50 protein-coding genes and 1 pseudogene (1 of these 51 running past the window's edge) are annotated in these 57671 nt (G+C 72.0%); 21 read left to right on the top strand and 30 right to left on the bottom strand.

Translation table 11 applies throughout. From position 1 onward, the window contains the following. A protein-coding gene (locus tag FF041_RS18240) for a pirin family protein (protein WP_153523787.1) crosses the window boundary here: on the bottom strand, positions 1-195 show its 5' portion. It extends 771 nt beyond the left edge of the window; 195 of the gene's 966 nt are visible here — the first part of the coding sequence; its start codon is at positions 193-195; the stop codon falls past the left edge of the window. Between the two features lie 135 nt (positions 196-330). On the opposite strand from FF041_RS18240, the gene FF041_RS18235 reads away from it, so the two are divergent. From FF041_RS18235 to FF041_RS18220, 4 genes are all read left to right on the top strand, one after another. After that, on the top strand, positions 331-666 hold the full coding sequence (locus tag FF041_RS18235; RefSeq protein WP_323372503.1) for a tetratricopeptide repeat protein: 336 nt from the start codon (positions 331-333) through the stop codon (positions 664-666). Between the two features lie 168 nt (positions 667-834). Then, positions 835-1404, top strand: a complete 570-nt coding sequence (locus FF041_RS18230) for a TetR/AcrR family transcriptional regulator (RefSeq protein ID WP_153523786.1) — start codon at positions 835-837, stop codon at positions 1402-1404. A gap of 23 nt (positions 1405-1427) precedes the next feature. Then, positions 1428-1784, top strand: a complete 357-nt coding sequence (locus FF041_RS18225) for a hypothetical protein (protein ID WP_153523785.1) — start codon at positions 1428-1430, stop codon at positions 1782-1784. Positions 1785-1971: 187 nt separating this feature from the next. Continuing rightward, a complete protein-coding gene (locus FF041_RS18220; protein ID WP_153523784.1) occupies positions 1972-3714 on the top strand; it encodes an L-lactate permease in 1743 nt (580 codons plus the stop codon). A gap of 35 nt (positions 3715-3749) precedes the next feature. Here the strand turns inward: FF041_RS18220 and FF041_RS18215 are convergent, their stop codons facing one another. From FF041_RS18215 to FF041_RS18165, 11 genes and pseudogenes are all read right to left on the bottom strand, one after another. Next, positions 3750-4547 carry an ABC transporter ATP-binding protein gene (locus FF041_RS18215; RefSeq protein ID WP_194292077.1) on the bottom strand — a complete coding sequence of 266 codons (798 nt, stop codon included), beginning with the start codon at positions 4545-4547 and terminating at the stop codon, positions 3750-3752. Further along, the gene (locus tag FF041_RS18210; RefSeq protein WP_323392074.1) at positions 4544-5344 is read right to left on the bottom strand and encodes an ABC transporter ATP-binding protein; all 801 of its coding nucleotides are present in this window, start codon (positions 5342-5344) and stop codon (positions 4544-4546) included. The genes FF041_RS18215 and FF041_RS18210 overlap by 4 nt, the downstream gene beginning before the upstream one ends. A gap of 32 nt (positions 5345-5376) precedes the next feature. Then, positions 5377-6279: an ABC transporter permease gene (locus FF041_RS18205; protein ID WP_153523783.1), complete on the bottom strand. Its 903-nt coding sequence runs from the start codon at positions 6277-6279 to the stop codon at positions 5377-5379. Then, the gene (locus FF041_RS18200) at positions 6276-7241 is read right to left on the bottom strand and encodes an ABC transporter permease (protein ID WP_153523782.1); all 966 of its coding nucleotides are present in this window, start codon (positions 7239-7241) and stop codon (positions 6276-6278) included. The genes FF041_RS18205 and FF041_RS18200 overlap by 4 nt, the downstream gene beginning before the upstream one ends. Then, positions 7241-8758, bottom strand: coding sequence for an ABC transporter substrate-binding protein (locus FF041_RS18195; RefSeq protein ID WP_153523781.1), 1518 nt, complete (start codon positions 8756-8758; stop codon positions 7241-7243). Before FF041_RS18195 ends, FF041_RS18200 begins: the two co-directional genes overlap by 1 nt. Before the next feature lie 58 nt (positions 8759-8816). Next, the gene (locus tag FF041_RS18190) at positions 8817-9548 is read right to left on the bottom strand and encodes a DUF1684 domain-containing protein (protein WP_398700488.1); all 732 of its coding nucleotides are present in this window, start codon (positions 9546-9548) and stop codon (positions 8817-8819) included. A gap of 315 nt (positions 9549-9863) precedes the next feature. Beyond that, positions 9864-10691: pseudogene (locus FF041_RS18185) on the bottom strand (serine hydrolase domain-containing protein); the annotation flags it as partial. A gap of 228 nt (positions 10692-10919) precedes the next feature. Then, positions 10920-11474: an HTTM domain-containing protein gene (locus tag FF041_RS18180; protein ID WP_194292076.1), complete on the bottom strand. Its 555-nt coding sequence runs from the start codon at positions 11472-11474 to the stop codon at positions 10920-10922. A 109-nt stretch (positions 11475-11583) separates the two neighbouring features. Beyond that, positions 11584-12846 (bottom strand): hypothetical protein, encoded by a 1263-nt coding sequence (locus FF041_RS18175; RefSeq protein ID WP_153523777.1) that lies wholly within the window; start codon positions 12844-12846, stop codon positions 11584-11586. 248 nt (positions 12847-13094) lie between these two features. After that, complete coding sequence (locus tag FF041_RS18170; protein WP_228388316.1) at positions 13095-13865, bottom strand: HD domain-containing protein; 771 nt, start codon at positions 13863-13865, stop codon at positions 13095-13097. Then, complete coding sequence (locus FF041_RS18165; RefSeq protein WP_153523776.1) at positions 13862-14143, bottom strand: hypothetical protein; 282 nt, start codon at positions 14141-14143, stop codon at positions 13862-13864. Before FF041_RS18165 ends, FF041_RS18170 begins: the two co-directional genes overlap by 4 nt. A 313-nt stretch (positions 14144-14456) precedes the next feature. Between FF041_RS18165 and FF041_RS18160 the strand changes: the two genes are divergently transcribed. The 7 genes from FF041_RS18160 (at position 14457) to FF041_RS18130 (ending at position 22160) form a co-directional block, all read left to right on the top strand. Continuing rightward, the gene (locus FF041_RS18160) at positions 14457-16427 is read left to right on the top strand and encodes an HsdM family class I SAM-dependent methyltransferase (RefSeq protein WP_153523775.1); all 1971 of its coding nucleotides are present in this window, start codon (positions 14457-14459) and stop codon (positions 16425-16427) included. Positions 16428-16535: 108 nt separating this feature from the next. Next, complete coding sequence (locus tag FF041_RS18155) at positions 16536-17240, top strand: TNT domain-containing protein (RefSeq protein ID WP_323392037.1); 705 nt, start codon at positions 16536-16538, stop codon at positions 17238-17240. A gap of 21 nt (positions 17241-17261) precedes the next feature. Further along, positions 17262-17552 (top strand): hypothetical protein, encoded by a 291-nt coding sequence (locus tag FF041_RS18150; protein ID WP_153523774.1) that lies wholly within the window; start codon positions 17262-17264, stop codon positions 17550-17552. Positions 17553-18256: 704 nt separating this feature from the next. Next, positions 18257-19408, top strand: a complete 1152-nt coding sequence (locus tag FF041_RS18145) for a hypothetical protein (RefSeq protein WP_323392071.1) — start codon at positions 18257-18259, stop codon at positions 19406-19408. A 330-nt stretch (positions 19409-19738) separates the two neighbouring features. Further along, positions 19739-20500 carry a PIG-L deacetylase family protein gene (locus tag FF041_RS18140; protein ID WP_153523772.1) on the top strand — a complete coding sequence of 254 codons (762 nt, stop codon included), beginning with the start codon at positions 19739-19741 and terminating at the stop codon, positions 20498-20500. Next, the gene (locus FF041_RS18135) at positions 20494-21297 is read left to right on the top strand and encodes an ABC transporter ATP-binding protein (protein WP_194292075.1); all 804 of its coding nucleotides are present in this window, start codon (positions 20494-20496) and stop codon (positions 21295-21297) included. Before FF041_RS18140 ends, FF041_RS18135 begins: the two co-directional genes overlap by 7 nt. Next, positions 21294-22160, top strand: a complete 867-nt coding sequence (locus tag FF041_RS18130) for an ABC transporter permease (RefSeq protein WP_153523770.1) — start codon at positions 21294-21296, stop codon at positions 22158-22160. The genes FF041_RS18135 and FF041_RS18130 overlap by 4 nt, the downstream gene beginning before the upstream one ends. A 298-nt stretch (positions 22161-22458) precedes the next feature. On the opposite strand, the gene FF041_RS18125 is transcribed toward FF041_RS18130, so the two are convergent. Further along, the gene (locus tag FF041_RS18125; RefSeq protein ID WP_228388315.1) at positions 22459-23097 is read right to left on the bottom strand and encodes a class I SAM-dependent methyltransferase; all 639 of its coding nucleotides are present in this window, start codon (positions 23095-23097) and stop codon (positions 22459-22461) included. A 227-nt stretch (positions 23098-23324) separates the two neighbouring features. Here FF041_RS18125 and FF041_RS18120 point away from each other — a divergent pair, with 227 nt between their 5' ends. Further along, positions 23325-24551 (top strand): hypothetical protein, encoded by a 1227-nt coding sequence (locus tag FF041_RS18120; protein WP_153523769.1) that lies wholly within the window; start codon positions 23325-23327, stop codon positions 24549-24551. 38 nt (positions 24552-24589) lie between these two features. Here FF041_RS18120 and FF041_RS18115 read toward each other — a convergent pair whose 3' ends face one another. Beyond that, a complete protein-coding gene (locus FF041_RS18115) occupies positions 24590-25501 on the bottom strand; it encodes an NAD(P)-dependent oxidoreductase (RefSeq protein ID WP_153523768.1) in 912 nt (303 codons plus the stop codon). Between the two features lie 195 nt (positions 25502-25696). On the opposite strand from FF041_RS18115, the gene FF041_RS18110 reads away from it, so the two are divergent. After that, positions 25697-29212, top strand: a complete 3516-nt coding sequence (locus FF041_RS18110; protein WP_153523843.1) for an AfsR/SARP family transcriptional regulator — start codon at positions 25697-25699, stop codon at positions 29210-29212. A gap of 92 nt (positions 29213-29304) precedes the next feature. Here the strand turns inward: FF041_RS18110 and FF041_RS18105 are convergent, their stop codons facing one another. The 10 genes from FF041_RS18105 to FF041_RS18060 form a co-directional block, all read right to left on the bottom strand. Beyond that, entirely contained in the window at positions 29305-30942 is a 1638-nt protein-coding gene (locus FF041_RS18105; protein ID WP_153523767.1) for an FAD-dependent monooxygenase, read from the bottom strand. Positions 30943-31012: 70 nt separating this feature from the next. Then, positions 31013-31867 carry an SAM-dependent methyltransferase gene (locus FF041_RS18100; protein ID WP_153523766.1) on the bottom strand — a complete coding sequence of 285 codons (855 nt, stop codon included), beginning with the start codon at positions 31865-31867 and terminating at the stop codon, positions 31013-31015. Then, positions 31864-32001, bottom strand: coding sequence for a hypothetical protein (locus tag FF041_RS18095; RefSeq protein ID WP_153523765.1), 138 nt, complete (start codon positions 31999-32001; stop codon positions 31864-31866). The genes FF041_RS18100 and FF041_RS18095 overlap by 4 nt, the downstream gene beginning before the upstream one ends. Beyond that, complete coding sequence (locus tag FF041_RS18090; RefSeq protein ID WP_153523764.1) at positions 31998-32618, bottom strand: dTDP-4-dehydrorhamnose 3,5-epimerase family protein; 621 nt, start codon at positions 32616-32618, stop codon at positions 31998-32000. The genes FF041_RS18095 and FF041_RS18090 overlap by 4 nt, the downstream gene beginning before the upstream one ends. Positions 32619-32700: 82 nt before the next feature. Then, positions 32701-33783, bottom strand: coding sequence for an NAD-dependent epimerase/dehydratase family protein (locus tag FF041_RS18085; protein WP_153523763.1), 1083 nt, complete (start codon positions 33781-33783; stop codon positions 32701-32703). A 1-nt stretch (position 33784) separates the two neighbouring features. Continuing rightward, a complete protein-coding gene (locus FF041_RS18080; protein ID WP_153523762.1) occupies positions 33785-35206 on the bottom strand; it encodes an NDP-hexose 2,3-dehydratase family protein in 1422 nt (473 codons plus the stop codon). A 169-nt stretch (positions 35207-35375) separates the two neighbouring features. Continuing rightward, positions 35376-36206, bottom strand: a complete 831-nt coding sequence (locus FF041_RS18075) for a methyltransferase domain-containing protein (protein ID WP_153523761.1) — start codon at positions 36204-36206, stop codon at positions 35376-35378. Between the two features lie 41 nt (positions 36207-36247). Then, entirely contained in the window at positions 36248-37504 is a 1257-nt protein-coding gene (locus FF041_RS18070) for a cytochrome P450 (protein ID WP_153523760.1), read from the bottom strand. Positions 37505-37602: 98 nt separating this feature from the next. Then, positions 37603-40932, bottom strand: coding sequence for a ferritin-like domain-containing protein (locus tag FF041_RS18065; RefSeq protein WP_153523759.1), 3330 nt, complete (start codon positions 40930-40932; stop codon positions 37603-37605). Continuing rightward, on the bottom strand, positions 40929-42443 hold the full coding sequence (locus tag FF041_RS18060; protein WP_323392034.1) for a flavin monoamine oxidase family protein: 1515 nt from the start codon (positions 42441-42443) through the stop codon (positions 40929-40931). The genes FF041_RS18065 and FF041_RS18060 overlap by 4 nt, the downstream gene beginning before the upstream one ends. A 372-nt stretch (positions 42444-42815) precedes the next feature. On the opposite strand from FF041_RS18060, the gene FF041_RS18055 reads away from it, so the two are divergent. The 5 genes from FF041_RS18055 to rfbB all read left to right on the top strand — a co-directional run bounded on the left by FF041_RS18055 (position 42816) and on the right by rfbB (position 47692). After that, on the top strand, positions 42816-44117 hold the full coding sequence (locus FF041_RS18055; protein WP_323392033.1) for a glycosyltransferase: 1302 nt from the start codon (positions 42816-42818) through the stop codon (positions 44115-44117). Further along, positions 44114-45340: a cytochrome P450 gene (locus tag FF041_RS18050; RefSeq protein WP_323392031.1), complete on the top strand. Its 1227-nt coding sequence runs from the start codon at positions 44114-44116 to the stop codon at positions 45338-45340. The genes FF041_RS18055 and FF041_RS18050 overlap by 4 nt, the downstream gene beginning before the upstream one ends. Before the next feature lie 107 nt (positions 45341-45447). Beyond that, complete coding sequence (locus tag FF041_RS18045) at positions 45448-45639, top strand: hypothetical protein (RefSeq protein WP_153523757.1); 192 nt, start codon at positions 45448-45450, stop codon at positions 45637-45639. After that, positions 45636-46700 (top strand): glucose-1-phosphate thymidylyltransferase, encoded by a 1065-nt coding sequence (locus tag FF041_RS18040; protein WP_153523756.1) that lies wholly within the window; start codon positions 45636-45638, stop codon positions 46698-46700. Before FF041_RS18045 ends, FF041_RS18040 begins: the two co-directional genes overlap by 4 nt. Next, positions 46697-47692: a dTDP-glucose 4,6-dehydratase gene (gene rfbB, locus FF041_RS18035; RefSeq protein WP_153523755.1), complete on the top strand. Its 996-nt coding sequence runs from the start codon at positions 46697-46699 to the stop codon at positions 47690-47692. Before FF041_RS18040 ends, rfbB begins: the two co-directional genes overlap by 4 nt. Before the next feature lie 15 nt (positions 47693-47707). Here the strand turns inward: rfbB and FF041_RS18030 are convergent, their stop codons facing one another. From FF041_RS18030 to FF041_RS18010, 6 genes are all read right to left on the bottom strand, one after another. Further along, positions 47708-50476 (bottom strand): helix-turn-helix transcriptional regulator, encoded by a 2769-nt coding sequence (locus FF041_RS18030; RefSeq protein WP_323392029.1) that lies wholly within the window; start codon positions 50474-50476, stop codon positions 47708-47710. Between the two features lie 563 nt (positions 50477-51039). Next, a complete protein-coding gene (locus tag FF041_RS40080; protein WP_267133200.1) occupies positions 51040-51168 on the bottom strand; it encodes a hypothetical protein in 129 nt (42 codons plus the stop codon). Positions 51169-51209: 41 nt separating this feature from the next. Beyond that, positions 51210-52166, bottom strand: a complete 957-nt coding sequence (locus FF041_RS18025) for an ABC transporter substrate-binding protein (protein ID WP_153523754.1) — start codon at positions 52164-52166, stop codon at positions 51210-51212. A 36-nt stretch (positions 52167-52202) separates the two neighbouring features. After that, positions 52203-52865 (bottom strand): ABC transporter permease, encoded by a 663-nt coding sequence (locus FF041_RS18020; protein ID WP_153523753.1) that lies wholly within the window; start codon positions 52863-52865, stop codon positions 52203-52205. Position 52866: 1 nt separating this feature from the next. Further along, complete coding sequence (locus tag FF041_RS18015) at positions 52867-53514, bottom strand: ABC transporter permease (protein WP_153523752.1); 648 nt, start codon at positions 53512-53514, stop codon at positions 52867-52869. Then, positions 53511-54659: an ABC transporter ATP-binding protein gene (locus tag FF041_RS18010; RefSeq protein ID WP_228388313.1), complete on the bottom strand. Its 1149-nt coding sequence runs from the start codon at positions 54657-54659 to the stop codon at positions 53511-53513. Before FF041_RS18010 ends, FF041_RS18015 begins: the two co-directional genes overlap by 4 nt. 287 nt (positions 54660-54946) lie before the next feature. Here FF041_RS18010 and FF041_RS18005 point away from each other — a divergent pair, with 287 nt between their 5' ends. From FF041_RS18005 to FF041_RS37975, 3 genes are all read left to right on the top strand, one after another. Beyond that, the gene (locus FF041_RS18005; RefSeq protein ID WP_153523751.1) at positions 54947-56506 is read left to right on the top strand and encodes an aromatic amino acid ammonia-lyase; all 1560 of its coding nucleotides are present in this window, start codon (positions 54947-54949) and stop codon (positions 56504-56506) included. A gap of 89 nt (positions 56507-56595) precedes the next feature. Further along, positions 56596-56934, top strand: a complete 339-nt coding sequence (locus FF041_RS18000; protein ID WP_153523750.1) for a PadR family transcriptional regulator — start codon at positions 56596-56598, stop codon at positions 56932-56934. Further along, positions 56931-57671: hypothetical protein (locus tag FF041_RS37975; protein ID WP_194292074.1), on the top strand; the 741-nt coding region annotated here is incomplete at its 3' end. The genes FF041_RS18000 and FF041_RS37975, both read left to right, overlap by 4 nt.

The following is a 57671-nucleotide window of genomic DNA, read 5'->3' as shown; positions in this document are numbered from 1 at the left end:
GTCGGGACCGTAATGGTCGACGAACGCCCAGGCCCCCACCATCCGGCGGCCGAGATTGGGCAGCAGACGACGGACCTCGGTGGACTCGCCGAGCTGGACCCGGCGAGGGCTGAGGAGTTCGCGGACCGGCTCGGCGACGACGAAGCCGCGACCGCCGCAGACGGAGAGTGCGGCCTGACGATCGAGATTACTCATGGCGCTCAACCTATTCCTGTACGGGCGGCTGCTGCCTGTCAGCCCCACGCTCCACAGCGTAGTGGAATATTCAACTAAGCTCGTCCGTTGACAGCGATGCAACGATCCGGAAAAGACCTCCAAGGAGGAGAGCGAGTGAGCGAGACCTACTACGAGTTCGGCACCGCCGCCGAGCGGTGGGACCGTGCGCAGCTGTTCTTCGACGCCAAGGAATACCAGACGGCCGCCCGCATTCTGCGCGGCCTCGTCGACGAAGCGCCGGAGCAGGTCGCGCAGCGGCTGCTGCTCGCCCGCACCTACTACCACTCCGCCCAGCTGGGCCGGGCCGAGACGGAGCTGCGGGCGATCCTGGAGCTCAACCCGGTGGAGGACTACGCACGGCTGATGCTCGGCCGCACACTGGAGCGCCAGGGGAGGCCGGACGAGGCCGCTCCGCATCTGCGGATGGCGGCGGCGATGTCGGGAGAGTGAGCGGACGCGGCCCGGATCGACCCGCTGGAGGGCGGCGCGATCCGGGCCGCCGCGTCCATACCTGAATGCGCGCCCTGTGCGCCGCCGGACGGCGGCACACAGGGCGCGCACCCATTTAAGGAACGATCATTCTTGACCGATCGTTCCTTAATCTCGTACGCTCTTCCCATGGGACGCCCAAGAGGATTCGACGAGGCCGAAGCGGTGCGCTCGGCGGCGCGGCTGTTCGCCGGACGCTCGTACGACGGCACCTCCATCGACGATCTGGTCACTCATCTGGGCCTGCATCGCAACAGTCTGTACAAGACCTTCGGCAGTAAGCGCGGGCTCTATCTCGCCGCGCTCAGGTGGTCTCTGGAGCACGAGGTCGCTCCTCTGATCGAACGCGTCGCGGAGGCCGCCGGCCCGGCTGAGGCGCTGCGCGCGGCACTCGGCCCCCCCGACGGGGGCGGAGGTCTGGATCTGCTGCTGCTCGCGGCCGTGGAGCGGGCGCCGGAGGACGCCGAGGTGGCGGAGCTGGTCGCGCGCACCCTCGCGGCGCTGGATGAGGCCGCCGGAGGCTCGGCGCCCGAGCCCGGCACCGAGCCTCCGGCAGACGCGCACACTTCGGACGACGGTCTGGCCGTCGCCCTCAGCGCCGCGATCATCGGGCTGCGCATCCGTACCAGATCCGGCGCCCCGGGCGCGGACGTCGACCGGGCCTGTGCCGCTCTGGCGCACCGTGTCGGCCACCACTGATCAATCACTCGCGAGGAGCGGATATGGCAGAGATCAGCATCGACGACGGCCGGCTGATCGTGGAGATCGAAGGACTCAGCAGAGTCTGGGCGCTCAAGAAACGGCTGTCCATCCCCCTGACCCATGTCCGCGGCGCGACCGCCGACCCCGGGATCGTCAGGGAACCCAAGGGCTTCCGCGCCCCGGGCACCCACTTCCCCGGTCTGATCGTCGCCGGCACCTTCCACATCGGCGGCGAACGGGTCTTCTGGGATGTACGGGACGCGTCCAAGGCGGTGGTCGTGGAGCTGACCGATGAGCGGTACGCCCGGCTGATCGTCCAGGTCTCCGACCCGCGGGCGGCCGTGGCGCTGATCGAGCGCGCGAAGCTGCCGAGCTGACACCCGGCCGGACCGCGCGTCTGCACCGAGCGCGCGGTCCGGGCCCGAGCATCGGGCGCAACCGTACGACTGCATGGCCAAACCTGTACGACGGCACGGCACGCACCCTGTACAGCCCTCGGCGGACCTCCTTTACTGGCAGCCGTCCCGAGCGCGGTCCGACCGACACCGGAAATCCGGGGTGCCCATGTATCGACCGGTCCTCTCCCCCGTCGCCGACAGCCCAGCGCTTTCCTCGCTCGTCGCCCTGCTGCCCCTGCTCACCCTCTTCATCCTGCTCGGCGGGGCCCGGATGAAGGCCCACTGGGCGGGGCTCGCCTCCCTCGGCGTCGCGCTCGCCGTGGCCATGGCCGTCTACGACATGCCCGCCGGTCTCGCGCTGCTCTCCGCGAGCCAGGGGGCCGCGTTCGGACTGTTCCCGATCATGTGGATCGTGGTCGCCGCGCTCTGGCTGTACCAACTCACCGTGGTGAGCGGCTACTTCGAGGATCTGCGGCGTGCCTTCGGGCTGATCAGCGACGATCCCCGGATCCAGGCGCTGATCATCGCGTTCTGCTTCGGCGGTCTGCTGGAGGCGCTCGCCGGATTCGGCGCACCTGTGGCGATCACGGGTGTGATGCTGATGGCGCTGGGCTTCAGTCCGGTCCGTGCGGCGGTCACCGTGCTGGTCGCCAACACCGCCCCCGTCGCCTTCGGCGCGATCGCCATCCCGATCATCACGGCGGGGAATCTCACCGGTATTCCGTATACCGATATCGGTGCTTATGTAGGCCGTCAGACACCGCTGCTCGCGCTCTGTGTGCCCCTCCTGCTGGTCTGGCTGGTGGACGGCCGGCGAGGGGTACGCCAGACCTGGCCCGCGGCGCTGGTGTGCGGGGCCGTCTTCGGCGCCGCACAGTTCCTCAGCGCCACCTATGTCTCGGTGGAGCTGACCGACATCATCGCCTCACTCGCCGGGGTCGCCGCCCTGATCCTCCTCCTGCGGGTGTGGCGGCCACAGGGATCCCGGGAGGCCGCCGCCGATCTCGCCAGGAAGGATGGGGAGCGCGGGGAGAGCGGGAGGTCGGAGAAGGACGGGAAGTCGGAGAGGGACAGGGAGCACGGAGAGGCCCGCAAGGCAGGAGAGGTCCCCAGCGACGCCGCCGCCGTCCTCCTGGACCCGGGCGGCGGCGAACCCCCGGGCAGCCGCCGGCGCATCGCCTTGGCCCTCTGCCCGTATCTCATCGTGATCGCCGTCTTCTCGACGGCCAAACTCCTCGGCCCCGCCAAGGAGTTCCTCGCCCGCAGCGACATCGCCGTCCCCTGGCCGGGGCTCGACGGCAGGATTCTCACCGCGGCCGGCGAGGTCTCGGCCACCACCGTCTACACCCTTCCCTGGCTCTCCTCCGCCGGAACCCTCCTGCTGCTCTCCGGAGTGCTGGTGGCCGCTCTCTACCGGGTACGCCCCGCGGCGGCGGCCCGGGAGTTCGCCGCCACCGTCGCGAAGCTGCGCTGGGCCCTGCTCACCGTCGCCGCCGTACTCGGCCTCTCCTATGTGATGAACCTGTCCGGGCAGACCCTGACCATCGGCTCCTGGATCGCCGGAGCGGGTGCGGCCCTCGCCTTCCTCTCCCCGGTCCTGGGCTGGCTGGGCACCGCCGTCACCGGTTCGGACACCTCCGCCAACGCCCTGTTCGCCACGCTCCAGCAGGCCGCCGGCGCCAAGGCCGGCATCGACCCCACCCTGCTGGTCGCGGCGAACACCTCCGGCGGTGTCGTCGGCAAGATGATCAGCCCGCAGAATCTCACCATCGCGGCCACGGCCGTCGGTCTGCTGGGCCGGGAGACGGTGCTGTTCCGAGCGACCCTCGGATGGAGTCTGCTGCTGCTCGCCGTGATGTGCGTACTGGTCCATCTCCAGTCCGGCGTGCTCTCCGGAATGCTGCCCTGAGCCGCCCGTCCGGACCCGGGCCCGGACGGGACGGGTCAGCCGGGCCCCGCGGCCGTGGGCAGCCTCGGCACACTCGCCACGAGACGGGCCGTGTACGGATGCGCGGGAGCGCCCAGCACCTGTGCGGTGGGGCCCTGTTCGACGACGCGCCCCCGCTCCAGGACGGCGGTCCGCTCACAGAGCGAGGCGACCACGGACAGATCATGGGAGACCATGACCAGGGTGAGGCCGTGTTCCCGCTTCAGTTCGCCGAGCAGTTCGACGACCTTGACACGGGTGGTCACATCCAGCGCGCTGACGGGTTCGTCGGCGAGCAGCACCCTCGGCTCGCACACCGTCGCGCGGGCGATGGCGATGCGCTGGCGCTGGCCGCCGGAGAACTCGTGCGGATAGCGCTCGGCGGCATCGGCCGGCAGACCGACCCGCTCCAGGGCCGCGGCGACCTTGGGCCCGGCCGTGCGCCGGGTGTCGATGCCGAGCGAGCGCAGCGGTTCGGCCACGATCCCGCCGACCCGGCGGCGTGGGTCCAGGGACGAGTACGGGTCCTGGAAGACGCACTGCACATCGCGTCTGAACCGTGTCATCTGCTCGCGGTCGCGCGGGCGCAGCTCGTCTCCGTCGAAGCGGACGGCTCCGGAGGTGGGCCGGGCGAGCCCGAGCAACATCCTGAGCAGGGTGGTCTTGCCCGCGCCGGACTCGCCGACGAGGGCGAGGCTCTGCCCGCTCTCGACCGGGAGCGCGATGTCCGCGACGACGGGATCGGTACGTCCCCGGTAGGCGAAGGAGGCGTTCTCCAGCTCCAGTACGGGCTTCAGCTCCGGTACGGGCTTCATCGTCCACTCCTCAGATCGAGAGCCGATTCCAGCCGGCGTGCGCTGTTCACCAGTTCCCGGGTGTACTCCTCGCGGGGAGCGCCGACGATCTCCCGGACCTCGCCGGTCTCCACGGCGCGGCCGTTCCGCATCACCAGGACACGGTCTGCGATCTTCGCGACGACGGCGAGATCGTGGCTGACGAAGAGGAGGGCCATGTCCCGTTCGCGTACCAGCGTGTCGAGCAGGGTGAGCAGTTCGGCCTGCACGGTGACGTCGAGCGCGGTGGTGGGCTCGTCCGCGATGAGCAGCTTGGGTTCGCAGGCCAGCGCCATGGCGAGGGCGACGCGCTGGCGCTGTCCACCGGAGATCTCGTGCGGGAAGGCGCGGGCCACGCGCTCGGGGTCGGGCAGCCGGACCTGTTCCAGGGCGGCGGTGACCGCCTGTCTGAGCGCCGTGCCCTTGAGGCCGCGCCGCCGGCCGAGCGGTCCGGCGATCTGGCGGCCCACCCGCATCAGCGGGTCGAGGGCGGTCAGCGGTTCCTGGAAGACGATGGCGGCGTCCCGGCCGCGTACGCCTGTGAGCTCCCGCTCGCTCGCGCCGGTGATCGGGGCGCCGGCGAGTACGACGCGACCGCTCGCGGTCATGCCCGCGGGCAGCAGACCGAGGACGGCGAGGGAGGTCAGGGACTTCCCGGAGCCCGACTCGCCGATGAGACCGAGGCGTTCACCGGGCGCGAGGGCGAGCGAGAGGCCGTCCACGAGGGTGCGCCCGTCCGTGGTGCGGATGGTGAGGTCGTGCAGTTCGAGGATGTTCACGGGCGCCTCCGCCGGGCCGCTGGGTCGAGTGCTCACACGCCCCTCCCCCGGGCCGCCGGATCGAGGGTGTCGCGCAGACCGTCGGCGATCAGGTTCACTCCGATGACCAGCAGGACGAGCAGAATGCCGGGGGCCAGTGCCCCGGCCGGGGCCGTCGTGAAGGTGGACTGCGCCTCTTGGAGCATGCCTCCCCAGGAGGCGTTGGGCGGCGGTGCGCCCAGGCCCAGATAGGAGAGTCCCGCCTCGGCGAGCACGGCGAGGCCGAACTGGAGCGCCAGGTTGACCACCAGGGTCGGCCAGATGTTGGGCAGGATGTGTCCGGCCGTGATCCGGAGCCAGGATGTGCCCGAGGTGCGCGCGGCCGTGATGTAGTCCTGGGCCAGCACCCGTTTGACCAGGACCCGCACGACGCGTCCGACCACCGCGCTCTGAGCCAGGCCGATGGCGAGTATCGCCGACTCCAGCGTGGCCGAGCGGGCGGCGACGATGAGCATCGCGAGCAGCAGCGTCGGAAAGGCGATGAGGATGTCGAGGAACGCGGAGAGCGTGTCGTCGAGCCAGCCCTGTGCGAAGGCGGCCAGCACCCCGAGGGTGACGCCGACGGTCGCGGCGATGAGGACCGAGCCGAGGCCCGCCTCGACGGCGATCCGGGAGCCGGTCATCACCTGGGTGAACAGATCGCGGCCGAGCTTGTCGGTGCCCAGCAGATGGTCCGCGCCGGGGGGCGCGAGCCGTCCGCCGGAGGTGTCGTCGGGGGCGTACGGCAGCCAGAGGAACGAGACGAGCGCGAGCAGCACGATCAGTCCGGCCACCGCGCATCCGGTGATCAGCGTGTACGAGCGGTTCGCGCGCCGCTTCACCGCGGAAGCCTCGGGCGCCGTGGACGGCGTGGACGGCGTGGACGCCGTGGACTCCAGAGGGTTCGCTGAGGTCATCGGATACCTCCCGAGAGTCCGCCGCGCAGCCGCGGGTCGATGATCCGCTGGACCAGGTCGGCCGCGAATCCGATGAGCAGCACCGCGAGGGTGGAGACGAACAGCACGCCCTGGATGACCGGGTAGTCGTGCTGCTCGATCCCGGTGGCGAGCATCGAGCCGAGTCCGGGCAGCGCGAAGACGGATTCCACGACCACCGCGCCGAGCAGGGTGGACGCCAGCTCGATGCCGAGGACCGAGATCACCGGTACGGCGGCGTTGCGCAGCCCGTGCCGCCACATGGCGCCCGCGAAGGAGGAGCCGAGCGCCCGCGCGGTGCGCAGATAGTCGCTGCCGAGGACGTCGAGCGTCGCGGACCGGACGTAGCGGATCAGCGAGGCGCTCATCACCAGCGCGATGGTGAGCACCGGCAGGGTGAGCGAGCGGATCGCCTCGCCGGGCTGCGACCAGCCGTCCGGCGGGAAGCCTCCGGCGGGGAGCCAGCCGGTGTTGAGCGCGAAGACGGCGATGAGGATCATGCCGAGCCAGAAGACGGGTATGGCGATGCCCAGCTGGGAGACCCCGCTGAGCAGCGCGCCGTACCAGGTGCCGCGCCGGTAGGCGGCCAGGAACCCGGCCGGTACGGCGATGAGGATCGCGAGGGCGAACGCGGCGAGCGTGAGCGGGATCGTCACCTGGAGCCGTGCGGTGATCTCGGGGCCGACCGGCAGTGAGCTGACGAAGGAGGTGCCGAGGTCGCCTTGGGCCAGCTGCCCGATCCAGTGGGCGAACTGCTCGGGCAGCGGCTTGTCGGAGCCGATGGAGTGCCGGGCCGCGGCTATCTGCTCATCGGTCGCGCCGACCGCGGTCAGCGCGTTGGCGGGGTCTCCCGGCAGCATGCGCAGCAGGACGAACAGAACGACGCAGGCGAGCGCCAGCGACACCAGCAGAAAGGCGAAGCGGCGCAGAAGATAGCGCGCCATCAGCCCTTCTTGATGTCGTAGGCGTGGAACTGGGAGTTCAGGCCGTTGCGGGGGTAGCCGGACAGCTCGCTGCTCGCGACCACGATCTGCGGGTAGAGATAGAGCCATTCGCTGGCGGCGTCCTCGGCGGTCTTGCGGTTGACCTTCTTGAGCAGCTCGGTCTGCTCGGCCGTGGTGGACGCCTGCTCGGCCTGCTCGACCCAGCGGGTGACCTGCTTGTCGTCATAGCCCCAGTAGAAGTCGGGGTTGCCGTACCAGACGAGATCGCGGTCGTTGACGTGCTCCTGGAGCGTGGCCGTGAAGGCGCGGTTCTTGTAGACCTTGGTGTACCACTCGTCCGAGGTGATGGTGTTGATCTTGACGTTGATGCCGACCTTGGCGAGCTGGGACTTGATGAGGGTCGCGGCGGTCGGGTGCGGGTCGTAGTTGGGGGTGTCGAGGGTGAAGTCGAAGCCGTCCTCGTACCCGGCGTCGGCGAGCAGTCTCCGGGCGCGCTCGGTGTCGTAGGCGTCGATCGCGGTGAGGTCCTCGTACCAGGGATCGGTGGGCGGGACCATCGAGCCGATGAGCTTGCCGCGGCCTCCCCAGACGGATTCGAGCAGCTTCTCGTCGTCGATGGCCGCGGAGACGGCCTGGCGGACCCTGACGTCGGTGAAGGGCTTGGCCTTGTCGTTGAAGGCGAGCAGCAGCTTGGTGGTCGAGTCGCCGTCGCTGACCTTGTAGTTCGGGTTGTTCTCGAACTGGTCGAGGGCGTCGGGCGACTGGCCGCTGGTGACGATGTCGACGGCGTTGGTGAGCAGCGCGTTGTTCAGCGCTGTGGCGTCCTTGAAGTAGCGGAAGACGACCTGCTTGTTGGCGGCGGCGTCGCCCCAGTAGCCGGGGAACCGGTCGAGGCTCAGGGCCGAGCCCCGGGTCCACTTCTTCAGCTGGTACGGGCCGGTGCCGTCCTCGCTCGTCTTGAGGTTCTCCGCCTCCGAGTTGATGATCCAGACGTAGGAGAGGTTGTAGACGAAGGAGATCGACTTCTTCGACAGCCGGACCTTCACCGTGCGGGCGTCGGGTGTGGCGATGGACTCGATGACGTCGAGGTTGCTCTTGCGGGCGGACTGCGAGTCCTTGGCTATGACCTTCTTCAGGCTGTACTCGACGTCCTGGCTGGTGAGCTTCTTGCCGCTGTGGAAGGTGACATTGTCGCGGAGGGTGAAGGTGTAGGTGAGTCCGTCGCCGCTGACCTTGTGGTCCTGGGCGAGCAGCTTCTCCACCTCGCCGTCGTCGGTGAGTTTGAAGAGTCCTTCGTACACATTGCCGTTGAGCGCCTCGGTGACTCCCTGGCCGCCGCCGGCGGTGTTGTCGAGGTTCTGCGGCTCGTAGAGCGATCCGATGTTCACCGTGGCGTCGCGGTCGTACGCCCCGTCCGAGGCGCCGCCTCCGCCCGGGCTCGTGCCGCAGGCGCTCAGGGTCAGGGCGAGAACGGCGGCGGTCGCGGTGGCGTACAGGGACGGCTTCTTGATGCTCATGACAGGTGCATGCCTTTGTGCTACGGGGAGTGCGGGGCGGGAGCGGGAGCGGGGACGATCAGTACGACTGGACGGCGGGGTCCTCGCGCAGGACCGGACGCTTCTCACCGGCATGAATCGGCAGGTGGAAACGATTCTGCACCGGAGGCATCGGGCAGTTGTAGTGCTCGGAGAAGCCACACGGCGGCACAAAGGCACGATTGAAGTCGAGCCGGACCGTGCCGGGACCGGTGTGGGTGACGAAGAGGAATCGCCCGGCGCCGTAGGTGGTGTCGCCGTTGGTGGGGTCGCCGAAGACGAGCAGCAGGACCCCGTCGTCGTCGAAGGCGCTGAGGGTGTAGTCGCGGCCGTCCACGGTCAGGGAGATGTCGCCGGGTACGACGAGCTCCCGGGCGCCGCCGTTGTCGCGGATGTGCTCGAAGGCGACCCGCCGGGCGTCCGGCGCCGGCGTATAGGCGGCGTCCAGGACCCAGTCCGGGTCGTACGGAAAGACATCGGTGCGCTCGAAACGGCGGATCGCGGGCGACTCGGCGTCCCAGAAGCGCAGCCCGTACTCCGGCTCCCCGGTGACCAGGTCGGTGCGCTCGACCGTGGTGACGCGCACGCTCCCGGGCTGTCCGGCCCGCGCCGCGCCGAGGTCGGGGCGCTCGCCCGGCGGAAGCCAGCGGGTCTCGACGAGGGCGAGATTGCCGGTGGCGGAGGTGACCGAGCTCCGCCGGTCTTCACACCATGCCTCCCACTCCCCGGCGGGGTCGGCGGGCGGCTGCTGGGGCACGGCGGGATGGGACACGGCAGGACTCATTCGCGTAGTGGTTCGTCGGTCGGCCACACCGCGAATATCACTCGGCGTGAACTTCAACCCAAAGCATCCTCTTTATCATCCATAAGGCGGACTAATGTCAAGTTGTGACACATGGTGAGATGGCGGCAGCGCCCTCTCGGCCATCCTCATGGCGGGGCGTGCGGACAGCGTGCTCGTACGGATGGTGGGCCCGTGCGGACGGCAGGCTCACGCGGACGCGGGCTCGTACAGACACCGGGCCCCTACGGACACGGGCGATCCCGGTACGGACGGGGCCGTACCGGGATCGCCCGAGGGCAGTGCTCAGTCCTCCGCGAGGATCAGGTGTGCGCCGAGCGAGTCCACGTCGTGGTTGGTGTTGGAGAGGACCACCGCACCCCGCCCGTTCTCCCGGTCGATGCCGATGAACGAGCACGACCCCCCGGTCCCTCCGTTGTGCCAGGTCACCTCCCGGCCGTCCCGGGTCAGGATGAACCAGCCCAGTCCGATCCGGTTCGGCCCCTCCGCGTCGAACCGCGGCCGGGCCGCGTCCATACCCGGGGCCCGCTCCTCGATGATCGCCAGCAGCAGCCGCGCGAGGTCCTGCGCGGTCGACCAGACGCCGACACCGGAGGGGGCGTACCCCTCCGACCGCCAGGGCTCACCGGGGCGGCCGTTCCGGTTGTGCGGCAGCGCGAGATCGTCGGGCACGTCGGGCAGCGGCTCCGGCCCGGTGTGCACGACCGTCCGGGTCATCCTGAGGGGGGTGAGCAGCTCCCGCTCCAGGAGTGCCTGATAGCGGCCCTCCGGGTTCGTGCCTGCGGCCAGCGCGTGGCCCAGCAGCGACATGCCGAGGTTGGAGTACTCGAACTCCCCCGGCGTCCCGGCCGAGGTGATCGCAGCCGCCCGGCCGAGGAACTCCGCCCGGTCCATCCCCCGGTACGGGTCGCGTCCGCGGTGCACGGCGTACGCCGAGCGCAGCGAGGCCACCGCCGACCGGGGGTGCAGACGGGGCAGCCCGGACCGGTGGCTCGCGAGGTCGCCCAGGGTCGCCCGGCCCGCCGTCCGGTCCGCGAAGCCGGGCAGCAGATCGGCGACCCGCTGCTCCAGCGACACGGTCCCCCGCTCGGCGAGCCGGCTCAGCAGCATCCCCGTGAGGACCTTCGGCCTCGAAGGCGGTCCGCTCCGTCACGGCGGCCTGCGCGCCGCCGTGTTCCGTGCCGAGCGCGGCGAACCGCGCCTCGCCGTCGCCGATCAGGGCTACGGAGAGGCCGCAGTAGTTGCCCGGTGCGCCCGCGGCCCTCTTCAGGCGCGCGGCCAGTTCGGGATCTCCGCTGGTCAGACGCGGTGACCAGCGGGTGCGGTCGAGCTCAGCAGCGGTCATAGGGGTGCGGTCCTCGCTGGTCGGGTACGGCTGATCAGAGGGTGTCCATGTCTCCGCAGCCACGCGCCGATCGCCGTGTACTCGCGGTCGGTGAACAGGATCAGATCGGTGGAAATCATAAACAGGGAGAAGAACGGGATGCCCATGAGGACCCCGATACCCAGGTGCATCAGCGTCACGAGCACGAAGGCCAGGTGACGGGTGGACGGGCGCAGCAGCAGGAGCGGGAAGAACGCCTGGAGGAACACCGTCAGATAGGTGACGGCGTACACGATCAGCGCGTGCTCGTACAGCAGCCGGGCGAGTTCGGGGAAGATCGAGTACTCGGCCACCCGCAGCACGTAGTAGAGCGCGGTGCCCTCCTGCCAGCGCATGCCCCGGACCTTGAAGAGACCGGCGACGACGTACAGCAGGCAGAGCTGGATCACCACCGCGACGACCGCGCAGTTGTGGAACGCCGAGCCGATGCGGTAGCGGGTGCTCCGGCGGGAGCGGGGCCGGTCGAGCCCCGGGGCGTAGCCGCGCCGATGTCCACCGGGGCTCCGTGACACGGTCGTTCGCGCTCGGTGCCGGGCCCTTTCCAGAACCCGGTCACCGTGGGCGGCTCCTCGGGCAGACCGACACAGTACGCGACACCGGCCCGATCGTGGCGGCCGGGACTCAGCCGCGCCGCGTGTCCACCAGCCTGGGGCCGATCCTCAGCGGCAGCTCCTCCGCCCGGTGGAGACGGCCGCCCCCGTCCAGCTCACCGCGCCAGATGCGGCAGTTCAGCGCGGGGTAGGCCGGGTTGATCCCGACCTCGCCCTTGGGCATGGTGCCGTTGAAGGGCGCGGCGATGCCCATATGGTTCCAGTAGCGCCATGCCTGGAGCGCCTTCTGCTGGTCGAAGAGGGCGAAGACCTCTCGATGACGGTGGAGAGCGCGCAGCTCCAGACGGAGCAGATGCCCGAACAGCGGGCCGAGCTGGACAGTTGAGCTGTCGAACTCCCAGCGGGTTCCGCGCCAGTCGGCGGACGCCTGCCCGGGGGCGAACAGCCGGGCGGCGACAAGGTAGCTGACGCGTTCGCTCAGATACGCCCCGGCGTGGTCGGCGTCGATGGTCCGGTCCACCTGGCTCAGAAGCTCCCCGAGCCTGCGCAGACCGGCACGGAAGCGCGTCAGATCGAACCAGCTCGTCATGCCGGGGAAGGCGACGGAGAGCACCTCCGCACAGAGCCGGTTGTTGAACTCGCCGATCTCGGCGAGCTCTCTCGTCCGCCGCGACCGGGAGTGGAGCATCAGATACTCGGAGAGCGCCTCGAAGAAGAGATAGCCGACGATGGGGAGCCTCGGAATGGTCGCGTCGAGCAGCCGCAGAAACTCGTCGCCCGCTCCCCGGACGCCCTGGTGGGCGATGGCCGTCGCCAGGGCGAGGAAGTCCGCGGAGCTCCGCACCCGGCCGACCACGGTCTCCCGGAGCCGGCGTCTGTCATCGCCGCTCAGCAGATACTCCAGCTGACGGTAGGTCTCCAGATGGATGGAGCCGAGGCGCAGATAGTCCACTCCGGCCAGTCCCCGGTACGCCCGGGGCGGCATCGCGATCTCCACGATCAGCAGCCCGGGGGCGGAGTCCGGCCCGCCGTTCACGGCCGGGGGCCCCGACGCCCGCTGGGCGACGATGCACGAGGCCAGATTGTGGATGCGGAAGGCGTCGCCGACGGGGGTGAGGGGGGTGCAGTAGACGCTTCCCACCAGACAGCCGCCGGAGGGGTACAGCACCCCTTGCCTGCTGATCTCCTTCAGCGCGGTGGTGACATGGAGCAGATGGAGCCGTCCGCCGCGCAGAGCGTCGAACATCGCGTTCTCGCGGAGCAGCGCACCGTTGGGCGTCTCGTCGGCGAGCCGGGTCCGCCAGGCGGCGGTCCGCTCGGCGAGGAGGTCCACGGGTTCCCGGCGGGCCGGGGATCCGGGCGTGGGGGCGCGTCCCGATACGGATCGGGGGCGGGGTGCGGGGCCGGGCATCGCGGCCCGGGGACCCGACAGAGGGCCCGACACGGGACCGGACATCACGGCCCGGGGGCCGGACAGAGGACCCGACATCGCGGCCAGAGGTCCGGATACAGGACCCGGAAGCCGGCCGGAGGAGAAGACGGAGTGCGCGTCCGCCCATAAGGCATAGGGGTCGACGGAGGTCATGGCAGGATCACCCCTTTCTCCACGAGCGCGCCCAGTACCGCCTCCGCGCTGCCGGCGCCCGCCACATGGGCGGCTTCCGAGTGGAGTACGAGATCGAAGGCGATGCCCCGGAACCGGCGGAAGGCGGGGACACGCACATGGCGCATATCGGGCCACCAGCCGAGCTTCGGCAGCCGGTAGCGGTCCAGCGCGTCGGCGGCCTTGAGCAGATCGCAGATGGCGCGGGCCGACGCGTACTCCGCCAGATCGGCGGGGCCGAAGCCGTCGTAGGGCACTTCATGCAGCCGGATGGCCGCGGCGGCCCGGGTGATCCGGGGGCCGGTCGGCTCGATTCCGAAGTGGTGCCACACCGCGGGCGCGTGCTCCGTCGCCCACAGAGCCGAGCGGGCGCCATGACCGGGATCGCCCCTGTCGTCGAGACGCCGGCAGTCGTGGAGGGCCGCCGCCACCACGGCGACGGCCGTGTCCTCCTCGCCCCACTCCAGGAAGCGGGCGAGCAGCGCCGTCAGCGCGGCGGTCCGCATGCTGTGGCGGACGCCGTGCAGCGAGTCGTAGAGCCGGTGGTCCGCCAGCCAGTCGACGGGCAGGGCGGAGCGGCGGATCAGCAGGCTCAGCTCCGGGGGCAGCGTGGTCGGCGAGATGTTCGCCGGCTCCGGCCGGTTGATCTCGATCCAGGTGACGGTGGCGGCGTCCATGAACTGATGGGCGGGCAGCCGCCGCTGCTTCGCGAGCTCGACCAGCGGCATGGAGGCGGATCCCTCGGTCATCGCCCCTCACTCCCCTCGGCGGTCCGTCCGGCGCGCTTCCCGTGTCCCCGCCCGGCGGCCGGAGCCACGGCGGTGAACTCCGGTGACGCCGGAGCGTGGGCCGTGCCGTGGGTCCGGCCGGCGGCTGCCTCCGCACCCGTACGGTCGGCCCCGGCGTACGGAGCGGTGAACAGCGACTGGTCACGGCGGCTGCTCCCGCCGTACCGCGACAGGCGGTCGGGCAGAGCGGCGCGGGTCTCCCGTTCGCCGTGGGCCCGCGTCTTGATCTGGGTGAACAAGGGTCTACTCCTCCGTTGGACATGCCGAATCCGGGCTCTGCCGTGCCGATTGCCCTCACCGGCGCCGGGGCGCCCTCGGCTCCGAGCGAGCACGAGCAAGCGCAAGCGAGGACGAGCAAGCGCAAGCGAGCACGAGCGAGGACGAGCGAGCACAAGCGACAGAGCCGACACCGACCTCTAGCGAGGATCGGCGGTTGATGGAATAATCTCAGCATGACATGTGAACCGAGTCAACCATTAAATTTTAAGATGCACGCGTTAACAAGATCCGCTCAGGGCGACGGACCGGGAGGGCCAGGCGTGGGAGTGAACGATGACCAGTGATGCCGTGGTGACAGCCGCCGAGATCGCCCGTATCGCCGGGGTCGGGCCGGCGGCGGTGAGCAACTGGCGCAGGAGATATCCGGAGTTCCCCGCCCCGGTGGGCGGCACGGCCACCAGCCCGCACTTCTCCCTGACCCGGGTCGTCGACTGGCTCCGTGACAGCGGACGGCCGGTCAGCCTCTCACCGGCCGATGTGGCCTGGCGTCATCTGGACGCGGTACGCGATCCCGCCCGCCCCGGAGCCGTACTGGCCGCCGCCGGCGCGTTTCTGGCCGGGGAGCGTCCGGCCCCCACCGCAGGGGGCGAACTCCCCGAACTCCCTGAACTCCCCGGTCTGCCGGTGGAGATCATCCGGCTGATCGACGGACTGGGGAGCGAGCTCGGCGCCGCCGGCGCCTTCGAAGCCCTGCTCAGCCGATGGGCCGAGGCCCACGCCCGGCAGGTGGAGACGACCCCCGCGCCGGTCGCCGCCCTGATGGCAGAGGTGCTGACCCCGGCGGACGGACAGCTGACCGGACCCGTACTCGACCCGGCCTGCGGCACCGGCAGTCTGCTGCTGGCGACGGCAGCCGCTGGAGCCGAAGCCCTCCTCGGCCAGGAGACCGACCCGGACCTGGCCGAGATCACCAGGCTCCGGCTCGCCTTGCACGGGTGCGCCGGAGTCTCGGTGACGGCCGGCGACTCCCTGCTCGCCGACGCCTTCACCGGGAAGCGCGCCCATGCCGTCGTCTGCAACCCGCCGTTCGGCCAGCGCCACTGGGGCCGCGGCGAACTCGGCTACGACAGCCGCTGGACCTTCGGTCTGCCCCCGAACGGCGAACCGGAGCTCGCCTGGCTCCAGCACGCGCTGGCCCATCTCGCCGACAGCGGATACGCGGCGCTGCTGATGCCCGCCGCAGCCGCCGCCCGCCCCTCCGGACGGCGCGTCCGCGCGGAGCTGATCCGGCGCGGCTCGCTGCGCGCGGTCGTGGCCCTGCCCGCCGGCTCGACCTCCACCCATGCCATGGGAACCCATCTGTGGATCGCCCGGCCGCCCGCCGCCTCCGACGCCGATCCCCCGGTGCTTTTCATCGACGCCGAGCACGCGCTCGCCGAAGCGCCGGACCAGGATCAATGCCCCGGGAAGAGCTGGCAGTTCGTCCGTGACACCGTCCTGCCGCCCTGGCGGGCCTTCCAGCGCGGCGAGGAGGCGCCGAGGGGGCCGTACTGCCATGTGTCGCCCGCGACGGACCTCCTCGACGACGCCGTGGACCTCACCCCGGCCCGGCACATCCCCGCCGAGACCGCGGCGGGCGTCGACCGGGCGCAGCTGGCGGCGGACCGGACCCGGTGGCAGCAGGCCCTGGAGGCGCTGGCGGTGGGGCCGCCCGCCGTGGAGTGGGCGCCGGCCGAGCGGCGGCCGGCCGCGCTGGTGTCGCTGGAGGACCTGGCCCGTACCGGCGCCGTACGCATATGGCGCGGGTCCGCGCGGCGGGAGACCGGGTCCAGCGGGCCGCTCTCCCCGGAGGCGCACTCCCGCAGGCCGCCCGCCGAGCGATCCCGGGGAGGGGAGCGGGAGCCGATCCGCGAGGGCGACGTCCTGGTGCCCGGCGGGGCTTCCGGGGGCCCGCGGCCCGCCGGCCGCGCGGAGGCCGGCACCGTACCCGGTCCGGGCGTGACCGTCCTGCGGCCGGATCCCGCGGTCCTGGACAGCTGGTTCCTCAGCGGCGCGCTGTCGGACGGCGCCGCCGGCCGAAGGCTCGGCGGCGGGTCCGGAGCCGCCGGGCGCTCGGGCCGCGTCGATGTCGCGCGCCTCTTCGTACCGGTGCTCGACCTGGCCGAACAGCGGCGGATCGGCAAGGCGTTCCAGGACATCGCCGCTTTCGGTGAGGCGCTGGAGAACGCCGTGGACCGGGGCCGCGAGGCCGCGCGGCGGCTCGCGGACGCGCTCGCCGCGGGGCAGGTGCGCCCTCTCGGCTGACGGTCGCCCCGCCCCTCGGGGGCATGACGCGGCGTCCGCTGTTCCATCGCTCCAACACCTGGCCTCAGCTGCCAATATGATGATCCGACATTCAGCGAGGAGGCATAGGTGAACCCTTTGCGAGCGGCCACGGTCGCCGTGGGAGTGGCTACCGCATTAGTCGCGGCGCCGACAGCGATGGCGGCGGAGACCAAGCCCGTCAAGTACGCCACGGCCGTCACCCCGTCCGAGACGAACGCGGCCGGTGGCCGCGAGCCGTGCACCGGGGAGTACCGGGGTGACGCCCGGCTCGGTCCGAAGTATCTGCCCAAGAGATGGCAGGCGCCGGTCGGACCGCTGCTGAAGGGCTATCAGCGCACCGGCGGGCTGGGCCCGAAGACCTTCCTGAAGAAGTACTGGGAGGGGCCGGCGGACTCCGGCGGCTGGAAGTACCCGCCGCACGACGGCTTCACCGAGGTCAACGGCGAGATCGACCGCCGGGCCACCGAACTGAAGCCGGGACAGAAGCTGGACCGGTTCGGCTCGGAGTTCGGCTCCTACCTGGCCCCGGCCGGAGCCTCCTACGCCAAGCGCGCGCTCCCGCCACAGAATCTCAACACCCGTGAGCCCTCCTTCGCCTGCGACTATCACGTCTACCAGGTCGCCAAGCCGTTCACGGTCTGGCAGGGCTCCATCGCGCCGTGGTTCGGGCAGCCCGGCGGCGGCCAGCAGATCAAACTCGACCCGGCCCTGGTGAACCCCGGCGACGGGCAGCGGCTCAATGTGAAGTGGCTGCTGGACCACGGGTACCTCCAGCGCGGCACCCTGCGGTGACCGCCGGGCGGGCCGCCCGCCATGGGCCGCCCGCCCACCCCACAGGCATCGGCGTACGCACCGGAGAGCAGGGACACCGTGGACCGGACCGAACTCCACCGCGCCCTGCGGCAAGCCGCCGTGCCTCCGGGGCACTACTGGATCGAGTCCGTCCACGAACCGTCCCCGACGCCCGTCGACTTCCTCTGGCTGCGCGGCGGACCCGATGGATCATGGGAGACGGGCGTCTACGAACGCGGCGCGTCTCATCTCATCGCCCGCCATTCCAGTGAGGCAGCCGCCTGCGCACATCTGCGGGAGCTGCTCGCCTGAGAACCTCGTACGGACTGCGGCGCGCTTCCCGGAGTCCGTACGAGGACGCGGAGCGACCGGGCGTACGGCGACACAGGACACCCGAGCCGTACGGCGACACACGGCACCCGGTCCATGCGGCGACACAGGGTGCCTGGTCCGTACGGCGACACAGGCACCCGGGCCGTGCGACCGCGCGGACCCACCCTGGCCGTACGGCCGCGTCTCCCTGGCCCCCGCCGCCCGGAATCGCCCGGCCCGGGTGAGGCACTCAGCACGCGCCTGACAGTCACCGGCGGCCCCTGCATCCCGCGATACGCCAACGTAATGGCCGGATTTCACCGCTGCGGATGACAGCCGTCGAAGCCTTCCGACCGGCCCGGCCCATCGCCCGCGTACGGGGGACGGGGCCTCACCCGGCCGGACCCCGGCCGAACCGGCGGGGCGGCGCGCGAGACCCTCACATCCCTTCACCGCCCTGAGTCCACCCGCCCCGGCGGCATCGGAACGGGGCGCCCCGCAGCCGGCCGGTTCACCGCCGGATCGCCGGGCGGATGGGATGCCGACGGCAGAAACAGCAACAGCGTTGCCCGTACACGGAATCCGAATCTTCGGCGCGAAATCGATCTAGAGTCTACGCGCTGTAATGGTTAGGTTTCTTTCCGAATCCGCCGTCGCCCGGCAGCGGATCGATGAGTAGCGCTCAGCATGCTGATGGGATGTCTGTGATCGATATCGTCGTGGTGCTCAGGGCCGAGGACGCGGTTCTCGACTTTCTCTCCGTACTCACCGATCCACAGGGCGACGAAGTCCATGTCCTGTGCTGCGACGCTTCGGAGCGGCTGGTGCTGACGGCGAACGGCGATCCCGCCCGGCGACTGGAGGAACTGGCCGCCCGGGTCCGGCCGGTGGACCCCGCGGCCACCTCGCCCGGCCCTGCGGCGCTGGCCGCCCTGATCGGCGATGCGGCGGCCGGACGGCCCGCGCAGGTCTGGACCCACTCCCCCGCCGACAACCGCCGCAGCAGGGGGCGGCTCGGCCTCGACGTCGCGGAGGCCGGGCACGGACTGCCCGTGCGGCACGCCGTCGGCTACTCCCCCTACCTCCAGTTCATCAGCGATCTGCACCGCCCGCTCGACCGTGCCCAGGTGGGCGCCAAGCTCGACTTCGTCAACCGGCACTGCGGCCCGCTCCTGCGCACCGAATCGCCGGAGTATCTGCTCGACACCCAGCGCGTCCCCGCTCAGGAGCGCTACTTCACCGCCGGGGCCGAGGAGCGGCGCAGGCTGTTCGCGCTGCTGGCGAGCCTCGACGAGGAGGCCGCCTCGGTGGAGGACCCCTGGGAGTTCGCCGACTCGCCGTACGAGCGGGAGCGGCTCGACGCCACCACCGCATGGGTCGCCGACTGGCTCAGGGCCGAGGACGGCCCCCTGATCGAGGTGGGCGCGTGCGAAGGCGCGCTCACCACCCGGCTCACCGACAAGGGGTTCGCCGTCGAGCCCGTCGAGCCCAACCCGCTCTTCCGCGGCCGGCTCGCCGAGCGCGTCGGCCCCGGGGTCCGCGTCCACCCCGGCGGCCTGGAGGAGCTGGCGGCCGAGCGGCTGCTGCCCGGCGCCGCGTATCTCCTGATCGAGATGCTCTACTACGGCCAGGATCTCGATCTGCTCGACAGCCTGCCGACCGACCTCGTGTTCGTCGCCATGGAGCCGAGGTCGATCACCGACCGGCTGCGCCCCTGGCTGGAGGGTTCCACGAAGTGGGAGCAGGCCGGTGAGACCCCTCTGGTGCTCCCCGCCCTGGAGTCCGTGTGCGGTGGCCGCGCCTATCTCAGCAAGCGCGGCAGCACCGGCGTACTGCTGCGCCGCACAGCGAACTGACGGGCCGGGAGGTGCGGCGGCCCGCGCCGCCGACGCCCGGGGCTTCCGAGCCACCCCGATGGGCCACCCCGACGAGATTGTCACCCTGAGTAATCAGGTCTCTTTCCCGATTGGCCGGATCTCTCTCCACTCCCCGGCGCTCCCCAACACTCCCCTGCCCTGCCCCGCTCCGCCGGCGGCGCCGTCACCCTCAGCCCCGGGCACACCCGGACACCGGGCGGGCGACGGCACCGCCCGCACCGCACCACACCGGGCTCCGCGTCACCGCCGGCCCGGACCGGTGGCGTACCACCGCGCGCTCCCTCGCTCCATACGACATCCGAGGACCCCATGCCGCACTCCGCACCCACGCCCTGGCGCACCGTCATCCTGTCCCCGCACTTCGACGATGCCGTGCTCTCCCTCGCGGGCCTGCTGCCCGGACTGCCCGCACCGGTCGCGATCGTCACCGTCCACGGCGGCGCTCCCCCGGCCGGGACGCCGATCTCCTGGTGGGACAGCGTCTGCGGCTTCTCCTCCGCGGCCGAGGCCCAGCAGAGCCGCCGCGCCGAGGACGCCGAAGCCTGCGCACGTCTCGGCGTCGAGCAGGTGGTCCTCGACCACCCCGACAACCCTTACGCCGAAGACGGCGCGCTCACCGGCCTGGACGCCTTTCTGCGGACCCTCGCACCCGGCACCCGGGTGCTGGCGCCGCTCGGCAGCAGTCAGTCCGACCATCTGACGGTACGGCGGCACGCCATGCGCCTGCTCGCCGAGCTCGGGGAACCGCTGCCCTGGGTGTACGCGGACCTCCCGTACACCGGCCATCTCCCGGAGTGGCACACCGACACGGCGTGCGCGGCGCTCGCCGAGAACCCGGTGGTGGGGCCCGCCTATCAGGGGCTGCTCCGCGACTACCGCGCCGGGATACAGCAGCGGCTGACGCTGACGGACGAGCAGTGGACCGCCAAGCGCATGGCCGTTCAGTGCTACGGCTCTCAGCTCGCCGCGCTCGCCGTCGGCCACGGCCGCTTTCTCGCCCGGACCGGGCCGCTGAGCACCGAGCTGATCTGGTCCCTGGTGCCCCGCACCCGCGTGGACGCGCCGTGCTGACCTCCGCAGAGCAGTCCGGCCAGGCCCCGGCGGCCCCCGTCGACCCCCGTCCCGTCGTGCTCTCGGCCCGCGGTCTGGTGAAGGAGTACCGCCGGGGCCGGGCCGTGGACGGCGTCGATCTCACCGTCCGCGCGGGCGAACGGCTCGGGCTGCTCGGGCCGAACGGCGCGGGCAAGACCACCACCCTGCTGATGTGTCTGGGCGCGGTCGAACCCGACGGCGGCCGTATCGACATCCTCGGCCATCCGCTCCCCGCCGCCCGCGCCCGGGCGATGCAGGCGGTCGGCTTCGTCGCCGGCTATCTGCCGCTGCCGGACCGGATCCGGGTCCGGGAGTATCTGCGGCTCTACGCCGACCTCTACGGGCTGCGCGATTCCTCGGACGCCGTGGAAGCGGCCCTGGTCCGGTTCGGCATCGGGCATCTGGCCTCGGCCATCGGCACCGAGCTCTCCAGCGGCCAGCGCACCCTGGTCGGCATCGCCAAAGCGGCCCTGCACCGGCCCCGGCTGATGATCCTGGACGAACCCACCGCCTCGCTCGACCCCGACATCGCGCTGCGGGTGCGTACCGGGCTGCTCTCCCTCTCCGCGGAGCAGGGCACCGCCCTGCTGGTCACCAGCCACGACATGGTGGAGGTGGAGCGGCTCTGCGAGCGGGTGATGTTTCTGCACGGGGGCCGGGTAGCCGCCGACGGCACGCCCGCCGATGTGGCGCGGCGCTTCGGACGGGCCGATCTGGAAGGCGTCTTCCTGCATCTGGCCGAAGAACGCGACCAGGGAAAGGCATCCGTCCGATGAGCCCCGAGAGCCCCCCGGTCGCGGAGATGTCCGCCGGGTATCCCGTCCACTCCCCCGTACGCGCCTCCGCCGGCCGGGTGCGGGCCGTCGCCCGCCGCCACTGGCTGGTGCTGAAGCGCAGCCCGCACCGGTTCTTCGATGTGATGGTCTGGCCGGTCGTCGACACCCTGCTGTACGGATCCATCGGCCTGTTCGCCGCCGAGGCCGCGGGCGGCTCACCCGGCACGGGCGCCACCCTCGCCGTCTATCTGCTCAGCGGCACGGTGCTGTGGCATCTGGTCCACCAGACGCAGATCTCCCTGGCCACCGGGTTCCTGGAGGAGACCTGGTCGCGCAATCTGCTGAGCCTGCTGGCCACCCCGCTGCGGGAGTGGGAGTACCTCGCGGGCGTCGGTCTCTTCGCTCTGGTCCGCACGGGAATGAGCACGCTCGCGGTGGCCGGGCTCGCCTTCACCGCGTACGCCTTCGATGTGACCGAACTCGGGCTGGGACTGATCCCGGTGGCGGCGCTGCTGCTGATCTGCGGCTGGGCGGTGGCACTGCTCGTCGTCGGTCTTGTGCTGCGGTTCGGCAGCGGGGCGGAGGCGCTGGCCTGGGGGGCGATGTCCGTGGTGATGCCGCTGTCCGGGGTGTTCTACCCGGTCTCCACCCTGCCGGCGGCCCTGCGCCCGATCGCCGAACTCCTCCCCACCACCCATGTGTTCGCCGCCGGGCGCGCGCTGAACAGCGGTGGTGGCATCCCCTGGCGGGAACTGGGCATCGCCGCCGGCGGGACGGCGATACTGCTGGTGGTCAGCATGTTCGCGCTGGGCAGGATGATGCGCACCTTCCGTAAGCGCGGACTGGTGACCCGGTACTCCTGATCCGGAACGGGGCCCGCGCCGCCGTGGTGTGATGGGCCGGATTCTTCTCTGAGCCCCCGGGGGGGTCCGCCCATTTCCTCGCCTGCTCCGCCCGTCTCCACCGCTTCCGCCTCCGCTTCCCCGCCCGTCTCCACCGCTTCCCCGCCCGTCTCCGCCACTTCTCCGCCCTCGCCGTCCGCCGCGGTTCCGCTCGTGATGCCGCTGCGGACCCGGGCCGCCGACCCCCGCGCGGTCAGGGATCTGCGGCGCTACTTCGGGGTCGGCCTCGCGCCGGGCGTCGCCGCCTCCCCTGTGACCGTCATGCCTTCCGCTCCCCCGGCTTCTCGAAGACCAGCTGACTCCAGTGCACATCGCCCCGGCCGAGACGGTCCTCACCGCCGCCCCGGTGCACCAGACGCAGCCCGCACTCGGCGGCGAGCGCGACCGTCTCCCCGGCCGATACATCGAACATCCGCCTGTCCCGGGGCGGTTGCCCGTGCCGCAACGTGACCACCAGACGGCCGCCCTCGGTGAGCAGCTCACTCAGCCGCGCCATGGCGACCGGGCGCTCGTCCTGATCCAGATGCATCCACACCGCGGAGAGCAGCAGCAGCTCGAAGGCCCCTTCCACTCCCCTCAGCTCCGGCAGCGCGTCCGCCAGCCAGACCACGTCTTCCGGATGGAGACGGGCCGCTATCTCCCGCATCTCCCGCACCGGCTCGACAGCCGTCACCCGGAACCCCATCCGCGCCAGCGCCGCGGCGTCCCGCCCGCTGCCCGCCCCGATGTCCGCTGCCCTGGCGGGCGGCGCCGGCAGACACCGCAGCACCTCCTCGTACAGCGCCTCGAAGCTCAACCCCTCGTACCGGTCGGCCAGCGCCTCCGCGTACTGCTCGTAGTACCACTGCACGCCGGACTGCGGCTGTGCCCCCAACGCGTTCATCTGTTCGGTGCCCATGCCGGAAACCCTACGGGCGTGCGGCCGGGATCAGGGCGCTGTACGGGCGAGAGCCCGCGGCCGTACCGGCGCCCTGGCGGGACGGCGAGGCCGGTACGAGGTCCGGGCCACTCACGGTCCGTACTTCCCCCGCATCGGGCATCGGGCATCGGGCTGGAAACCCCTAGGTGATCCCTGAGGTGCCAACACCATGGCTCCGGGCCTCCGCACCCGTCGATGATCAAGGCATGGAATCGAATCCGACCCGCGGCGCCGCCGTCCGCGGACTCCTTGCCGGCGCTCTCGCCCTCGGCGGTGTCACCGCCCTCGTCGCCCCGGCCTCGGCTGCCGAAAGCGCCCGCGCCGGACAGCGCGGCAGTGTGGTCTCGGTCGAGAAGAGGGCGACCATCGACGCGGCCGGCGTGATCGCGGCGCTGGGCGACACGGTGGACGCGGGCGCGGTCCGCTACGGCGTCACCCCGTATGTCGTCACGTACCGCACCACCGACCACACCGGCGTGCCCACCACCGCCAGCCAGCTCGTCGTCCTCCCCGAGAACGGCGACCGAACCCTGTCCACCGTCTCCTGGCTGCACGGCACCATCGTCTACAAGGGCGATGTGGCCACCGTGCGGACCGACACCAACGACTACCGCGCCGCTCTTCTCTTCGCCTCGACCGGGCGGGCCGTCTCCGCCCCCGACTACATCGGCCTCGGCAGGAACAGCCCGGGTGTTCACCCGTACGGCGATCCGCGCGCCACGGTCTCCGCATCCGTCGACGCGCTGCGCTCCGCCCGTTCCGTCGTCCACGGCGAGGGCCGGGAGCTGGAGCGGGAGGTGCAGATCAGCGGCTTCTCCCAGGGTGGTCCCGCGGCGATGACGGTGGGCCGGGCGCTCCAGCGAAAAGGGGCCGACCCGTACTTCCGGCTCGGCGCGCTCGCCCCGGTCGGCGGCCCGTTCGATCTCAGCGCGTTCGAGGCGGCCGCGGCCGACGACCGGATCGACAAGTCCGCCATCTATCTGGCGTACTTCGTCACCGCCTGGAACCGGATGTACGGCGGGCTGTACGACTCGCCCGGCGAGGCGTTCAAGTCGCCGTACGACGCCACGGTCGAGGGGCTGTTCGATGGGAACCACACGCCGAGGCAGATTCTGGAGGGGCTGCCCCAGGCTTCCCGGGACCTGTTCACCCCGGAGTTCCTGGAGAGGATCCGCCACCCCGAGGGGGTGCTGAAGGATCGGCTCCGCGCGCTGGACACCACCTGCGACTGGCAACCGCAGGCCCCGGTGCGGATCTTCCACGGCCGCGGGGACAAGGACGTCGCCTTCGCCCACGCCGAGCACTGCACGGCGCAGCTGAAGGCCAACGGCGCCAAGCCCAAACTGGTCGACGTCGGGCCGTACGACCACAACAGCTCGGTTCGGCAGGCCCTGCCGCGTATCGTCCGCTTCTTCGACAAGGCCGCGAGCTAGCGCTGTCGCAGGTCGATCCCGCCGTTCCCTCCGCCGCATCAGGACCGGGGCTGGAGGGATTCGACCGCACGGGAGAGGCTGGCCGCTCCATGGCCCTGCGCGACCTGGTCGTCGAAGAGGGCCTGGAGCGGGGAGAGCAGGGCCGTGCCGAGGCCCTGGGACTCGGTCGCGGACAGGATGTTGCGCAGGCCCACCGCGTTCATCCCCAGGCTGGAGGTGACCGTCGCGTAGTCACCCGAGTCGATCTCGCGGGCGAAACCGGGGAGGGCGTCGGCCGCCGCCTTCAGCCAGGGCACCAGGCGGTCCGTCACATCCGCCGCCCTGATCCGCTCCGACCGGCCCAGGGCCATCGCCTGGAAGAAGCCCGCGAACATCCCGTACATCCCGCTGAGAACGGCCATGTCGTACACCGGGGCCACGCCCGCGTCGGTCCCGACGAATCCACTCGCGCCCAGGAGGTCCAGCTGGTCCCGGTGGGTCTCGAACGCGTTCTGGTCCCCGCTGTACAGCACGAACGCCTCGGGCGTCCCGATGGTCTGCGGCACCGCGTACACCGCGCCGACCACATAGGCGGCACCCTGTTCCGCGGCCCACGCGGCCAGTTCACGGGCGGGCTGTGGGGTGCTGGACGTGAGGTTGACCAGGGTCCGGCCGGTCAGCGCCGCCGCGGTGGGGAGGAGGATGTCGTGTGCCGTCGCCTGGTCCAGCACGGCGACGATGACGAGTTCGCTGGCGGCGACGGCTTCGGCGGGCGTCGCCGCCGGCACCGCGCCCCGGGCGACCAGCCCGTCCGCCTTGGCGGGGGTACGGTTCCACACGGTCGTGGGGTGCCCCTGGGCCAGGAAGGCGTCCGCCAGCGCCAGGCCGAGGTTGCCGAGGCCGATCACGGTGACCGGCTGCTTGAACTCGGCGGACTGTTCGGTCTGTCCGGTCTGTCCGGTGGTGGTCATGTCGTTCCTCCGAGGTGTTCCGGTCCGTGGTGTTCCGGTCCGTGTCGTTGTCGTCGAAGCCATCGTGCGGGCGGGCGCTGCCGGTTCACTGCCGGTCCGCTGCCGGTCCGCTGCCGGTCCGCTGTCAGTGCGCTTCCCCTGGCGACCGGCGGGCGGGCGGGGAGGCCGGGACGGGTGGGAGCTAAGGTGACGGTCATGCGATTCGGGGTGCTCGGCCCGCTGACGGTGTGGACGGCGGACGGGGAGCCGGTGCCCGTACCGGGGGCGAAGGTCCGCATGCTGCTGGCCCGGCTGCTGATCGCCCCCGGGCGGCCGGTGTCCACGGACCGGCTGGTGGACGACGTATGGGGAGCGAACCCACCAGACCATCCGCACCATCCGCGCAACACGCTCCAGGGGCAGGTCTCACGGCTGCGCGCGGTGCTGGAACGGGCCCAGCCCGGTGGACGGGAACTCCTGGTGAACGGCCCGGCCGGGTACCAGCTGCGAGCCGAGCCCGACGCCGTGGACGCGGCCCGCTTCACCGCCCTCCTTCAGCGGAGCCGGTCCGCCGGCCCCAGGGAGCGGGCGGCGCTGCTGTCCGACGCGCTGGGACTGTGGCGCGGTGACGCCTTCGCCGGATTCGCCGAAGAGCCGTTCGCCCGGCCCGCCGCCGGGCGGCTGGAGGAGGACCGGCTCACCGCCCTTGAGGACCGGCTCGCCCTCCGTGCGGAGCTCGGCGAGCATGGCGAGATCATCGGTGAACTGGACGAGCTGGTGGCCGCGCATCCGCTGCGCGAGCGGCTCCGCGCCGTACAGCTGCGGGTGCTCTACCGGGCCGGCCGGCAGACCGACGCGCTCACCGGCTACGAGGACCTGCGGCGCAGGCTCGACGAGGACCTCGGTCTGGAGCCCGGCGGTGAGCTGGTCGCGCTGCACCAGGCGATCCTGCGTCAGGACCCGGCACTCGATCTGGTCCCGGACCCCGGGCCCGCGCCCGGGCGGGAAGCAGGCCGCGCCCCGGACCCGGCTTCGGGTCGGCCTCCGGCCGCCGGAGCCGGTCCGGCGCGGGGAGCGGACCCTCGGCCCGGGTCCGGCGGTACGCCGCGACCGGCCCCCGCCGGGGAAACCGGCCTCTTCGGCGGTACGCGTCTGCCCGCGCCCGTCGCGGGCATGATCGGCCGGGACGACGCGGTTCCGGCCGCCGTGCGGACGCTGGCGGAGTCCCGGCTGGTGACCCTGACGGGTCCCGGCGGGGTGGGCAAGACCCGGCTGGCCCTGGAGACCGCGCGGAGCGCAGCCGGCGGGTTCCCGGACGGGGTGTGGCTGGGCGAACTCGCGGCCCTCCCGCCGTCCGCTCCGGCAGCGGATCCCGTCTCCGGCCCGGCCCTCTCGGCCGGTACCGGAAGCGATACCGGAAGCGATACCGGAGCCGATGCCGTCGCCGAGGTCCTGATGAAGGTCCTGGACATCCGGGACATCGGCGGTCCGGGGCAGCCGGGCGGCGGCTCCGGCAGCTCCGGCGGACCCGTTCCGCCCCTCGCCCGGCTGGCCGGAGCGCTGCGCGGGCGGGAGCTGCTGCTCGTACTCGACAACTGCGAGCACATCGTGGAACCGGTCGCCGACCTGGTCTCCGCGCTGCTGCGCGAGGCACCGGGGCTGTCGGTGCTGGCGACCAGTCAGGAACCGCTGGGAGTCGACGGCGAACGGGTCGTTCCGGTGCCGCCGCTCGGACCGTCCGCCGCCGTCGATCTGTTCCTCGCCCGCGCCGTCACCCCGCCCGGCTTTCTGCTCGACCCGGAGAACGCCAGGGCCGTCGCCGCCCTGTGCGCCCGCCTCGACGGCATTCCGCTCGCCCTGGAGCTGGCGGCGGCCCGGGTCAGGACCCTCGGTGTGCACGGTCTGCTGGCCCGCCTCGACGACCGGTTCGCGCTGCTGGCCGGGGGGCTGCGGAGCCTGCCCGAGCGGCAGCGGACCCTGCGCGCGGTCATCGACTGGAGCTGGGGTCTGCTCACCCCCGCCGAGCGCACCGTCCTGCGGAGGCTCTCCGTCTTCGCCGGGAGCTGCACCCTGGAGGCGGTCGAGGCGGTGTGCGCCGGGGGCGGTGTGCGGGCCGGGGAGACACTGGATCTGACGGCCCGTCTGGTGGACCGGTCGCTCGTCGTCCTCGTGGACCGTGCCGACGGCCCCGCGTACCGGCTGCTGGAGTCCGTCAAGGAGTACGGCCGGGAGCGACTGCACGAGGCGGGCGAGACCGAGGCCGTACAGGAGCGGCACAGCCGGCACTACACCGGACTGGCGCTCAGGGCCGCGCCCATGCTGCGCGGACCGGAGCAACAGCACTGGCTGGAGCGGCTGGACCGGGCGGGCGCCGATCTCGACCGGGCGGTCGGCTTCGCCGTACGCACCGGCGCTGCCGACCGGGCGCTGCGGACGGTCAATGCGCTGACCTGGTACTGGGTGCTGCGGGGCCGCCCGTCGGACGCCCGCCGCGCCCTGGACACGGCGCTCGCCGCCGTACCAGGTACCCGATCGGGCCGGCGTCCCGGCACCGCTTCCGGTGCCGCTCCCGGTGCCGCTCCCGCCGTCGAGCGGGCCCGCGCCATGGCCTGGCGGTTGGGCGTCGCGCTGCTGGACGGCGCCGCCCCCGCCGACAGCGCCGAACGCATCCGGTCCGTCCTCGCCGTATACGAGGGAACGGACGGGGTCGACGATCCCCTGGGCCATGCCACCGCCCTGTGGTTCCTGGGCTCCGCGCAGATGGGGTCAGGGGCCGTCGACACCGGGGAGCGGCTGGTGAACCGGGCCCTGGAGGGCTTCCGGGCCCTGGGCGACGACTGGGGGACGGCGGCGGCCCTGAGCGTGCGGGCCCGCCATGCCATGGCGCGCGGCGACCTCGACGCGGTCCGGCGGGACGGGGAGAGCAGCGCCCGTCTGTTCCGGGCGATCGGTGATCGGTGGGGGCAGTTGCAGACGGTCTTCCCGCTGGCCGCGCTCAGCGAGATCTCCGGCGACTACGCGCGGGCCACCCGGCTCCAGCAGGACGGGCTGGCGATCGCCGAACAGCTCGGGCTGTGGACGGAGGCCGCCAAACGCCTCTCCGGACTCGGCCGGCTGGCGCTGCTCGCGGGCGACCACGCGCGGGCCGCCGACTGCCACCGCCGGGCGTGGCGGCTCGCCCGGGAGCAGCACTTCAGGGACGGCGAGGCAGACGCCCGGCTGGGGCTCGGTCTCGGGGCCCGCCGCGAGGGCGACTTCGAACTGGCCGAGAACCATCTGCGAGAGGTGCTGGCGTGGTTCCGGGAGGTGGACTACGGCCCCGGTGTCGCCCTGGCCCTGGCCGAGCTGGGCTTCACCGCCGAGCAGCGCGGTGACGCGGTCGCCGCGCACACCCTTCACCGGGAGGGTTTCGCGGTGGCTGGTGAACTCGGTGACGCCCGGGCGGTGGCGCTCGCGCTTGAGGGGTTGGCGGGGGCCCGTGCCGCCGCCGGGGACCATGAGCGATCCGCGCTGCTGCTCGGCACGGCCGCCGCCGCCCGGGAGTCGGTCGGCGCCCCGCTGCCCCGGGCCGAGCGCCGGGACGTGGACCGGATATCGGCCGCCGCCCGGACCGCCCTCGGCCCTGCCGCGTACACCGCCGCCTTCGACCGGGGCACGGCGTTCGCCGTCGAGGACGTACCCACCCTGCCGGACCCGGACCCGGACCCGGTACCGGCGCCCCGGCTCGTATGACCTGGCCCGATCCCGGCCTGTGCCGTCGTCCGCGCCGGGGCAGCGGCTGACCGGGGTGTGCGACCGGCTCGCCCGCCGCTCGTCGTGCGTGCTCACCGGTCACCGCGTACGGCCCCGGCACGGTCGCCCCGCACGGTGTCGACGAACGCGACCGGGTCCCGGGGCAGGTCGTCGCCGCGCCACGCCACATGGCCGTCCGGGCGGACCAAAACGTAGGAGCGTTCGTAGAGCTTGGCGATCTCCCCGCCCCCTCCGTTCCGCACGGTCAGCGGCACGCCCCGCTCAGCGAACGCGCGCTCGACTCCGGCGAGCCCGGCGAGCCCGGCGAAGCGCAGCAGGACGAACCCGTGTCCGAACAGGTCGAGCGTGGAGGTGGTGGCGTCCCACCAGGCGTGCGCGGCGCGGTAGCCCGGCTCGCTGCCGGGGCGCCAGTCGGCGTCCGGCTTGCCGCGGCGTATCGGTACGCCGGGGTCTTCGATGACGGCCGGGGAGCGGTAGCGCAGTCCGAAGTGGATCTCCGGGGCGTCGAACTCCCGCTGGACGCCGCTGCTCTCCAGCCGCTCCGCCATCTCCGTACGGGCCCGTTCGCCCTCGGGCCCGTCCAGGCGGATCTCAGGCGGCACCCGCCGGCGCAGGGTGCGTCGCAGGTTGAGGTCGGCCTCCTCCAGGCTCTGCACGGCGATCGGCCTGCGCTCGGTCTCGTAGGTGTCGAGCAGCCCGCGCCCCGCCCAGCCGTTCAGCGTGGCGGCGAGTTTCCAGCCCAGGTCGGCGGCGTCGCCTATGCCGGTGTTGAGCCCGAAGCCGCCGGACGGCGACAGGGTGTGCGCGGCGTCCCCGGTGAGGAAGACGCGCCCGGCCCGGTACCGGTCGGCGACGCGCTGGGTGAGACGCCACTCGCCGTCGCCCAGCAGCTCCACCGGGGTGTCGACGGCAAGGGCGTCGCTGATCAGCGACAGCGCGTCGACACGGTGAGCGGCGTCGTCCGCGCCGACGACCAGGTTGTACAGGTCGCTGCCGTTCAGCGAGCGCAGGGGGAAGCGCAGTGTGGACGACCGCATGAGGAAGTAGACGAGGGCCGCGCGGTCGCCGAGCCGCTCCTTGAGCTCCGGGGCGCGGAAGAGGATGTTGCGGAAGACCCGCGTACGGCGGCGCGCGGGCGCGCTGATGCCGCAGGCCCGGCGGATGGGGGAGGCGGCGCCGTCGCAGGCGACCAGGAACCGCGCCCGGACGGCGCCGGTCGCACCGGTGGCGTGGTCGGTGAGGGCGGCGTCCACGTGGTCGTCGGACTGGAGTACGCGGTCGACGGCGGTACGGAGTCGCAGCGGACCCTCCGGATGGACGCCCACGGCCCGCGTCAGCACCGGGTTCAACCAGTGCGCCGGGCAGATCTGGTCAGGCTCGGGGGTGTGCGCGAAGGCCGGGCGGCTCCCCGCTGTGCCACGGCGGTACCGGTAGACCTCGTGGCCGCCGACCTGGGTGACCCAGGCGATGTCCAGGGGGTGGTCGGCCGGCCATCCGGCACCGCGGACGGTGTCCGCGACGCCCCAGCGGCGGAACAGCTCCATCGAGCGCGGACCGATCGTGCTCACCTTGGGATGCCGGACCTCTCCGTCACCGGCGTCCACGACCACGCAGTCGATCCCGCGGTACGTCAGGTCCAGCGCCAGCGCCATCCCGACCGGGCCGCCGCCCACGATCAGCACATCGGTCCACTCACCGGAACGCGTCATGGAGTCCTTGCCTTTCCTCGTGGGTCCACTCTGGTCGTTCATGGGGCCGGGAGGCCCGGGGGCCTCCGGCTCACGGGCGTTCCGCGATGACCAGCAGGCAGCCGAACGCATCGACGCCTGCCAGGTCGGACGGATGGAAGGCGTCCTCGGAGAAGGGGAAGTTGCTCTCGTCGAGGGCCGCGGGGCGGTCCTCGACGGCCGCCGATTTCGCCAGCTCCTGGCCGGTGCGCAGCGCGGTCTGCTCCGTGATGTCGAGGATGCCGCGCAGCCGCAGGCCGGAACGGTGGAGCAGCGCGACGTAGTCGTCGATGTCCGCCATGGTCGCCATGAGGCCGCGGCAGAACTTGTCGATGCCCGGGTGCCGTGCCTCCTTGCGCGGGGCGCGTTCGAACACGTCGGTCAGGACGATCCGGCCGCCGGGGACGAGCACCCGGCACGCCTCGGTGAGCACCTGCTGCCGGTCCGGCATGTGGCACATCGACTCCAGGGCCATCACGGCGTCGAACGACTCGTCCGCGAAGGGAAGCTTCATCGCGTCGCCATGCTGGAACACGGCCCGGTCGGCGACTTCGGCCTCGGCCGCCAGCCGGTCGGCGGTCCTGATCTGCTCCTTGCTGACGCTGATGCCGGTGACCCGCGCACCGGTGTGCGCCACGACCCGCAGAGCGGGACCGCCCACTCCGCAGCCCAGGTCGAGGACATGGGACGAACCGTCCGCCCCCAGCCGGTCGATGAACACATCGGTGAGCCGGTCCATCGCCTCCTCGATCGAGGCGTCGGAATCGGGGGTGTCCCAGTAGCCGATGTGTACGTTGGGGTTGAAGGCGCCGTCGTTCATCGCGTTCAGCGTCAGCCGGTCGTACAGCTCGCCGACGGCTGCCGGTACGGGCAGGGGCTGGGGCTGGGGCTGGGCGGCGTGGGTCATGGCAGCGGCCTTTCGGGTCGACGGGTGCGGGAGGGCGGTACGGGGCTGGTGAACGCGTGGCGTTCGGCGTACGCGATCACCACGGCGTACGTGGCGTACGCGATCACCACGGCGTACGTGGCGTACGCGATCACCGCGGCGTACCCGGCGTACGCGCACCGTTCCTCTCGATCTCCTGGCACCGGGCGTACTCCGGCAGCAGCCCCTGTCTCCGCGCCTCGGCGAGCGTGATCGCCGTACGGTCCCGCTCGGAGAGGACCGGTTCGGCGTCCCCGGTGACGGGCAGCCCGAGGGCCGGATCGAGGACGGACAGGGCGAGTTCGTTCTGCGGTGTGTAGCTCTCGGAGAGCAGGTACGACATGACGGTGTCGTCCTCCAGCGCCACGAACGCGTGCCCCACTCCCACGGGGAGATAGGTCGCCCGGTGATCCCGCTGGTCCATCAGCACCGAGTCCCACCGGCCGAACGTGGGCGAGCCGACCCTGATGTCGACCACGATGTCCAGGGCCTTTCCGCGTGCGCAGTAGACGTACTTCGCGGTACCGGGCGGCGTCGCGGTGAAGTGGACTCCCCGGACCACGCCGCGCCGGGACATGCTGTGGTTGGTCTGCGCGACATGGAAGAGCGGGCCGCCGTGGGCCTCGGTGAACGCCTCCTCCTGGAACGGCGAGATGAACAGGCCCCGTTCGTCGGGGAAGACCCGGGGAGTGAACTCAAGCGCTCCCTCGACCACTAGTTCGCGTGCTTTCATGTCTGCCTCCCATGGCTCGGGCGGAATGGGACGGTCAGCGGGGCGTCACAGCGTGGTCGGCACCTCACGCACAGCGCGGGAGTCATGGGCCGGCCTTTCCTGAGCGGCTGGGGACGGCCGGGGACGGCCTTGCTCCGGCCGAACGCCCGCGAGTGCCCGCTCCCACCGGGCCCCCGTCCTGCTGCCGGGCCAGGGCCGCGACGGTGCGGCGCACCCCTTCGGAGAGCGAGATCCGAGGGCGCCAGCCGGTGACCGCCCGGAACGGGGTGGAGTCGATGGTCACGCTGCGGAAGTCCGTCGCGGGGGCGTGCGGGGGCGGCTCCACGGACATCACGGCGACCGGGAGCCGCCCCGTGCAGTCGGACATGGTCCGGGCGACGAGCCGGAAGACATGGCCGAGTTCGTCGCCCCGGCCGGCCCCGATCGGCCAGTGGCCGCCCACCAGGGGGCCCGGGTGGTCGAGCGCCGCCGTGAACGCCGCCGCGACATCGTCGACATGGACCAGGTCGCGCCGGACCGTGCCGTCGTGCCACATGGTGAGCGTCTGGCCCGCGAGCGCCCGCCGCGCCATGGCGGACACGAAGCCGCGGTCGGTGGCGCCGAGCGCCGCGCTCTCGCCGAACACCGTGGGCAGGCGCAGGCTGACGCCGCGCACCCGGCCCTCGGCGGTGGCCTTCATCAAGAGCTGCTCGGCCGCCAGCTTCTGCCGGTCGTAGGCGGTCCCGGGGTGGTCGGGCTCGCTGCCGTCGAGCGGCTCCCGCGGCGGCACACCGACCTGCGAGGCTGCGCCGCCGTACACCACCAGCGGGGGCGTCCCGTCGCCGGGGCCCGGCCGCAGCACCTCGATGAGGTCCCGCATCACCCCCACGTTCACACGCTCGGCCCCCGGCTCGGTCTCGGCTGCCCGCCACCCGCCGTCCGCCAGGAGCAGATGCACCACCGCGTCCGATCCCGCGACCGCCTCGGCGAGCGCCGCCCGGTCGGTGAGATCGGCGGTGACGACGGTCGTCTCGGCCGGGCCGGGAGCGGGGGCGATCCGTCTGCGCGCCACTGCCCGCAGACGGACCGGACGGCGTGCCAGTTCGCGGGTGACGGCCGAGCCCACGAAGCCGGAGGCGCCGAGCACGGTGATCAGCGGTCTGGGGTTCACCGGTGTGCGCTTCATGTCACAACCCTCCTCGGGTCCGCGCCGCCGTGGCGTTGAGGCAGGCCAGGAGCGTGCGGGCCTCCATATTGAGATAGTGCCCATGCCGGGTGAGGGCCCTGAGCTGGGCAGGGGTGGCCCAGGCGTAGCCGGGGGGCGGGTCGAGCGAGGCCGTGGCCGCGTCGACGGCGAGATACCGGCTCCTGGCGTTCAGGAAACGCCCGCCCTCCTCGGAGTGGACGGCCTGGTAGCGGATGCGCGACAGCGGGGCGTCCAGGACGGCGTCGAGGAACGGCGGGCGGTCCGCCGCCGGCAGATGGGCGTAGTCGCCGGGCGTGCACTGGACGGTCGGGGCCAGCTCGACCGTGTCCAGGAAGCCGCCCTCGGCGCGGGCGTGCACCAGCACATGCGGCACTCCGTCGATCTCGCGCACGAGGAACGCCGCGAGCCCCGCGCCGACGGGTTCGATCAGCGGCTGGTTCCAGCCGGCCACTTCGCGGTTGCCGCCCCGCACGGAGACGGCGACGACCTTGAAGTAGCGCCCCTCCTCGTGCTCGATCGCCTCGACGCCGTGCTTCCAGCCGCGCACGGAGGCGAGCGGTATCCGATGGGCGCGCACATCGCGGCGGGAGCGCTCGCCGGTGAACCACGACAGGAGCTGAACGTCGGAGAGCAGGGCGCCGGGCGCCGTGTCCCGGTACGGCACACAGGCCAGCACACTCCTGGCGTTCATGTTGACCACGTCGTCCTCGTGGAGCAGTTCGGCGATCTGGCCGAGCGTGAGCCAGCGGAAGTCGTCCCGTGCGGGGATCTCGTCGGCCGTTTCGACGATCATGTTGCGGTTGGACTTGCGGTAGAACCACGAGCCCTGTTCCGACTGGAGGACGTCGGCGATGACACGGTCGCGGTCGGGCCGGACGAAGTAGTCGATGAGCTGCACATCCGTGCCCCCGTGGGCCTTGGTGTAGTTGCTGCGGGTGGCCTGCACGGTCGGTGAGAGCTGGAGCGGGTTGGTGTTGCCCGGCTCCGACTTGGCCTGCATCAGAAAGTGCAGTACGCCGTCGAACTCCTTGGCCAGGATGCCGAGGATGCCCACTTCGGGCTGTCTGATGACAGGCTGCTGCCACTCCCGGCGGGGTCCGTCGTCTTCCGTCACCTGCATGCCCTCGACGGTGAAGAACCGCCCGCTGCGATGCGCGATATTGCCGGTGCCGCGCTCGAACCGCCACTCGTCGAGCTCCGCGAACGGTATGCGTGCCACATGGACGGCGGTGGCGCGGCGGCGCTCGGCCAGCCAGGCGCAGACGTCCTCGGTCCGTATATGCGCTCCTTTGCCGGTCGCGGCCGACAAGGCCATACGGTCCGCCTGTGCGCGGTCCTCGCGCGGGCGCACGGCGGCGGGAGCGGGGGCGGCGGCGGATGGCGAACCGGTCCAAGACGACATCGAAGGACTCCCTGTCTGCGGGCATCGGAGCGAAACGGTGGCCGTCCGGTCACACGACCGCCCGGCCGTCACACGACCGTCCAGCCGTCACACGACCGTCCAGCCGCACCGACCGCCCGGCCGTTACGCGACCGTCCAGCCGCACCGGCCGGTCAGGTCCGGCGCGCGGTCAGATCCGCCGCGCGGTGATCAGGACGTAGCCGGTGTGCGGGTGCTTCCCGAACGCCTCCATCAGGTCGGCTGCCGCGGTGAGCTGCTCCGCCGCGGAGGCGTCGAGGGAGGCGGCGATGGACCGGAAGGCGGCCGAGCCCTGCCCGTAACTGGCGCGGATCCGTTCGCCGATGTCCGTCAGCTCCAGCAGCTGCCAGCCCGCTTCCGTCAGGCGTGCGCGGTGCTCGTCGGGCGTGTTGATCCCGGCGAGCTGGTACATGCGCATCATGCCGTCCAGCACGGCCCTGTCGTCGCCGGTGAACGGCTGCCGCCGGCACAGGTCGGCGATGACCAGACGACCGCCGGGGCGGACGACGCGGTGGATCTCCGCCAAGGCGGCGGACTGGTCGGCCATGTGCACCAGCGATTCGACCGCCCAGGCCCCGTCGAAGGAACCGTCGTCGAAGGGGAGATCCATGGCGTCCGCGAAGAGGAAGGAGGTCCGGCCGCCGGCGTCGGAGCCATCGGCCCGCTCCGACGCCTGGGCGACCTGCTGTGCGCTGACGGTGATGCCGGTCACGCGTACTCCGTGCGCTCCCGCGATGCGCAGGGCCGGGACGCCGTTGCCGCAGCCCACGTCCAGAAGCCGCTGATCCGGCCGGAGGGCGAGGCGTTCGGCGACGAGGTCGGTGAGACGGTCGGTGGCCTCGGCGATCGGGGCGTCGTCGCCGTCGTCCCAGTAGCCCACATGGAGATTGCCGCCCAGCGCGGTCGTGGCGCCGAGGTCGGTGAACAGGTCGTACGCCCGGCCGACGGAGTCGGGGGTGATGTCGGACTGCTGCTGTGTCATGGCTGCTTTCCTTCCGTACGGTGTCGGTGTGCCGCTGCGGATCACGGGAGGTCGGACAGGCTGAGCACCAGACGTGTCGGCCCGTGGAAGACCATGTCGTCGGCGTACTCGACCTGCTGACCGCCGCGGCCCAGCCCGGGAACGCCGTCCAGCAGCGCCCTGAGGCCGATCTCGGCCTCGGCGCGGGCCAGCGTCGCGCCGAGGCAGTAGTGGATGCCGAGGCCGAAGCCCAGATGCCGGTCGGCGGAGCGGCGCACGTCCAGAACGTCGGGGCGCGGGAAGCGCGCGGGGTCCCGGTTCGCCGAGCCCAGCAGGGCGACCACGCGGCTGCCGCGCGGCGCCTCGTACCCGCCGAGGCGGGTGTCCTGGTACGCCCACCGTGTCACCGCCTGCACCGGCGGGTCATAGCGCAGGAGCTCCTCGACCGCCCCCGGCGTCAGCTCGGGAGCGCCGCGCAGCTCGTCGAGGACCCGGGGGTGCGCCCGCAGCGCCAGCACCGCCTTCGCCAGGAAGTTGGCCGTGGTCTCGTGTCCGGCGGTGAGCAGGTGGACACAGGTCCCCACGATCCCGTCGACGCTCAGCGGTGCGCCGCCGTCCCGGGCGCGGACCAGGAGCGTGAGCAGGTCGCCGCGATCGGCCCCGCGCCGTCTGCGGACCTCCTGCCGGAAGTAGCGGGCGATCCCCCGGGCGGCTGCCTCGGCCCGTGCGTAGCCGCCCGTGCCGTGGCGCGACCGGGTGGTGCCGGCCTCCTGGAGGGCCACCGCGCCGGCGCGGAGCCATGCGTGGTGCTCCCTCGGGATGCCGAGCAGTTCGGAGATGACCAGGAGGGGGAAGGGCGCCGCGAAACCCTCGACGAGATCGGCCTCCCGGCGCCGTCCGAGCCGCTCCAGGAGCTCGTGCGCGATCTGTGTGACGCGAGGGCGCAGAGCGGCGACGACCGAGGGGGAGAACTCGGCGCTGAGCAGGGAGCGCAGCTCGGTGTGGCGCGGCGGGTCCAGGAACACCAGCCAGTTCTCGACGATGGCCCGCAGGGCCCGGTACTCGGCGGGAATCGGAACGGGGGCCGCGGTGGCGTCGGCGGACGCCACGCGCGCGTCCCGGCCGAAACTCCGGCTCGACAGCACCCGGACGACCTCGTCGTAGGAGAAGACGTAGAACGTATCCGGCTCGCCCGTGCCCGATGCCCCGCGATGGACCGGCGCGGTCTCCCGGTAGCGCCGGTAGACCGGGTACGGGCAGGCGATGTCCTTCCTGTCCCAGCCCTTCAGGTCGAACCGCGGCAGCGTCGCGGATGGCATGCGGTCTCCTTCGGATGGCAGTACGGCGTCGCGGGTTCGTGCCCGCCGCCGGGGGCGTCCTGGGTCGTGTCGTCGAAGTCCCGTCCGGCTGCCGTGCCCTATCGGCGCGGCAGCCGGAAGCGGTCGGCCCAGAACGCGCTCATCTCCCCCACGCGGGCGGGCGCCATGGGGCACTTTCTGCATTCCGCCGCGAGGTGGTCGAGGCGCAGCGCGATGCCGCGTCTCGCCACGTCCGGGCGGGACACGGGCGCGGGCTGCTCCGCCGGCTCGAACGACGGCCCGGCGGTCATGCCCCGCCGCCCCGACGGCAGGGTCACCAGCAGTTCCGCCAGCGGGCGCATCATGCCCGTCATCATGTCGATCGCCGCGTTCATCAGATCGGACCGCCGCAGGCTGTCGTCCGGGCGCTCGCCGAAGTGCTGGGCCATGAGCCGCAGCGCCATGGCGTAGGAACGGTTGAACAGCCGCATGACCGACCGGGCGTCAGGATCGGTGACCGTCTCCATGACCGGGTTTCCCCGCCCAAGGGTCGGGTTCCGCACGACGGGGTAGGCCGGGCTCCACCGTTCGCCGCCGGGGTGCGTCCCCGTGGGCGGTGCGCCGCGGAGCAGCTCGCCGATCCGCAGGAACGAGGCGTAGTGCGACTCCTCGGCGGTCCGCGGTCCGAGCGTCCCGCCCTCTCCCTGCTCGGTGATGACGTCGATGGCGAACAAGGCGCTGGAGACGTCGTCGACCTCAAGCTGGTAGTCGGGGTGGCGCCGGTTGAGCGACTCCCGCAGGAAGAGGTGGTGCTCACCGCCTCCTCTGCCCTTCTCCACCATGAAGAGGTCCGGGACGCGCGGCAGGGCTTCCCGGATGTCCGCGTACAGCTCGCTCAGCGACGCGTAGGGGCGCCCGTCGTCGTGGTACGCGGGGGCCGCCGCCGTGTCGCCTCGCCGCACCTCGCCGACGAGGTCGTCCGGCCGCTCGATCTGCGCGAACCGCTCGACGCTGCCGGGTCCCAGCCTCTCAAGGGAGAAGTCCAGCGGCACCGGCAGCTCGTGGTTGACGGTGCCGAAGTCGATCCGGGGCAGATGGAAGGGCTCGCCCACCGCGGTGATGACGTTGTTGACGAGGAGGAAGTGGATCATCTCCTCGCGGGCGATGTTCAGCAGCGTGCCGCGGATGCCCCCGTCGAGGGTCTCTCCGCCGTCGCCGCAGGCGAGCCGGAGCTGCTCGGGCGTCCATACGCCCCGCCGCACATACTCCAGACCGGCGCCGTGGGCGGGCACCGAGTAGGCCGCGTACAAGTACTGGAGCATGACGGCCAGCTCGATCGCGGCGGCGTCGCGCAGCGCCTGGACGAGTCGGCCGCGGGTGGTGATCCTCCTGCCGCTGCGGGTGGCCGCCGGCGCCGTCAGGAGAACCTCGTCCGGCGTCTGCTGGGCCCGCAGGAATGTCAGCAGGAGCTGTGCCTTCGGCTCGGACAGATCCCGGGTCGGCGGCATGTAGTAGGTCTTGGCCTTGTTGCGCGGGTCGCACATCTGCCAGATCAGTTGCGCGTACGTCTCCACCTTGCACCGGTCCGCCAGGCTGAAGACCTCCGCCTTCATGAAGGAGTACAGGTGCTCGTAGTACGCGAAGACCTCGGCGTACACCAGGTCGAAGGTCGCCTCGTCCTGGCCGGTCCCGGCCAGCCGCCAGTCGTCGGGAAGCACCCGCACGGACATGTACCCGGTGCCGGGCCAGTAGCCGAGCGCGTCGTCGTGGTCGTAGCCGAGGGCCGCGGAGCCGGGGAGGTCCATGTCGCACGGCAGGTCGCCGGGGCCGGTGGACAGCAGGACGCGGGCGGTACCGGCCGCCGCGCCCCGCAGGGTGAGCCATCCGCGGCCCGTGTGGTCCGTGTCCAGGACGCAGGCGCTCGACCAGGCGCCGGAAGCGTCCCGCCGGCCCGCGCGCAGCCGGACGATGTCGATATCGGAGCACCGCGCCTCGGGGGAGCGTGCGGACGGGTCGCGCGGGAGGGCTCTGGGGTTGAAGAACTGCCGTACGCCGATCCCGCCGACAGTGCTTGGACGGCCCCGTACGAAGGACCGCACGAGCACCTCCACATCGTGGTCCGTGTCCTCTATATCCCCTGGGTTTCCTGTGTCCGCTGTGTCCGCCGGGGCGCGAGGGTGCTCCAGGAAGAGGCACGCGTCGTCGACCTGGACGTTGATCTCCTTTTCGCGCAGGTGCACCACCGGGCCGCCGGGGCCGGCGCCCACCAGATGCAGCGCCTCCCCGGCCGCGGCGTGCGCCGGCATCTCGATGGGAACCGTCACCACGCCGCCGGTCAGGAGGTACTCCTCCCCGAGGTACGCCTGCCGGGGCACCCGCGCCACCAGCCGGCCGCTGTCCGCCGTGCGCAGTTCGAGATCGCCGGCGTCGGCCCGCGCGGGGGGACCGGCCGTGACCCCGGACCGGCGGTCTCGCACCGGACCGGAGGCGGGCACCGCGGTGATCATGTTGAGGGTGACGTGTTCATCCGTCAGCTCGACGGAGAGGTTGTGCAGCCCGCCGGGGGCCCGGCCGGGTCCGCGGCGGTCCGGGACGAGCAGGCGGCCCGCCGGGTAGGTGCGCGGCTCGTACGGTCGCCAGGGCGCGATCGTCCCGTGCAGCTGCCACCGGCTCGGCTGGTCGGGTGTGCGCGGAGCGGACATATGGCTGAGCGCGAATTGCACCACCAGGCCGCCGGCGTCCTCGGAGGCCGCCGTGGCCTGGAGTCGCCGCACGGCCGGGGAGAGCGCCGCTCCGTCGAGCCAGGTCAGTTCGTCGGCGGCGGTCACGACGAACTGGTGGACCACGGACCGGCGCAGCCGCTTCGCCAGCCAGTGATCGCCGATGTCGCTGACGTGGTCGGCGTTGTGCCACCTCGGGGGGTGGCAGCCGTGGACGGCTCCGGCAGCCATGTACCCGGTGTCGTGAGAGCGTCCGTCGCGCCCGAAGCAGAACTGTCCGACCATGAGCGTCGTGGTCCAGTCGGAGGACGGATCGACGTCGAAGACACGGGCCCGGTTGACCGTGCTGGCGAGGTACTCGTTGTAGTGCCCCCACATGTCGACACCGCGCCCGACCACCGGGTCGGCGGTGTCGGCGTGGCCCGCGCGGACCTCGGCGCTGACGATCCGCGCGTCGATCGAGAAGTGCCCGTTGCCTGCGAAGTCCTCGCCCTTGGCGGCGCTGAAGGGCCCGTCGGGCGCCGGGCGGCCCGTGCTGTCGAACCTCGGTCCCAGCCGGTCGAGATAGTCGTGGTACTCGCCGGGCGGGCGGTCCGCCGGGAAGGGCTGCCCGTCCGTCGTGAGCGCCGTGTTCGTCGCCAGATCGACGAGACCGCTCCGCGCGCCGGTGGGCAGGTGTGTCGTCGCCGCTCCGCGGAAGTGCAGCCGGGGCAGGTCGAAGACGCTCATGCCGACTCCTCCGAGCGGCTCGGCCGGGTGGCGGCGAACACGCGGGTCGCCCGCGGCTCGTGCCACTGGATCTCGTGCGCGGCGTCGATCGCCGACTCGATCGCGCCCTCGATCCACGCGGGCTTCGACGAGCAGTGCTCGCCCGCGAAGAAGAGCCCCTTCTGCGGCCGGGCCGCCTCCCGCCGCTCCGCCTCGCGGAGTGCGGCCTCCTGGCCCCAGCGGACCGTGGCCGCCCCCCAGGACCATCGGCGCAGGCCCCAGGCCCGGCCCGCCACGCCCAGGACCATGCCCGGTCGGCGCAGCTCGGGGTGCATCACGCTCAGCTCCCTGGTGATGACCGCGTTCCGCTCCGCCTCGCTGAGCCGGCTGAGCGCGTCGGCGTCCGGCCCGATGCTGTAGCTCGCGAGCAGCACCGCGCCGAGCGCCGGATCGCCGTCGGCGGGCGGGTAGTAGGTCTGCCGCACATGCCCGCCGGTGAAGGAGGCACCCCCGCTGATCCCGTCCTTCTCCCAGAATGCCTCGCGGCAGTGGAAGGCTATCTTCGTCGCCGCCCAGTATTTCGTCTGATGGACGATGTCCAGCTTGTTCTGGTCGAAGCCGGTCAGCTGCATCCTCCTGAGCACCGTGAACGGAATGGTGCACACCACGTAGTCGCAGGTCTTGGCGAGGGTTCTGACACCCTGGCGGATCCGCAGGGTCACCGCGTCGTCCCGGACATCGATGCCCACCACCTCCTGGCCGGTCGAGATCTCTCCCCGGATCCGCGAGGCGACCCGCCGGGGAAGCGCGTCCATCCCCTTCCGCAGCCGCACGATGGCAGAGCTGGTCTCGTCCAGCACATCGTCGAGGAATCGCTCAAGGCGTGGCGGGCAGAACGACCGCACCTGGGGATGATCGGCGAAGAAGGAGTGCAGGTCCATTCTGTTCCCCGCGCTGCCGCACCGGTACGGCGTCAAGTCGATGTGATCGAGGAGGTTCAGCAGTTCCACGTCTATCTCGTTGTGCAGTTCGTCGTAGAACTGGCGGGGGGCGATGGCCCTTATGCTGGCGTCCAGCCAGGCGCCGAACAGCAGGGTGTTCTCCCGGTAATGCCGGTTCGGCAGACTGGCGGTGAAATCATTGACAAGGGTTTCATGCGCGTCGCGCACCCGAAGGTATCCGGAGGAACTGGGCAGGTAGGCGGCAGCGTCGGAAAACAGCGTCCGGAACTCGCGAACCTGGTTCTGCAGGCCGAGTTCGGCGATGTAGTGCATGGTCAGCCGATGCCCGGCGGGTATCCGCATCGCGCCGAGCTCGGCGAACGGCCCGGCTCGGTCGCCGCTGGAGAAGCGGTGCGTGTGAATACGGCCGCCGATCTCATGGCTTGCTTCGATGACCTGGACATGATGTCCGAGGCGCTCCAATTCATATGCCGCCACCAGACCGGCGATGCCGGCGCCGATGACGGTGACCTCCTTCGGTCCGCCGATGGCGCCGTATGACCCGTCAATCTCCTGCAAGGGTGCCGCCACAGGCTTCCTCCAGTGCCGGGAGCATGTCCTGGATGAACCCAGCGTCTTTCCCTGATCGGGAAAAGGAGATGCCGGGGATTGCTCCGCCCATTGTTCGCACGGCCCATTGTTCGCACGGCGGCGACGCGTTCATATCCCCCGGCGGGCCTGGGCGCGGATGGGTTGGCCGGCGGTCCGTGGGCGCGACCGAGGCGGCATGGCGGCGCCATCCTGCGCGACCGCGCGGGGTTTTCCCCGCAGCACTGCCCGGGGCCCGGGGTGGGGCGATGCTGGCGGGCGTGGCTGGACGGCTGGGCCAGGGCCGACCGGCAAGTACAGAGAGAACGGCGCGTACGGCGACATGAGACCCCGACGGAGGCGACGTTGACGCGAGTGTTGATCGCTACCACACCGGCACCGGGACACGTCGTCAGCGTGTTCGAGGTCGCCCGTGAACTGGTCCGGCGCGGACATGAGGTGCGGTGGTACACGGGTCGGGTCTTCCAGAGCCAGGTGGAGCGGACCGGAGCACGCTTCGAGCCCATGAGCGCCGGGCTCGACTTCGGCGGCATGAGCCGGGAGGAGGCGTTTCCCGGCCACGCCGGGCTGACCGGGCTCGCCAGTTTCAAGATCGGCATCCGGGATGTCTTCTACCGGACCGCACCGGGCCAGATGGACGACCTGCTGGCGGTGCTCAAACGATTCCCGGCCGACTGCATCCTCGCCGACGACATGTGCTACGGCGCGTGCTTCGCCCGCGAGCGCACCGGGATCCCGCTGGCCTGGCTGAGCAACTCGGTCTACATCCTCGGCAGCAGGGACACCCCGCCGCTCGGCTGGGGACTGCGCCCGAGTCCGCCGCCGTTCGGACGGATGCGCGACGCACTGCTCGGATGCGTCGCGGACCGGGCGGCGATGCGGGACCTGCGCCTGGCGGCCGACCGGACACGGGCCCTGGTGGGACTGGAGCGGCTGAGGACAGGCGTCATGGAGAACATCGCGCGCCCGCCGGACCTCTATCTGATGGGCACCGTGCCGTCCTTCGAGTATCCCCGCAGCGACCTGCTCCCGGGAACCCGCTTCGTGGGCGGGCTCCTCGGACTCCCCCCGGAGAGCTTCGACCCGCCCGGCTGGTGGGAGGAGCTGCGGGAGCGCCGGCCGGTGGTGCTGATCACCCAGGGCACCACGGCCAACGACGTCGGCCGGCTGCTCGTCCCCGCCGTCCGGGCACTGGCCGACCAGGACCTCCTCGTCGTGGTCACCACCGGGAGCGCCCTGGACGTCGACCGGCTGCGGCCACTGCCGGGCAATGTCCGGCTGGAGCGGTTCGTCCCCTACTGCCATCTGCTGCCGCAGGTGGATGTGATGGTGACCAACGGGGGCTACAACGGCGTCAACGCGGCCCTCGCCCAGGGGGTGCCCCTGGTCGTCGCGCCGGGCTCGGAAGAGAATCCCGACGTCGCGGCGCGGGTCGGATGGGCCGGGGTCGGCGTCGTCCTCGGACGGCGGGCCGTATCGGAGTCCAGCCTGCGGGACGCGGTGACCACCGTGCTGCACGACGAGCGCTACCGGCGGCGGGCCCGCGCACTGTCCCGGGAGTACCAGAGCTGCGACGCCCCGCGACGGGCCGCCGAGCTCATCGAGTCCATGGCCGATTCCCAGGGCCAGATTCCCACCGGAGGTGTCACACGGTGAACGCCACGACGAGAACCGGCTTGGCGGCGGCCCCCGAGACGGGCATGCCGACGGACCCGGGGCCCTTCGACTGCATGCCCCAGCTGCTGGCCGCCGCGCGGGTGGCGCCGGTCGTCCGGATTCCCTATCTCGGCGAACACGCCTGGGTCGTCTGCGACCCGGAGCTGGTGCGGATCGCGCTCACCCACCCCCAGCTGGCCAAGGACGTGACCCTGGTACCCGACTGGATGCGCAAGCCGGGCCTGATGCTGGGATCGCAGCCGGACCCGGCGTACGCCCGCACCATGATCATGAGCGATGGTGAGCACCACGCGCGGATCCGGCGGCTGCACGCGGCGGTGCTGAGCCCGCGGAACACCGAGAAATGGGGCGCGGCGGTCAGCGTCAAGGTCGATGGATTCCTGGATGAGCTGGAGCAGTCCACTTCCGGAGAGTCCGCCGAGGTCGATGTGGTCACGGCCTATACGCACCGGATTCCGCTGGCGTTCATCGCCGAGATGCTCGGCCTGCCCCTCGCGGCGCAGCAGCTGCTGCGCGGCATCACCGACGTCATCCTCTACTCCTCCGACTACCCGGCACGCACCGAGGCGGTCGGGGCGCTGTACGGGGCGGTCGAAGGCTGGGTGCGTGACCCGGCCGCGCTGCACGACGGGGTGATCACGGGTTTGCTCGCCTCCTCCGACGGGCCGGACGCGGCGGTCACCGAGGGCGAGGTCATCGTCTGGACACTGGCGATGATCATCACGGGCTATGAGACGACCGGGAGCCTGATCTCCGCATCGCTGTACGAGGCTCTGCGGCGGCCCGCGGCGGAGCGTCCGCGGTCCGACGACGACATCACGGCGTGGGTCGAGGAGACCCTCCGGGTGCACCCGCCGTTTCCGCACCCGACCTGGCGCTTCGCCACCGCGGACATCGATCTCGGCGGCTATCTGATCCCCCGGGGCACGCCGGTGCAGGTCAACATCGCGGCGGCGAACCGGAAGCCGGGCGAGGGAGCCGACTGCTTCGCCGCGGACCGGCGGGGGGAAGGGCATCTCTCCTTCGGTCTCGGCATGCACTACTGCATCGGCGCCTCGCTGGCCCGGCTGGAGGTACAGATCGCGTTACGCGGGTTCCTGCGCCGATTCCCGCGGGCGCGGCTGAGCACCGGCGCCGCCGTCGAGTGGGAGTCGGAGTGGATGATACGCCGGATGAGCGTCCTGCCCGCCGTGCTGGCCTGACGCCGGGAAACCACCTGTTCCGACCGGCTCCGGGTGATGCGCGGCCCCTTCGCGCTCACCAGAATGAGTCACGGATGCGCCCTCCTTCCACGGATATTGGGGAGACGATGGCTCGTACCTTTGAGACCGGCGTACTGAGCGGCCAGGAAGCGCACCGGCAGATCCCGGGGGCCTTCGACGACCGACCGGAGGCAGCGCGCGAGACCGCGCCAGAGACCGTGCCCGAGACCGTGCCGGAGGCAGCGCGCGAGACCGTGCGCCGCCGCTCACCGGCCGTCCGGGTGAGGGGACGCCGATGAAGGCGCTCGTGCTCGCCGGCGGGTCCGGCTCCCGGCTCCGGCCGATCACCCACACCTCGGCGAAGCAGCTCGTGCCCATCGCCAACAAGCCGGTCCTGTTCTACGGCCTGGAGTCGATCGCCGAGGCGGGCGTCCGTGAGGTCGGCATCGTCGTCGGCGACAGGGCCGCCGAGATCGAGTCCGCGGTCGGCGACGGCTCGCGGTTCGGCCTGGACGTCTCCTACCTCCCGCAGGAGGCGCCGCTGGGCCTGGCCCACGCCGTGCGCATCGCCCGGGACTACCTCGGCGACGACGACTTCGTGATGTACCTCGGCGACAACTTCATCGTCGGCGGCATCAGCGCGCTCGTACGGCGATTCCGGGCGGACCGCCCGGACGCCCAGATCCTGCTGACCCGGGTGGCGGACCCGCGTCCGTTCGGCGTGGCCGAGCTGGATCCCCGCGGCCGGGTGATCGGTCTTGAGGAGAAACCGGAGCATCCGAAGAGCGATCTCGCGCTGGTCGGCGTCTATCTGTTCACCGCCCGTGTGCACGACGCGGTGTGCCGCCTCAAACCGTCGTGGCGGGGCGAGCTGGAGATCACCGACGCGATCCAGGAGCTGATCGACGCGGGTTGCCGCGTGAACTCGACCGTCGTCTCCGGGTACTGGAAGGACACCGGCAGCGTCGCCGACGTACTGGAGGTCAACCGACTCGTCTTGGACGGAGTCGAGGCCGACTGCTCCGGCGAGGTCCACTCCAGCGAGCTGATCGGGCGGGTGGTGATCGAGAAGGGCGCGACCGTCACCGGGTCGCGGATCGTCGGCCCGGCGGTCGTCGCGGCCGGCTCGCGGATCCGCGACTCCTACATCGGTCCGTTCACCTCCATCGACAGCGACTGCGCGGTGATCGACAGCGAGGTCGAGTACTCCATCGTGCTCCGCGGGGCGTCCCTCATCGGAGTGCGGCGCGTCGAGCGCTCGCTGATCGGACGCGAGGTCGAGGTGGTGTCGACGCCCCGGATCCTGCGGGCCCACCGTCTCGTCCTCGGCGACCACAGCAAGGTGCAGGTCGTGTCATGAGGATTCTCGTGACCGGGGGCGCCGGCTTCATCGGCTCGCACTTCGTGCGGTCCTTCGCCGGCGCGGACGCGGTGACCGTGCTCGACAAGCTCACCTACGCCGGGAACCCGGCGAACCTGGAGCCCGTCGCGGGCCGGTTCACCTTCGTACGCGGCGACATCTGCGACGCCGGGCTGCTCAGGGAGGTGGTGCCCGGCCACGACGTCGTCGTCAACTTCGCCGCCGAGTCGCACGTCGACCGGTCGATAGCCGGCGCGGGCGAGTTCGTCCACAGCAACGTCCTGGGCGTGCAGACCCTGATGCAGGCATGCCTCGACGCGGGCGCCCCGAGGGTCGTCCACGTCTCCACCGACGAGGTGTACGGCAGCATCGAGGCCGGTTCCTGGGACGAGACGGCCCCGCTCAGCCCGAACTCCCCCTACGCCGCGTCCAAGGCCGGCGGCGATCTGATCGCGCTCGCCTACGCGCGCACACACGAGCTGCCCGTCAGCATCACCCGCTGCGGCAACAACTACGGGCCGTACCAGTACCCGGAGAAGGTCATCCCGCTCTTCCTCACCCAGCTGCTCGACGGCCTGAACGTGCCGCTGTACGGCGACGGCGGCCATGTACGCGACTGGATCCACGTCGACGACCACTGCCGGGCCGTCCGGCTGGTCGCCGAGCGGGGCGAGCGGGGCGAGGTCTACCACATCGCCGGAACCACCGAGCTGACCAATCGGGAACTGACCGTCCGGCTGCTCCACGCGCTCGGCGCCGGCTGGCAGCGCGTCGAGCGGGCGCCCGACCGCAAGGGCCACGACCGCCGCTACTCCCTGGCCGACGGCAAGCTGAGAGCACTCGGTTACGCGCCGCGGATCGCGTTCGAGCGGGGCCTCGCCGAGACCGTCGAGTGGTACGCCGCCAACCGCCGGTGGTGGGAGCCGCTGAAGGAGCGCGCTCCCTGGGCCGCTCCGGCGGGACTCCGGGGCGGGGTCTTCGCCACGCCGTGAAGGGCGTGGTCTTTGCTACGCCCTGAACCGGATCAGAGCCGTACGGGACCGGATCCCGAGCTTGCGGTAGATCTGCCGCAGATGGAACCCGACCGTATGCGGGGAGATGAACAGACGGCGCGCGGCCTGCTGATTGGTGAGCCCGCCGGCCACCAGTTCCGCCACCATCCGTTCCGTCTTGGTGAGGCTCTCCCAGCCGGAGACCGGGCGCTTCGCGTGCGTCCAGTGCCGGCGCCGCACACCGAGCCGGCGCAGCCGGGCCCGTACCCGTGCGGCATCCCGCTCGCCGCCGAGGGTGCCGTAGGCGCTCATCGCACGGTCCAGCTCGCCGATCGCTCTCTCGTGATCGCCGTGGTCGAGCAGCAGTCCGGCGTGGTCTTCGGCGGCGGCGGCCTGAGCCCATGGGTTCCGGTGCAGCCGGCCTGCCCGGGCCACGGCGTCCGCGTCTCCTTCGGCGAGTGCGCGGGCGTGCAGGGCCACGGCGAGCACCGAGGGAACGCGCCGGTTGTGCGTGCGGAGGTGTTCCGTCGTGTCGACCACCAGCTGGGCGATATCCGGCATGTCCGCGGCGAGCGCGCAGCGAACACACCAGGCGGCGGCGGCCGGATCGTCCAGAACGAGTTCACGGAGCGCGCCGGCCTGCGCCCAGATCTCCGCCAGCACCTCCATCGCCGCCCGGGAGTCCGCCTGGGCCTCGGCCGACTGCGCCTTCAGCAGAAGGCGTGGGGCCCGCCAGGGGCTGGAGGCGTCACGCTGCGGGAAGTCCTTGTCCAGGATCTTGAGGTAATCCCCGGCCTGGGTGAACGCCCCCCGGCGCAGTGCGACGCGGGCCAGCACCAGCCATGCCTGCGGGGCGAGCATCGGCACATACGGGCCGTCCATGCCGACGCCGACCCTCGCCGCCTCCTCGGCCTCGTCCAGGCGGCCCTGGGCGAGATGCAGCGGCGCCCGGAGCACGGCCGGGAGGGCGGCGGCCAGCGTCCCCGCCCCCGCGGCGGCCGTCGGGGCGGCGGACTGGACGACCGCCTCCGCCTCCTCGTACTCATCGGTCCTGGTGAGGGCGAAGGCGAGGAACCAGCGCGGATCGAAGGGCTGCACCTCCTCGCTCCCGTGGTCGAGCGCGACGGCTTGACGCAGGCTTCCCACCGCATCGCCCACCCGGCCGTCGCACCACTGGTCGAACGCGTGGACGGTCATCGCGCCGACTCGCACGGCCGGCGGGTGACGGTCGGGTGCGCCGCGGATCTTCCGCGCTCGTTCGACCGCGGTGCTGTCGCCGGTCAGATAGGAGGCGGCGAGATGGGTGATCACGGCCCCGCTGTGCTGGACTCCGCCCTTCTGCGCCGCGAGGGCGTCGGCCGCGGCCCGCCGCGCCATCCGTGCGTTTCCCAGCAGCAGCAGCGCGGTCGACATCGACGCTCGCAGCGCGGCGATGTCTCCGGCGAGCGCCGCCGGCCACGGGGCCGGGAGCCGCGCGGCCCCGTCGATCGTGTCCTTGGCCAGGCTGATCGCCCGGTCCAGGTCGCCCACCCTGGTGAACGCCTCGACCGCGGTCTTCGCAAGGCGCACGCGCTCGGGCTGCCCGGGGGGCAGCAGCTCCATGCAGCGGGTCGCCAGCGACGCCGCGGTCGACGGATCGGCGGCCAGCAGCCGCTGGGAGCCTTCGGCGATGATGCGCAGTTCCGCGACGTCGCCGGGCTGGGCGATGTGCACCAGCTGGAGGGCGGCGCGTTCGACGCCGTCGGGACGCGACAGCAGCATCTCCGCCGCCTGCCGGCGCAGCAGCGCGCACACCGGCGGCGGCACGGAGTCGAGCAGTACACGCCAGATCGGCTCACCGCGGAACGCGAGATCGTGCTCACCGCAGACCAGAAGCCCCCGGTTGACCGCTTCGTCCACCGCGGTCAGCAGGCCGACCGGTGCTTCGCCGAGCATGGCCGACAGATCCTCCGGCGCGAACGGCGATCCGAGCACCGCTGCCAGCCTGAGAGCCTTCATGGTGGGCCCGGAGAGCGACCGGAGATCCTTCTGGACCAGCGCGGAGAAGCGCTTCGGCACCAGCGCGGGCGTGCAGACGCCCGCCCCGGCGGGGGCGCTGCCGGGTGAGCCGGGCTGTAGCCGCGAGGTGCCGTCGACCACGCATATGTCGCCGTCCTCCACGAGTCCGCGCACCAGCTCGATCACCGTACGGGGCGTGCTGTTGACGCTCTCCGCCAGGGCGAGGAGCGCTGGGCCGGGGACGGCTCCGGTGCAGTCGGCGACCAGTCGCGTCAGCGCATCGCCCGAGAGCGGACCCAACTCCCGCACCGGTTCCACCGGGAGTCTGCCCCGGAGCTCGCGGAGACAGCTCTTCACCGGCTCGTACGGCGCGGCGTCCCCGTCCGGGGCGAAGGCGAGCAGCCAGAGGATCGGGCGGGCGCTGAGGGCCACGATGAGGTCGCACAGCGCCGTCAGGGCGGGGAGGCCGGCCAGATGCAGATCGTCGAGCGCGACGATGGCGCGGACGCGTTCCGCGTCATCGCGCAGCCATGCCCGTGCCGTCTCGATCGCGGAGGACGCGCCCGGATCGTGGCATCCGCCCTCGGCGGCGCCCGGTGGGTGCGGGCGGGTGCCGACAGGCGCCGGCGCCGCCCCGGGGGCGGCGTCAGGACCGGCCGAGGCGCCGTCGACGACCGTGAAGCCGTTTCTGCCTGCGATGCCGACGGCTTCCCTGAGAAGGCGGGTCTTGCCCGCGCCGGGCGCCGCCTCCAGCAGAAGGACCTTGCTCCGCCGGGCGCTTGTCACGCTGCGCAGGTTCGCGCTGATCTGTGCCAGCTGTGGTTCCCGGCCTCGTACCTGCGGCAACGATCGTGAGTTGGGACTCATCACGCTCCGTATCATGATTTCGAGGGGAGGGGACTGAGGTTCTCGGCTCGGTGTCAGCCGGGTTGACGGTCAGCCAGGTCCGTGCAGGTCACATCGGCGATCTCCTCAGTGTGCGCGTAACCGTGCGGAGAACGTCATGGGCGGGGAGCTCCCGGCGACCCGTACGGGGTACACGGGCACGGGCGCCATGAGGGCGGGCGCGGAGGGCTCACCGGTACACAGGTCGAATCGTCAACCGCCCAGCCAGCCCTCGATCGAGCAGTCCTCCACTTCACCTTTAAAGGGGAGTACGCTTTCGGGCGCGCAAAGGTTCAGCGGAGAAATGCGACGGGTCATGAGGACCGTCCGGAATCCCACGGGCCGGCATGCATTCTTCATGAGCAAATGTGCAGTTCAAAGCCATCACGTGATCAATGGGAGTGTGCAATCGGGGGCTGTGCGAGGCTGGAAACCCCCTGTTCACTGGCGCTCCGGTGCCTGATTCAGGCCATGTAGTACGTGGAGTACTGCCCGGTGACGTTCGTGCGAGCCTCGGCCGAATCGCTCGATCGCTCGGCGGGGAGCCCGTCCGAGGCGTCGGCGACGAGCGAGCGGGCGGGCGGGCACGCCATGACCTGGGCCGACGACCGGGAGGGAGATCCCCGGCCGCGTGTCAGCCGACGAGCCCGGCCTTCCGCGCCCAGGCCACAGCCGCGTCGTCCGCGTCCTCCTTCTCCTTGTCCACCAGCCGGTTCAGTTCGGTCAGCGCCTCCGTCGTCAGTACGGCCCCGAGGCGGGCGAGCGCCTTGCGCACCCGGGAGTCGGCCCGGCGGTCCGCGATCAGCGGGACCACATGCTGCCCGGGAATCAGATTCCTGGGGTCGCCGAGCACGACCCACCCCTCCGCCGTGATGTCCGTGTCCGTGGTGAAGAGATTGGCGACGTCCACATCGCCCTTCCTCAGCGCGCCCTTGACCAGCGGCCCCGAGGAGTCCAGGGACTTGAACTCCTTGAACTCCACCCCGTACACGTCCTTCAGCCCCACCACCCCCACCACCCGGGTCTTGACCTCGGGCAGGGCGCCGATGGTCAGTTTCCCGTTGTGTCTCGCCAGGTCGTCGAGGGTGCTGAGACCGTACTTCTCCGCTGTCTCGCGGGTGACCGCGAACGCGTCGGAGTTCTCGGCCAGACCGTAGGGGAGGATCTGTAACCCGGCGGGCAGGGCCATGGCGATTCGGTTCTGCATCTCGCCCTCCTCCGTCGCCTTCGCCTTCTCGTCGAGATGGTGGAGCAGCGCGCCCTGGTACTCGGGCAGCAGATCGATCTCGCCGCCCCGGACGGCGGGGAAGAGGATCTCCCGGCTGCCGATGTTCGGCCGTACCCGTACTTTCACGCCCGCGTCCTTCAGAACGGCGGCGTAGAGGTGGCCGAGGATCTGGTTCTCGGTGAAGTTGGCGGTGCCGATGGTGATGCCGTCCTCGCTGGAGCCGCCGCCGGAGAGGTCACCGCCGCCGTCGAGGGAGGTGATGCCGCCGCTGCACGCGGCCAGGGCGGGTACGGAGGCCGCGGCGAGCAGCCCGCCGAGCACCGCGCGCCGGGGGGTGGGAGAGCCGGGGAGATGACTGGGCATGGCGGGTCCGTTTCTGCGGGACTTTGAAGACACGACCTAGGCTGGGCGGTTGACGAACAGGGCGCGCTGGAGCGCCGCGAGGGCGAGATCGAGGACGAGGGCGACGGCGGCGACGAGCACGGCGCCGCCGAGCACCTGCACCAGATCGCGCTGGGCGAGCCCGTCGAAGACATAGCGGCCGAGCCCGCCGAAGCTGACGTACGCGGCGATGGTGGCGGTCGCCACCACCTGGACCAGGGCCAGCCGCAGCCCGGTCATGATCAGCGGCAGCGCCAGCGGGATCTCCACCCGCAGCAGGACCTGGTGAGCGCGCATGCCCTGCCCCCGGGCCGCGTCCCGTGTCTCGGGGTCGACGGCGCGCATCCCGGCGTAGGTGTTGGTGACGATGGACGGCACCGCGAGCGCGACGAGGGAGACGTACACCGGGGTCATCGAGAGCCCGCTGGCCAGGAACACCAGCACGATCAGCCCGACGGTCGGCAGGGCGCGACCGAAGGAGGAGAGGTTGATCGCGAGAAAGGCGCCGCGGCCGGTGTGTCCGATGAGCAGGCCGGTCGGAAGGGCGATCGCGGCGGCGATGACCGTGGCGATCAGCGAGTACTCCAGGTGCTCGCCGAGCCGGTTCGCGATGCCGTCGACGCCCGACCACTGGTCGCCGCTGGTCAGCCAGGCTCCGAGGTCCATGAGGAGTTCGCCCATCTCAGGCTCTGCGTCCCTTCCGGTTCCAGGGGGTGAGGACGTACTCCACCGCCACCAGCAGCGCGTCCGCGACCAGGGCGAGGAGAAGGGTGAGCACGACCCCGGCGAGCACGGGGGTGGGGAAGTTCCGCTGGAATCCGTCGGTGAAGAGCTGGCCGAGGCCGCCGTCGCCGATATAGGTGGCCACGCTGACCAGGGAGATCGACATGACGGTGGCGATCCGCACCCCGGCCATGATCACGGGCAGGGCGAGGGGGAGCTCGACGGTCAGCAGGGTCCGCAGCGGGCGGGCGCCCATCGCCTTCGCCGCCTCTCTGGCCTTCGCGGGGACCGCGTCGAGGCCGTCGACCGTGTTACGGAGCAGGACGACCAGGGTGTAGACGGTCAGACCGGTGACGGTGGTGGTCCGGGTGAGCCCGGAGACCGGGAGCAGCAGCACGAAGATCGCTATGGAGGGGATGGTGAACAGGACGTTCGCGATCCCGAGGAGCGGTCCGCGCAACTGCCGCACCCGGTGGGCGAGGACCGCGAGCGGGAGGGAGATCAGCAGGCCGAGGAGGACGGCGGTCAGCGCGGCCTGGAGGTGCGAGACGCTCAGGGCGGTCAGCTCGCCGGTGTGGTCGGCGATCCAGTCCCATTCGACGGTCATGGGGCGCCGCCGGTGGTTCCGGGGGCGGAGGCGGGGGCCGGGTCGGCGACCGGGGGGTGGTCCCCGGCCCGGGGGGCGGGCTCCGGGGGCGCGCTCGCCGCCCGTGCCGCCGACGCGTGGGCCGTGCCCGCCCGGTCGTGGACCTCCTCGCGGGAGGTGACCCCGGTCAGCGCGCCCTCCGTATCGACGCGGACGACCAGTCCGCACGGTGAGCCCACCGACTCGTTGAGCGCTGACAGCAGCGAGTCCCCGTCCCGCAGCGGCCGTACGGGGAGGAGCGCGCCGTCCCCGTCGCCGGCCGAGCGGTCCCGCCACCCCTTCGGCCTGCGGCCGGGCCCGAGGACCAGCTCCCACCGCCCGCCCTCCGGCACCGGCCTTCGCGGCAGGTCGCCGAGCGGGATCAGGGACAGCAGCATGAGTCCCCGCTCCGCGCCCAGGAAGTCCGCGACGAACGGGTCGGCGGGCCGGGCCAGCAGTTCCGCCGGGGTCGCGCACTGCACCAGCCGGCCGCCGGTGCGGAAGACGGCTATCCGGTCGCCGAGGCGTATGGCCTCGGCGATGTCGTGGGTGACGAAGACGATGGTCTTGTCCAGTTCTTTCTGGAGCCGGAGGAGTTCGTCCTGGAGCTGGGTGCGGACGACCGGGTCCACCGCGCCGAACGGCTCGTCCATGAGCAGCACGGGCGGGTCGGCCGCGAGCGCCCTGGCGACGCCGACGCGCTGCTGCTGACCGCCGGAGAGCTGGTGCGGGTACCGCTTGCCCGCGTCGTGCGCGAGGCCCACGGTCTCCAGGAGTTCGGCCGCCCGGGTCCGCGCCTTGCGGCGGCCCCAGCCGAGCAGGAGCGGCACGGTCGCGATGTTGTCGAGGACGGTCCGGTGCGGGAAGAGTCCGGACTGCTGGATGACGTATCCGATGGAACGACGGAGCAGGGCCGCGTCCTGGGAGCAGATGTCCCTGCCGTCGACGTGGATCGTGCCGGAGGTCGGTTCGACCATCCGGTTGATCATGCGGAGCGTGGTCGTCTTGCCGCACCCGGAGGAGCCGACGAGGACGGTGATCCCGCCCGCGGGCATGGAGAGGGTGAGGTCGTGAACGGCCGTCGTGCCATTGGCGAAGCGTTTGTGCACTGCCCGGAATTCGATCATTGATCGCCCCTTGCCCGGCTGCATATAGTCATGCAGAGTTCTCGGTATCTGAATAAGTTGTCAATGCCTCGGCGTCAATCGCCTGTGGTCGGCGCGTGAACGGCGAGATTGACGGTGTTCGGAGAGGGAGGATTTCGCCAATGGTGTGTTCTCGCATGATGGGCAGATCGTGTGGGACACCCCCACCGGAAGCCGCCGAGCCGTCCGAGCCTCCTGAGCTGCCCGAGCTGCCCGAGCCGTCCGAGCCGTCCGGAGCGCCCGAATCATCCGAACCGCCCGGAGCGACCATGCACACCGGACGCACCGGAGGCACCGGAAGCACCGGAAGCACCGACCCCGCTGAACACCCCGGTCCCTCTCACCCCGTCCGCCCTATACGCCCTGTCCGTCCCGTCGAGACCGTGACCCTCGACGGCCTCGGCCTCTCCCCCGCCGTCGCCGTCCGGATCGCCGATGGAGCCGCCCGCGCCGTCCCCTCCCCCGGCGCCCTCGACCGCGCCCGTACCTCCTGGCACACCGCCCGCCAACTCGCCCTCACCGGACGGGTCTACGGCCGCTCCACCGGCGTCGGCGCCAACCGCGGCGAGGACGTGCCCGCCGGATCCGCCGCCGGCCACGGCCGCCGTCTGCTGCGCTCCCACGCCGGAGCCGTCGGCGCCGAGCTCCCCGCGCGCGAGGTCCGCGCCATGCTCGCGATCCGCGCCAACCAGCTCCTCGCGGGCGGCGCCGGGCTCGACCCCGCCGTCATCACGGCCCTCTGCGCCGCGCTGGACTCCGGCGCCTACCCTGTCGTCAACGAGTTCGGCTCGGTCGGCACCGGCGACATCGCCGCCCTCGCCCAGACCGGCCTCGCCCTCGCGGGCGAACACCCCTGGCGCGGCGGCCCCCCGCCCCCGCCACTCCCCCTCGACGACAACGACGCCCTCGCGCTGATCAGCTCCAACGCCCTCACTCTCGGCCAGTCCGCGCTCGCCCTCGACGAACTGCGCGCCCTGATCGCCGCGACGGAGGTGGTCGCGGCCCTCTCCCACCTGGCCGTCAACGGCTCGTACGAGGCGTACGCCGAACCCGTCCACGCCCCCCGCGCCGATCTGCCGGCCTACGCCGTCGCCGCCCGGATGCGAGCCCTGCTCGGCGCGCCCGAGCGCCCCCGCCCGCCGCTCGGCCGGATCCAGGACCCGTACGGGTTCCGCTGTCTGCCCCAGATACACGGACCCGCGCACGAGGCGGCCGACGCCCTCGGCGCGGCGATCGCCACCGAGGTCAACACGGCCACGGAGAACCCCCTCATCTGCCCGCCCGACAAGGCCGCCTACCACCACGGCGGCTTCTATCTCGCCGGGCTCGCGCTCGCCCTCGACCACTTCCGGCTCGCCCTCACCCAGACCGCCCGGCTCTCCACCTCCCGTCTCGCCGCCCTCAACGAACCGGCGTTCACCCGGCTCCGCCCCTTCCTCGCCGACGGGGAGCCCGCCAGCTCCGGGGTGATGATCCTGGAGTACGCGGCCGGGGCCGCCCTCGGCGACCTGCGGGCCTTCTCCGCGCCCGCGTCCCTCGGCCACACCGTGCTCTCCCGGGGCGTGGAGGAGCAGGCCAGCTTCGCCTCGCTGGCCGCCCGGCAGACGCTGCGCTCGGCCGGGGCGTACCGGCTGATCATCGGCTGCGAACTGGTCGCCGCGGTCCGGGCGCTGCGGCTGCGCGGTCTGCGGCCCGCCCCCGGCCTCGCGGCGGAACGCGCCTTCGACCTGGCCGCGGAGATCCTGGAGGACAACCCCGCGGACCGCCCGCTGACCGATGACGTGACGGCGGCGGCAGCCCTGCTCGACGCGTTCGCGCGGCTGCCCTGACGGACCTGCCGGCGGAGCGGTCGCCGCTGCCCGCGCGCCTCCGGGCAACCAGGCGCCGGCGGGTCCGTCGCACCGAATACCCTGAGGTCATGAGCGAACGGGCGATGCAGGAACTGGCGCTGCTGGTGCTGACGGCCCTGGCGGACGCGCCCCGGCACGGGTACGCGATCGCGCAGGAGGTCAGGGGCATCACCGACGGCCGGGTGGCGCCGCGCACCGGGGCGCTGTACGGAGCCCTGGACCGGCTGGTCGCGGAGGAGCTGATCGAGGTACGGCAGGAGGAGATCGTCGACGGCCGGGCTCGCCGTGTCTTCGCCCTGACCCCCGGCGGCCGGGAGAGACTCGCCCTCGAAGCCGAGCGGCTGGCCGTGGCGGTCCAGGAGGCCAGGCGGCGGCTGGGCCTCGGCGGCACGCCGGTGACCGCGTGATCGAGCGTCTGCTGGTGCTCTACCCGTCCGGCTACCGGGCCGCGTACGGGCGGGAGATCGCCGACACCTACCGCGAGATGACGGCGGGCCTCTCCCACGGGGCCCGGCTGCGGGAGGGCGCGGATCTGGCCGCGCACGCGCTGCGGGTGCGGTCCGGCCTGGGATCGGCCGACCCGCTGGGCCGATTCCTCGCGTCGGCCGCGCCGTTCGCGCTGGCCGCGGCGGCGGTGATCGCCGGAATCCGGCTGACGCGCTGGTGCGCCGGGGTCGTGGCCTCCCCGACCCCGGTGTGGCTGTCGCTCCGGACCCTCGACGGGGTCGGGGCCCTGAGCCTGCTCTGCTCGCTGCTCGTCTGCGTCGGCGCGATCGTCGCCCTGACGAGCCGTTGGGCGGCGGGGACGGCCGCGGCCGTGAGCGGACTTGTGGGAACGGGTGTGCTCGCGCTGTCCGCGGAGTGGCTGTACGAGGGCGGGGGGCTCGTCCCGGTGACGGCGGTCCTCACCATCGCCGTGGTGCTGGCCTGTCCCCCCGATCTGCGCCCCGGCGAGGGCGCTTCGGCGGCGGCCGGAGCCATGGGGGGCGCCGCCTGGCTGCCCGTCGCGGCCGTGGAGGCGGGGGCGGTCGACGGCGTCAGCACGGAGTACGGCGCCTGGCCCCTGCTGGCCCTCACCGTCACCGGGATCGTTCTCGCGCTGCGCGCGCGGTCCTCGGGGCTGCGCGAGACGGGCGCGATGCTC

It is taken from the genome of Streptomyces jumonjinensis, assembly GCF_009600885.1.
Taxonomy (GTDB): domain Bacteria; phylum Actinomycetota; class Actinomycetes; order Streptomycetales; family Streptomycetaceae; genus Streptomyces; species Streptomyces jumonjinensis.
The sequence above is the reverse complement of the archived record's forward strand: the minus strand, read 5'-3'. Positions and strand labels throughout refer to the sequence as shown.

Bases quoted from the DNA above. Each gene is read 5' to 3' on its own strand.
- FF041_RS18120 (WP_153523769.1), top strand. From the start codon at position 23,325: ATGGAATCGAATCCGACCCGCGGCGCCGCCGTCCGCGGACTCCTTGCC.
- FF041_RS18160 (WP_153523775.1), top strand. From the start codon at position 14,457: ATGACCAGTGATGCCGTGGTGACAGCCGCCGAGATCGCCCGTATCGCC.
- FF041_RS18205 (WP_153523783.1), bottom strand. From the start codon at position 6,279: ATGACCTCAGCGAACCCTCTGGAGTCCACGGCGTCCACGCCGTCCACG.
- FF041_RS18075 (WP_153523761.1), bottom strand. From the start codon at position 36,206: ATGACACAGCAGCAGTCCGACATCACCCCCGACTCCGTCGGCCGGGCG.
- FF041_RS18015 (WP_153523752.1), bottom strand. From the start codon at position 53,514: ATGACCGTCGAATGGGACTGGATCGCCGACCACACCGGCGAGCTGACC.
- FF041_RS18085 (WP_153523763.1), bottom strand. From the start codon at position 33,783: ATGAAGCGCACACCGGTGAACCCCAGACCGCTGATCACCGTGCTCGGC.
- FF041_RS18080 (WP_153523762.1), bottom strand. From the start codon at position 35,206: ATGTCGTCTTGGACCGGTTCGCCATCCGCCGCCGCCCCCGCTCCCGCC.
- FF041_RS18230 (WP_153523786.1), top strand. From the start codon at position 835: ATGGGACGCCCAAGAGGATTCGACGAGGCCGAAGCGGTGCGCTCGGCG.
- FF041_RS18115 (WP_153523768.1), bottom strand. From the start codon at position 25,501: ATGACCACCACCGGACAGACCGGACAGACCGAACAGTCCGCCGAGTTC.
- rfbB (WP_153523755.1), top strand. From the start codon at position 46,697: ATGAGGATTCTCGTGACCGGGGGCGCCGGCTTCATCGGCTCGCACTTC.
- FF041_RS18125 (WP_228388315.1), bottom strand. From the start codon at position 23,097: ATGGGCACCGAACAGATGAACGCGTTGGGGGCACAGCCGCAGTCCGGC.
- FF041_RS18090 (WP_153523764.1), bottom strand. From the start codon at position 32,618: ATGAAAGCACGCGAACTAGTGGTCGAGGGAGCGCTTGAGTTCACTCCC.
- FF041_RS18110 (WP_153523843.1), top strand. From the start codon at position 25,697: ATGCGATTCGGGGTGCTCGGCCCGCTGACGGTGTGGACGGCGGACGGG.
- FF041_RS18025 (WP_153523754.1), bottom strand. From the start codon at position 52,166: ATGCCCAGTCATCTCCCCGGCTCTCCCACCCCCCGGCGCGCGGTGCTC.
- FF041_RS18040 (WP_153523756.1), top strand. From the start codon at position 45,636: ATGAAGGCGCTCGTGCTCGCCGGCGGGTCCGGCTCCCGGCTCCGGCCG.
- FF041_RS18220 (WP_153523784.1), top strand. From the start codon at position 1,972: ATGTATCGACCGGTCCTCTCCCCCGTCGCCGACAGCCCAGCGCTTTCC.
- FF041_RS18065 (WP_153523759.1), bottom strand. From the start codon at position 40,932: ATGAGCGTCTTCGACCTGCCCCGGCTGCACTTCCGCGGAGCGGCGACG.
- FF041_RS18005 (WP_153523751.1), top strand. From the start codon at position 54,947: ATGCACACCGGACGCACCGGAGGCACCGGAAGCACCGGAAGCACCGAC.
- FF041_RS18150 (WP_153523774.1), top strand. From the start codon at position 17,262: ATGGGCCGCCCGCCCACCCCACAGGCATCGGCGTACGCACCGGAGAGC.
- FF041_RS18195 (WP_153523781.1), bottom strand. From the start codon at position 8,758: ATGAGCATCAAGAAGCCGTCCCTGTACGCCACCGCGACCGCCGCCGTT.
- FF041_RS18010 (WP_228388313.1), bottom strand. From the start codon at position 54,659: ATGATCGAATTCCGGGCAGTGCACAAACGCTTCGCCAATGGCACGACG.
- FF041_RS18215 (WP_194292077.1), bottom strand. From the start codon at position 4,547: ATGAAGCCCGTACCGGAGCTGAAGCCCGTACTGGAGCTGGAGAACGCC.
- FF041_RS18140 (WP_153523772.1), top strand. From the start codon at position 19,739: ATGCCGCACTCCGCACCCACGCCCTGGCGCACCGTCATCCTGTCCCCG.
- FF041_RS18045 (WP_153523757.1), top strand. From the start codon at position 45,448: ATGGCTCGTACCTTTGAGACCGGCGTACTGAGCGGCCAGGAAGCGCAC.
- FF041_RS18225 (WP_153523785.1), top strand. From the start codon at position 1,428: ATGGCAGAGATCAGCATCGACGACGGCCGGCTGATCGTGGAGATCGAA.
- FF041_RS18200 (WP_153523782.1), bottom strand. From the start codon at position 7,241: ATGGCGCGCTATCTTCTGCGCCGCTTCGCCTTTCTGCTGGTGTCGCTG.
- FF041_RS18100 (WP_153523766.1), bottom strand. From the start codon at position 31,867: ATGACCCACGCCGCCCAGCCCCAGCCCCAGCCCCTGCCCGTACCGGCA.
- FF041_RS18020 (WP_153523753.1), bottom strand. From the start codon at position 52,865: ATGGGCGAACTCCTCATGGACCTCGGAGCCTGGCTGACCAGCGGCGAC.
- FF041_RS40080 (WP_267133200.1), bottom strand. From the start codon at position 51,168: ATGGCGTGCCCGCCCGCCCGCTCGCTCGTCGCCGACGCCTCGGACGGG.
- FF041_RS18070 (WP_153523760.1), bottom strand. From the start codon at position 37,504: ATGCCATCCGCGACGCTGCCGCGGTTCGACCTGAAGGGCTGGGACAGG.
- FF041_RS18105 (WP_153523767.1), bottom strand. From the start codon at position 30,942: ATGACGCGTTCCGGTGAGTGGACCGATGTGCTGATCGTGGGCGGCGGC.
- FF041_RS18000 (WP_153523750.1), top strand. From the start codon at position 56,596: ATGAGCGAACGGGCGATGCAGGAACTGGCGCTGCTGGTGCTGACGGCC.
- FF041_RS18130 (WP_153523770.1), top strand. From the start codon at position 21,294: ATGAGCCCCGAGAGCCCCCCGGTCGCGGAGATGTCCGCCGGGTATCCC.
- FF041_RS18170 (WP_228388316.1), bottom strand. From the start codon at position 13,865: ATGACCGAGGGATCCGCCTCCATGCCGCTGGTCGAGCTCGCGAAGCAG.